The organism is Methylobacterium sp. D53M, assembly GCF_053345625.1.
Genome location: NZ_JBKFAL010000012.1, coordinates 1 through 54,823 on the forward strand (window position 1 = coordinate 1; position 54,823 = coordinate 54,823).

Consider the following 54,823-nt stretch of genomic DNA (forward strand, 5'->3'; position numbering starts at 1 on the left):
AAGCTGATCACAACTACTTGACAGAGGCTCACAATCATCCCGGCATCACTGCCCGGATGTGTGAGCTTCCGAAGCGTTAGACAGCTCGCTTCTCTCGTTGATCCGGCTCTCGCCGGACCCGCAAGGACAAGCGCCGTCCACGCTTCTCTTTCCCGTATTCACTTGTCAAAGAACGGCGCCTGTTTACACAAGTGCCATTTGAAGATCAACAAAAAACTACTCGGCGATCGCCGACCGTTGCTTGCAGTCTTCAGTGGAAGTCCGTCCGAGCGGCCCGCCCTCGCCGGGCACCGCGTCGGGAGGCGCCGTATAGGGCGCCAGAAATCGGCTGTCAATCGCCCCTCTTCGTCGACCGCCGGACGCTGACGGGCGCGGTCGTCCGCGTGTGCGGACACCGCTCCCGGATCCGGCAGAGCCCCCGCGCGCAGAGACCCGTCGCCGCGCCAGCCTCTCAGCACACCCCTCCGTGATCCGGACGAGGGGCCTCGCTCCGGATCGCGCGTCAGAGCAGGCCGCACGATGAGCGCTCATGGAAACGATCCGTTTCGATAGTTTCCATTTCTGATTGCGCTTGCTTCGCTCAAGATGGATCCGTCGGCGCGACGTCGGGGCCCTGCACGGGCCGCGGGGCGCCAGTGCACCCACGGAAGGACCCCGCCATGGCTGTCGAAGCATCCGGTGCCGCGAGCGAACTCGTTCAGGTCGTCTCCCTCCTGGCGGCCGGCGTCATCGCCGTCCCGCTGTTCAAGCGGCTCGGCCTCGGATCGGTCCTCGGCTATCTCCTGGCAGGACTGGCGATCGGGCCCTTCGGGCTCGGCCTGTTCACGGACGCTCACGCCATCCTCCACGTGGCGGAGCTCGGCGTCGTGATGTTCCTCTTCATCATCGGGCTAGAGATGGAGCCGTCCCGGCTGTGGGGCATGCGCCGCGCGATCTTCGGGCTCGGCCTCGCCCAGGTGGGCGCCTGCATCGCCGCCCTCACCCTGGTCGGACTCGCCCTCGGCTTCTCGATCACCGTCGCCTTCGTGGCCGGGACCGGCTTCGTGCTGACCTCGACCGCGATCGTCATGCAGCTCCTGGAGGAGCGCGGCGCGCTCTCGACGCCGAAGGGTCAGCGCATCGTGGCGATCCTGCTGCTGGAGGATCTCGCCATCGTGCCGCTCCTCGCCGCCGTCGCGCTTCTGGCGCCGGGCGGGAGCGCCGCGAGCGCGACGGAGCGCGCGGTCACGGTCGCCATCGCCCTGCTCTCGGTCTGCGCGCTCGTCGCCGCGGGGCGCTGGCTGCTCAACCCGCTGTTCCGCCTCCTCGCCGCCGCCAAGGCGCGCGAAGTCATGACGGCCGCGGCCCTCCTCGTCGTGCTCGGCTCGGCCCTCGCGATGCAGCTCGGCGGCCTCTCGATGGCGATGGGCGCCTTCCTGGCCGGCGTCCTGCTCTCGGAGTCGAGCTTCCGCCACCAGCTGGAGGCCGATGTCGAGCCGTTCCGCGGCATCCTGCTCGGCCTGTTCTTCCTCGGGGTCGGGATGTCCCTCGACCTGACGGTGATCGCCGCGAATGCCGGCCTGATCCTGGCGGGCGTCGCCGCCTACATGACCGTGAAGGGCCTGCTCATCTCCGGCGTGGCCCGGGTGCTGCGCGCCTCGCACGCCGAGTCGCTGGAACGCGCCGCCCTGATGGCGCAGGGCGGCGAGTTCGCCTTCGTGCTGTACGCGGCCGCCGCGAGCGCGGGTATCATCGACGGCACGACCAACGCCGTCCTGACAGCCACCATCATCCTGTCGATGGCGATCACGCCGCTGATGGTCGTCGCCTTCGATCGTCTCGGTCCCAAGGCCGTCCCGTCCATCGACGGCGTCGAGGCGCCCGAGGACCTCGTGGGCAGCGCCCTGATCGTCGGGTTCGGCCGCTTCGGCCAGATCGCCAGTCAGCCGCTCATCGCGCAGGGCTGCTCGGTCTCGATCATCGACACGAACCCGAGCAACATCCGTCTCGCCGAGGGATTCGGCTTCAAGGTCTATTACGGTGACGGCACCCGCCTCGACATTCTGCACGCGGCCGGCGCCGCGACGGCGCGGGCGATCCTGATCTGCGTCGACGACACCGCGATGGCCAGACGCGTCGCGGAGATCGCCAAGGCGGAGTTCCCCCTGGTGCCCGTGCTGGCGCGCGCCCGGGATCGCGAACACGCGGTCGAGCTGATCCAGGCGGGCGTGGCCTACCAGATCCGCGAGACGGTCGAGTCGGCTCTGCTCCTCGGCGAGCAGGCGCTCCTGACGACCGGAGCCGAACCGGAAGCGGCCAGCGCGATCCTGGCGGAGGTCCGGCGCCGCGATGCGGAGCGTCTCGATCTGCAGGTCGTGGGCGGCATCTACGCGGGTCGGGACCTCATTCACGGCAACAAGCCCGGCTCGGCGCACGCGGCCGGCTAGGCCAGCGACCGGGCCTCGGTGCCGTGCCCGCTGAAGGCGCGCCGGTCTCGGCAGGCACAGGGGGCGGCCAACCCGTAGAACGCGAGCGCGTGCCCGGAGCCTTCGGAGGACGGTGCGCGGGTCGACGGCGACGCGCCAGCCACAGGCGGGAATCCGGCCACGGAGGCATTCCGGGTCGCCGCCGCGGGCGAGCCCGGAGCACAGGTACAAGCGCCGCTCCAGCATCGCGGCGCCGGCCGGTGTGCCTGGGGAGGGCGACACGCCGCCGGCTTCCCCACGGCTTCCCGTCTCGCGGCGCCAGTTGCATCCCGAGCCCGCCTGGAACAAAATGTGAACCCTGGGTCAGGCGCGGCGACAGCCCGAGCGGTCAGCGACATGTCATCTCCGAGCTCCGGTCGCACGCTGTTCTTCTTCGAGAAGCCCTCGGCGATGCGCCAGTTGCAGCGCTTCTTCCGCTCGCCGAGCACGGTCTGCGTGGCCGCCGAGGGACATCTGCTGTCGGCCGAGGAGCCGGGCAGCATCCGGCCCGAGTGGAAGCCCTGGCGCTTCGACCTCCTCCCGATCGTCCTTCCCACGATCCCGGTCGGCTACGGCACGAACCGGTCCGGGCAGTCGCACGCACCGAAGATCGCCGCGATCCGGCAAGCGCTGAGCGGCGTGGACCGCGTGATCATCGCCACGGATCCGGGTCGCGAGGGCTCGATGATCGCGTGGGAAGTGCTCGAGCATCTCGGCTGGAACGGCCGGGTCGACCGGCTCAAGCTCGGCGCGCTCGACGAGGTCTCGATCCGACGCGCCTTCGCGGCCATGGCCAAGGATCCCGCCTCGGGCGAGCGCGACTACGCCGCCTATCTCGAGGCGCTCTGCCGGCAGTACGAGGACTATCATCTCGGCCTGAACGGCACGCGGGCGATCTCGCTGCGCCTGCGCCCGCCCGCCTTCCGGGAGCCCTGGCGCTTCGGCGGCGTCCAGACGCCGACCCTCGCCATCCTGGCGGACCTGGAGGAGCGGATCCGGTCCTTCGTGCCGCAGGACTTCTTCAAGGTCGCGCTGCACCTTAGGACCCATGCAGGCGCGGAGATCACCCTCTGGCACGCCCCGAAGGAGCGGATCCTCGATGCGGCGGTCGCTGAGACGATCCGGTCCGCCGCGGCGACGTGGTCGGGCCCTCTGGCGGTCGCGCACAGGGATGTCCGGCGCGCGCCGCCCCGGCTGTTCTCGAAGGACACCCTGGCGCGACGCTGCGCCAAGCGGTTCGGCTGGGACCCGCAGCACACGGCCGGCATCGCTCAGGACCTCTACGATCAGGGGTACCTCAGCTACCCGCGCACGGAGTCGGAGCACCTGCCCGAGGGCCAGGCCGGCGATCCCGCCGCGATCATCGCGGCCGTCACGACCGTCCTGACCGACCTGAGCACAGTCGTTCCGCGCGACGCTGCGCCGCTGATCCGTCGCGGCCTGAAGGGCCACTACGTCGCGGATCCGGGCGAGCACCACGCCATCGTGCCCCTGCGCAAGGCGCCCGAGCGCGGCCGTCTCAGCACCGATCAGTTCCGCTTGTGGGAACTCGTGGCGAAGGCCTATCTCGCCGCGCACCTGCCCGACGGGGTCGACGCGCGCACGAGCGTCACGGCGGATGTCGCGACACCGCTGGGCGTGAGGCGGTTCGCCGTCTCCGGCAGCGTCGTGCGCGCCCCGGGTTGGCGCGCGCTCTACGGCAGCGAGGCCGAGCTCGAAACGGATGCCGTGCCCGGCAAGACCAAGCGCGAGGCGGAAGCCACCGCCACCCGCCTGCCGCTCGTGACCGACGGCGAGGGCGCCTCCGCCGCGACGGCGGAGATCGCCACCGCGAAGACCGAGCCGCCGCGGCGGATCACCCGAGGCGAATTGCCGGTGGTGATGGGCCGGCTGATCGACCAAGTGGACGATCCGGCCGCCAAGCGCGCCCTGGAAAACCCCGCCAACCCGAACGAGCCGAAGGGTCTGGGCACGGCCGCGACGCGCGACACGATCCTGCCCAAGCTCCTGAAGAGCCGCTACATCACGCTGTCTACCGGCAAGGATCCGGCCATCGAGGTCACCGAAGTCGGCCTGACCTTCGTCCGCGCGGTGCGCAGCGTGTTCCCGGCCTACGGAGATCCGGTCGGGCGCGCCATGTTCGAGGCGGAGCTCGCCGAGATCGGCCGGGCGGTGACGCGCGCCGAGGCGGTCGCGCGCGCGACCGCCTTCCGCCAGCGCACCCGCGCCCGCCTCGACGACCTGATCGCAGCGATCGCGCAGGCGCCGACCGTCAGCCTCGATCCGAGCCTGATCCCGGCCGGTCAGGGCGACCAGCGGCCGCCGACGCCGGCCATGGTGGCGTTCGCCGTGAGCCTATCCGAGCGGAAGGGCGTGACGCTGCCGCGTGGCTGCAGGAGCAGCATCAGCGTCTGCCGGGCGTTCCTCGACACCCATGCCGGGCCGCGTGCCGGGCAGGAGGACGACGCCGGCCGCGCAGACGGCCAGCGGAGCCCGAGCGCGGCGATGGTCGGCTACGCGCGCAGCCTCGCCCAGCAGCGCGGCATCCCGTGCCCGCCGGACGCGGAGACGGACTTCGACGCGTGCCGGCGCTTCCTCGACGCACACGCCGCGCAGCCGCGGCAGGGAAGGGACGAGGCGAGTTCCGGAGGGGCGAAGGCCAAGCGGCCCGCGGAGCGGGAGAAGCGGCGGGGCCGTGTGGCCCGGACGCCGCGACCGGCAGCGGCACGCCGCCGGGCCTGAAGCGCCCCGGCGGGAGTGACCGGATCGCGGCGTTCGTCCGCGACGCCGACTTTGCCCCGTCTCGGCGGCGCCGGCCGCCCGCCTGGCGCGCGCCTCAGGCGGCCTCGGGGTCCTCGGAGCGCAGCCAGCGCGCGATCGCGGCGACCACGTGGGCCTGCTCGACGGCGGTCAATGCCCGGCCGGCGGGGATCGCGTGCCACTTGGCCAGGCAACCGCGGCAGCAGGTTGCCGTCGCGTGCTGCGCCGTGAAGACGGGATGACCGCGAAAGGGCGTCTGCTTGCCGTCGTTCCTCGGCTCGGCAGACGCGAGGCGTCGCCGCACGAAGTCCCGCGCGTGGTCCAAGACCGTCGGGAGCCCCTTCTCTCGCAGGTAGACCCGATCGGCGATCGCCAGCCGGAAGCGTCGCCGGAACGCGGATTGCGGGAGACGGTCGAACACCTCGTCGAGCGCTCGCATGCGCGCAGATCCCGGTCTACCGATCGCCGGTCGGGCCGGCATGGCTTCGGCCCCGAGCGGTATTCCATGCATCCATCAGACGCCATCGCCGTCGGAACCGCGGGCTGGAGCCTGCCCAAGGCCTACGCGCCGCAGTTCCCAGAGGCGGGCAGCCATCTGGAGCGGTACGGACAGCGCTTTTCCGCGGTCGAGATCAACACCGCCTTCTATCGGCCCCATCGGGCGACGACCTACGCGAGATGGGCTGCGGCGGTGCCGGACGGGTTCCGCTTCGCCGTGAAGGTGCCGCGATCGATCACGCACGAGCGGCGCCTCATCGGCGTGGATGAGCCCCTCGCGCGCTTCCTCGGGGAGGTCACGGGCCTCGGGACAAAACTCGGGCCGCTGCTGCTCCAGCTCCCACCGAGTCTGGCCTTCGACAGCCCGTCCGCGGCGACCTTCCTATCGGGATTCCGGCGGCGCTTCCCGGGCGACATCGTCTGCGAGCCGCGCCACGCCACGTGGTTCACAGAAGATGTCGACCGCCTGCTCGTCGGCCTCGCGATCGCCCGTGTCGCGGCCGACCCCGCGCCGGTCCGGAACGCCGGCATGCCCGGTGGCTGGCCGGACCTCGTCTACTATCGGCTCCACGGCTCGCCGCGCATGTACTACTCGGCGTACGAACCGCGCGTCCTGTCCCGGATGGCCGAGCGCCTCGGAGCGCACAAGGCCCTCGGCCGACGCGCGTGGTGCATCTTCGACAACACCGCGGAGTTCGCCGCGATCGGTGATGCCCTCGACATGCTCGCGCGCGTCGAGACCCGACAGGGATCCGATTCATGAAACAACAGACATTGATCTCACAATTCTAGGGAGGACTTTCCCCCGCCGGCACAGCCGGTCTTGTCGGGAGAGGCGGCCCCGACAACGGACGCCGTCGTTCCTGAGCCAAGGTCAGACCCCGCAGTGAACCGAGCCGTGGCGATCCGAGCGCTCGATGTGGAACCGGCCGGAGCGTGTGTGCCGAGGAGCCGATTCAGGCCGATCGACCGACGTAAGCGGAGACATCGGGCTCCTCGGAGCGCCCATCGAACAGCTTCGCGGTGACGCGGCGAACGGCGGGCCTGCTCGCGACGTTCAGGGCCGCGTGAAGGAGACGGATGCCGATCCGCGTGCGCGGGTTCATGAGCTTCGGCGCGAGCTTCGGGACACCCTGCGCCCTCTCGACATACGGGCGCATGACCCGCTCGTAAGCCGCGAAAGCCGCCGCGACCGTGTCGGTGCGCGCCAGCTCACCGGCCAGCACGCAGGCGCCGGTGACGGCCAGCGTCGTGCCGATGCCCGCGAGGGGCGTCGCGCACCAGGCCGCGTCGCCTGTGAGCACGACGCGGCCGGACGACCAGCGCTTCATCCTCACCTGGCGCAGGACGTCGAGGTAGAAATCGTCCGTCGCGTCCAGGCCCGCCACGACGCGCCCGGCCTGCCACCCGGCACCGGCGAACCGCGCCCGCAGGAACGCCTTCTGGCGAGCGATATCCCAGTCCTGCTCGCCGCCGGGCGGCTGACGGAGCGTCAGCATCGCGCGCGTCGTGCCGTGCCGGTCCGGCCGCAGCGAGATGCTGCGGCCGCCCGTGGCGTTGAACCAGCGCCACATCCGGTCGTCGTCGGGGATTCTGGGAATCGTGAAGTACGCGATGGTCAGACCCATCCAGCGCGGCGCGTTCTCTCCGGGAAAGACGAGCTCGCGGGTCGATGAGCCGACACCTTCCGCCACGACCACCGCGTCGTAGCGTTCCGTCTCGCCGCCCGCGAAGGTGACGGCGACCGCGTCCCCGTCCTCCGCGAGGCGGGCCACAAGGTCGCCGAAGCGATAGTGGGCCCGCTCCCGGGCCGGCTCGTAGAGAAGGCGCGCCAAGTCGCCGCGCAGGATCTCCATCTCGGCGGTCGGCCCATCACCCTCGGCCCCGGCGACGTCGAACCGCGCGGCGACCCGTCCCCGGCCGTCGATCCAGGCCGTCCCCTCCTCGCCGGTGCCGCTGGCGAGGGCGGCCCGTTCCAGACCCATCCGGCGCAGCACCGTGCGACCGACGCCGCGCACATCGACGTTCTGCCCGCCGTCCCGAAAGGCGGGCGCGCGCTCGACGACGGTCACGTCGAAGCCGCTGCGGCCGAGCCACCAGGCCACCGTATTGCCGGCGATGCTGGCGCCGGTGATCAGGATGCGACGCGCCATATGGAAACCACTCCCGAAGACCCAACAGCGCCCGGCGCAGCGGGTTGCCGGAGACGAGCGCGGCTGTTCGCGGCGGGACGCTCCCGTCTCGGCGGTGCCGGCGGTGGGATCGCCACCCGGCCGTGCAGCGCCGCGGAGGCGCACCCGCTCCGACCCGCGGCGGCGCCGATCCCCTCGACAGGTCTCGCCGCGTGCCCAACATGAGCGCGACGATCGTGCCGATCGTCCCGCGCGGGACGCGCGCGGAACTCGGTCTGGTCTGCTCAAGGCTGACGTGAGACCGGCGCAGGCAGGGATTTCAGGGCATGACAGGGGGACACGGAAGGTCCATCGGTGGTCCGGGCACTGGCGCGCGGTCGGGTGACGCCGGTGCGGAGACGCGCGGATCCGCTGCTCCGGCCCGCCACGCCGTCGCGCGGGCCGATGGCGGCCTCCCCGGTGATGGCCGCGCGCCCTGCGAAAGCCGGAGAGACCGGACCCGGCGAACACGGCGCGTCGGCGCGCTCTGCGCCCTGATGATCGCGGCGCCGACGGCGACGCGCGCCGAGCCGGTGGCGGCGCTTCTCCGGGACTGGACCACGGCCAACGGCCTCTGCCGCGGCGGCTCCGGCGACGATCCGCGCACGCAGGCGGCCTGCGAGCGGCGCGACGGCCTCGATCGCCGGCTCGCAGCCGCGGGCTGGTGCTACGGACGCCCGGCCGACACCGGCGCCCAGAGAACCTGGCAGCCCTGCGGCGACGGCACGCGACAGCCCGCACAGGCCGGGACGGAGACCCCGCAGGGCGCGGCGCGGCGCGCCCTGCTCGATGTCGCCCGGGGCCCTGCGGAGGCCGGGCGGGGACAGCCGGTGCAGTTCGTCGTGCACGCCCTGAACCAAGTCGGCCCCTGGGCCTTCCTCTTCGCGCGGATGCAGCGGCCCGATGGCCGCCCCCTCCCTCGCGCCGCGGACGATCTGGACTCGAACGACTACGCCGCGCTGCTGCGCCAGGACGGAAACGGCTGGCGGGTCGTCGACTTCGCCGTGGGACCGACCGACGTCGCGTGGGAAGGCTGGGACCGGCGCTACGGGGCGCCGGCCTCCGTCTTTGCGGTCCGCTGAGGTTCGTCCCCGCCGCATGAACGGAGAGACGCCCACGCGCCGACGCCTTCGGCTCTTCGCGGTCCGGCCGATCCGGGCTGCTGTCCCGGCGCCGGTGTCGGCTCCCGCCACGACCCGGGAGGCCCGGGCATGATGGCCGCGCGGCGCTGGCTAAGCGCGACGGGGCTCGCGCTGCTTCCGACGACTTCCCAGGCCGCCCTGCCGCCGTCCTGGCAACGCGTGCGTGAAGTCCAGGCCGTCGCGGAGGCGGCCGCGCGGGTGCTGGGATCGCGTCCGATCGATGCAGTCGAGCGCGTCGACGGGGAGCGCTACCGCGTCCGGGCGGGTGACTGTCGGGTCACGGTCCGCGTCGTCGTCCGCCCCCGAGCACAGCCGGGACCGCAGGCCTTCGACGCGATACCGGACGCTCCGGACTGCCCCTAGAGCTGCCACGGGCTTCATCCCTGCGCCGCGGCGTCGAGCGCCAGAGAGGCCTCGGAGAGGTCGCGGCCGCGCACCCGCGGCGCGACGCGCGCCCATCAGACAGGCCAGCCCGGCGAGCCGGCGTGCATCGCACCGATCACGGCGAGCAGACCGAGCAGAACCATGAGCACGGAGTAGTACTGCATCGGGATCCAGAACAGGGTGTGGCGCGGGTGCAGGATCACCGTCTGTCCCGTGCGCGGGTCGAGCAGTTCGCGGCCCGGCCGGCCGTTCAGCCGGGTGCCGAGCCACCAGTTGAAGCCGGCCGCCACCACCCACACCAGGATGACGCCCGTGGGCGTCGGGACGCCCAGGCGGGCGAGCGCCGGATCGAGCAGCACGCTGCCGATCAGGCCCGCCGCCGCGATCAGCGCCGTCAGCATTCCCCAGCCGGACCAGATGATCATTCCCGGACATCCCCTGTCTTGGCGAACGGTCCCGCCTCGCGGGACGCGGTTCCTCCGGCAGGCGCCGGCACGATGTTGCAATGGGCGGCCCAGTCGCGTTTTCGCCGGGTCGCGGGGCTGATCCGACGCCGAGACTGGTATCGACCGGCATCCCGCGCGGCCCGTCGGTCGCCCTCCCGGCCGCGATAGCCGCGGTGCAGATCGGCGGTCATCAGGGTCCGGGCGCGGGTCGGGTCGACGGCGAGGCTCATGCGATCGGCGGATCAACTCACGTCAGGCATCGTCGCGGGCGACACCTCGCACGGCCCGGTCCAGCCGGCAAGCTGACCCGTGACCGAGGGGCAAGATCACCGGAACGGCTGCACAGCCGTCTAGACGTTCATCGACGACCCTCTCGTCGCCGCTGACCAGATCCGTCGACGACCGGAGCGTCGGCGGCCCTGCCTCGCAATGCGCGAATACCGCTGATCTACTTGGAGCCGGACAATCCGAAGAGGATCGCCGCGCTCGCGACAAGGAGCGGCGCCCAGAAATGGACCAGGCCGCCGCCGCTCCAGACCGAGAAGGTCTCCCGGCACCCGGTCGTGTTCATCGCACATCCCAGGGGGACGAAGTACATGAACCACACGAAGGTCGCGATCACGAGAAGTGTCCCGAAAATCAGCGCCGCGCCCCGCATCGACAACATCCTCATGCGCGCACCAGTCGGTGCACGCTCCGCTTCGGCCCGGGGCCACGATCGGATCCCACCCTGCCAGGACCGACGTCTCCTGTCGCTCCATGACGGGCGCGTCCGCGAGGTTCGCGTGAGAGCCGCGACAGGGACCTCGCGGGATCCGCGCCGGCGCGCACCGCGAGGCGGAGGCCCGCGCCCGTGACCGGCCGCGGCCGGAAGAGAGGCGCGCCGCGGATCCGGCCCGTCCGCTACTGGTGAGATGCCGCGGAGGCCGACGCCGGTGTGCAAGGGCCGAGCCCGGAGCGCCCGCGGCGGCCGTCCGGGTCTGGCGCTACCGCGGACCGCCGCCGCGCCGCCGCGCGATCTCGTGTCCCGCGCTGTCGAGGGCGCCCGACGGCGCGAGGCCGTCGTTCGGAACGGCCTGCATGCCATCGTGCGCGGTGCGCGAGGTCGGTCGCGCGAGACCGTGATCGCCGGCGGCCTGCTTCATCGCCAGCGCCCTGCGGGAGCTCGTGACCAGGCGACCGCGCGCCCGGGCGTTCCGCCTGCGCTCGCTCTCCTTGCTGGCGCGCTTCACCGCTGCTGCCAGCACCGCGGCCTTCCGGCGGGTCCCGGTATTGTCGGTCGCGGCGCGCGCCCCGGACGGGGCGGCCTTGCCGCGCAGCTCGCGGCGCTGCCGGCGGGAGATATCCCGCGCACGGTCGCGGCTTGCCCGAAGACGCGCGACCAGTTCCGCCAAGCCGCCGTCATCGACCTCACCGAGCCTGGGATGATGCGAGCGCGCGACGAGATCGGCCTCGTCTACGCTCAGGAGACGGGCTTCGTGACGGCTCGATCGGGACATGGGCACTCCTGTGCTGAATGAGGGGTGGCGACAGCGGACGGGCGGATGGCGGGCGGCGATCAGTCGGGGCCGCCCAGGGTCGGTGTCCGGCGCAGCGCCGTCTCGCGCAGGGACCGGTCGGCGTAGGTGCCCTGCACCGCCGCGCGACCGCCGTGGTCGAACAGGTCGAGCATCAGGGCGCTGTGGATGAAGCCGAGATGGCTGAAGGCCTGGGGGAAATTTCCCAGGAAAGCGCCGTCCGGCGCGACCTCCTCGGCGTAGAGGCCGACGTCGTTCTGGAGGGCGCGCAGGGCGTTGAAGCGCAGCCGCGCCTCCGCGTCCCGGCCGAGCCAGAGCAGCGCGTCGACCAGCCAGAAGGCGCAGAGCAGGAAGGTGCCCTCGTGGCCGGGCAGGCCGTCGTCGTTCCGGTAGCGGTAGACGAGGTGGCCGTGCCCGAGGCGCTCGATGACGACGTCCACGGTCCGGGCGAAGGCGGCCTCGTCGACCGGGAAGCCGACCAGGGGCGCCATCAGCAGGGCGGCGTCGACGTCGTCACCGCCGAGATATTGCGGGTAGTAGCCGTCCCGGTGGATCCCCGGGCCGTTCACGCAGGCGACGATGCGGTCGCGCTCCCGGCACCACGTCTCGCGCGGGCCGAACAGGCGGATCGCCCGGTCCAGGGCGACCCAGTTCATGATCGCCGCGTGGAGGTAGCGCTGTTCGGGCTTGCGCGGCTCCCAGAGACCGGCGTCGGGGCGGTGCCAGTGCGCGGCGGAGAGGTCGGCCAGCCGGGCGCCGTGCCCGAGCATCGCCTCCGGGAGCGTGCCGCCCAGGCGTGTGTAGAGGTAGAGCAGGTCGAGCACCTGCCCGTACGCGTCGGCCTGATGCTGCTCGGCGGCCTCGTTGCCGGCCCGCACCGGCGCGCTGCCCCGCCAGCCCTCGAAATGCGCGATCGTGGTCTCGGCGAGGTCGGCCTCGCCCGAGACGCTGTAGAGCGGCCGCAGCCGCCCCTCCGCCCGCGCGCAGAGGTCGGACACGAACCCGAAGAAGGCCTCGGCTTCGCGCAGCATGCCGAACTTCTTCAGGACGTAGAAGGACAGGCACGCGTCGCGGATCCAGCAGAACCGGTAATCCCAGTTGCGGATCCCCCCGATCTCCTCGGGGAGGGAGGTCGTGGCCGCCGCGACCATCGCGCCGGTGGGCGCGTATGTCAGCGCCTTGAGCACGAGCGCCGACCGGATCAGCTCATCGGCGAGCGGTCCCGTGTAGGCGGCGTCCTGCGTCCACAGCACCCAAGCCTTGCGCGTCCGCTCCATCAGGGCGCGCGCGTCCGGCGGGGCGTCCGGCAGGGCATCGCCGTAGAGGCTGAAGCTCCGCGCCTGCCCGCCCTCGAGGACGAACCGCGCGGCGGCCCCGGCGCCGTCCCGCACGAGTTCGACATCCGCGACGAGGCCCGGGCATCCCGGTGCCGTCACCCGGCCGCCCGCGATCTCCGGCGGCGCGAAGGACTCGGCGAAGCCCGCCAGCGGCCGGTAGACGACCACCATCGGGACACGGCCCGACACGCCGCTGACGAGCCGGACCAGGAGCGGCCGGTGCGGGCCGCCCTCCGGCCCGACCATGAAGTCGTGCAGGGTCACGAAGCCGTCCGGGGTGGTGAAGGTGGTCTCCAAGATGTTGCTGCGGCTCAGGTACTGCCGCGCCGTCTCGTACCGCCCCTCGGGTCGGATGGAGAAATGGCCGCCGCGCCGGCGGTCGAGCAGCCGGGAGAAGGCCGGGTCGGCGTCGAAGCGCTCCAGGCAGGCCCAGTCGATCGATCCGTCGCGGGCGACGAGCGCGCACCCCTCGCAGTTGCTCAGGAGGGCGTAGGCTTCGATCGGCTGATAGGGGCGCTCGCCCGCGTCGGTCATGAAGTCTCCTGGGTGTTGCGCTTCGACGCGCCGGCTGAGGTCGGGCGAGGGCGGGCGAGAACCGCGGTCCGGCCTGGTCAGGCGCAGAGCCGGAAGGCCGGCTCCAGCAGCCCCTGCGCGCCCACGTCGATCAGGATCGTCCGGCCATGCTCCGGATCCTCGGCGCGGTCCGCCACGTCCATGCCCTCGTAGGCGGACGTGACCAGCAGGCGGTCGAGATCGCGTCCCGCGAAGGTCGGACAGGTCGGCTGCCGCATCGGCACCGACACGGTGCGGACCCGCTCGCCCGCGGGGCTGTAGGCGTCGAGGCAGCCGGCGCCGAAGCGCGCCGTCCAGATCAGGCCCTCGGCATCCACGGCGGCGCCGTCGATCGCGCCCTCGCCGCCGCGGTGGTCGAAATGGATCTCGACCGGTCCCCGCGGCAGCCCGGTCCTCGGATCGAGCGGGACGCGGTGAAGCACGCCGACGTCGGTATCGACGAAGTAGCCGGTGGCACCGTCCGGCGAGAAGCTGATGCCGTTGGGGATCGTCAGGCCGCCGAAGAGGCGGTGCACCTTCGTGCCGGCCACGTGATAGATCGAGCCGCGCCCCTTGGTGGCGTCGCGGTCCATCGTGCCGATCCACAGCGCGCCGCTCGGATGGACGCGGCCGTCGTTGGACCGGTTGTCGTGCAGATCCTCCTCGAGGGGGCAGAGCATCCGGATGTCCCCGTCCCGGATCGACCGGACGTAGAGACCGTCCTCCGCCGAGAGCAGCTGGTGGGCGCCGTCGATCGCCGCGATGTCGCTGACCTGGACGGGCAGGACGTGGACGAGCGCCTTCTGGGCGCTGGCGATCGGCTTCTCGAACAGGCGCGCTTCCAGGATATCGACCCACCACGCCGTCCCGGTGCGCGGATCGTAGCTCGGTCCTTCACCGAGGTGGCAGCGCACCTGGCTGAGAATTCGGATGTCGTGCGGAGGACGCAAATGCTCGTTCCCGTTCGTGTCGGTCGATGTTCGAGGCGGACCTGTCGCGACGGCGTCAGCACTTGTCGCAGACGCTGCCGAGGACCGCGTCGAGGTCCTTCTGCCGTCGCGTCCGCTCGCGCGGATCGTGCAGCGGCGCGGCCCCCGCGCCGGGCGGCACCGTCTGCCCCACCGACGAGCGGTACGGCGCGTTGATCGTGGTCTCAGGGCCGCCGCCCGTCCCCGTGAACGCGGCTGCCAGCGCCGCATGGATGCAGATGAACGGCGCGATCAGGCCGATGATCGCTCCACGGGTCATCGCTTGTCCGACAGTCATGGCGAGCCTCCCGATTCAATCTCCGATCCGATCTGCCTGCGCGGTGATGCGCGCTTCGTCCGCGGGGCGAGAGCCGACGACCGACGGGAGATCCACGATCGACCACGCTGCCATCGGTGCGCGGGTGCTCCCCGCCGGCCCGCGACCGGCGCACCGCGCCGACCAAGAGCAGCGACGCCCTCTCCATGTAATCGTCGTTTAATCCGCAGTCTCGGTAAAATCACCAACCGTGACTTCACGCATCATTTCGTGCCGCGATGGCAAAGTAGATGGTGACATGCAATCGCGGAGTGCCCTCACGCACGCATCGGCGCGGATTAAACGCGGCGCGCAGTTCAGCGATGGATGTCGGGAAGGATCATCCGTCACTCAGACAGATGCGCGCTGTCCCCGTCACGCCCTGCCGGCCAGCTCTTCGGGCGGGCACACGAGCCCGGCGCCCACGGCGATCCAGACGAGGTGTGCATCGGTTCGGGCACCGAGCTTGGCGCGGATCCCGGACAGGTTGTTGTGCACCGTCTTCAGGCTCAAGCAGAGGGCCTCGGCCACGGCCTGCGCCGTCATCCCCCCAGCGGTCAGGCTCAGGATCTCGACTTCCCGCGGGCTCAGCGCGTCGACGGCCGAGCGCCCGCCCGCCACCTCGTCCTGGGCGATCGCGTGGGCGATGTCGGCGCTCATCGCCCGCTCGCCGCGCAGCACGGCCGCCACCGCCGCCAGCAACGCGCGCGGTGGGCTCGCCTTGGTGACGTAGCCGCACGCCCCCGCGGCGAAGGCTCGGCGCGCGACGACGGCCCCGGTGCGCATGCTGAAGACCAGGATGCGGGCCGCCCCGTCCCACTGACGGATGTGCCGGATGGCCTCGATGCCGCTCGGCCCCGGGAGCGACAGGTCGAGGATCACGAGATCCGGCCCGTGCGCCTTGTACTGGCGGTAGGCCTCCGCCGCGCTCGCCGCCTCCGCCGTCACGACGAGTCCCGGCTGTCGCTCGATCAGGCGGCGATAGCCCTCGCGCACCACCGGATGGTCGTCGACGAGCAGGATGGACGTGGGCATGAGACGCCTCAGACCGCGGTCGGGACGGTCGCGCAGGCGCGGATCCCGCTGCCGGTGCCGGTCAGTGTGAAGCTCCCGCCGAGGGCGGCGAGCCGCGCGCGGATGCCGACGAGGCCGCGGCCCGTGCCGGAGGACGTGCGCGAGACATCGCCCTTGCCGTCGTCGTCCAGCGTGAGCGTCACCGTCCGCGTTCCGGTCTCCGTCCGGACGACCCGCAGGAAGATCCGGCTCGGACGCCCGTGGCGGAGGGCGTTGGTCAGGAGCTCCTGCGCGATGCGGTAGAGGCTCGCCGACACGGTCACGGGCATGCCAGCGAGGTCGCCGGCCACGTCGAGATGGAGGGCCGGGCCGGACCTGAGTTGCGCCCGCCAATCCGCCACGAGGCCCCGCAGCGCGTCCTCCAGCCCGGTCTCGGCGAGGTCGGGCAGTTCGAGGCGCGCCAGCGCCCCGCGCAGGCTCTCCCGCATGGTGGCGAGGACGACCTCGATGCCGCGCGCGTCCGCGCGCAGATCCTCGCGGTCGTCGGGCGCGGCGAGTTCGATCGCGGCCGCCCGGGCGCCCGCGGCGGCGAGGCATTGGCCGAAGGCGTCGTGCAGGTCCCGCGCGAGCGCCTGCCGCTCCTCTTCCTGCACCGTGACGAGCCGCTGCATCAGCTCCGCGCGCGCGGCCTCCGCGCGGGCGAGCCGGTCGGCGAGGTCATCGCAGGCGCGTGCGATCCGGTCGAACTCGGCGGCGGCGAAGCGCGGCAGCGGCGACCGGGTCGGGGCCGCGTCGAGCCTCGCCAGCCCGCGCACGATCTGCCCGGCGGGCGCGACGAGGCGCATGACCGCGAGCCAGTTGAGGAGCAGTGTCGCCGCCGTCAGAGCGATCGCGAGCCCGCCCGCGAGACGCACCCGCTGCCAGACGCGGGCCGCCGCGGCGGTCGGATCGGGCCAAGCGGTGACGCTGCCGATCGTGCGCTCGCGGAAGACGATGGCGCGGATCGTCGGCGCGACCGCGGCGTCCCCCGCGACCGCGTCCCGGAACCACGCGGGGGCGGCGTCGAGGCCGTCCCAGTCGCCGCAGACGCGCCGCGGCAACTCGACGCCGAGCTGGATGTCGGCGCAGATCCCCGGGAGGATGGTGAGGAGGGCCGGTGCGGGCTGCGGCGGCGCGGCGGGCATCGCGACCGGACCGGCGCTGCCGAGGCCCGGCTGACGCGCGAGCTGCGCGGCGATCCGCTCCGCCGAGGTCGCGGCCTCCCGCTGCAGGCTCGCCTGGGCGGCGAAGCCGGTCCAGGCGACCGCTCCGGCCAGGCACAGGAGGGCGACCACGAGGAGGCGTAGGCCGAGATGCGCGGGCAGGCTCATGGGGGCGAAACGGCCGGGCTCGAAGCGACGTGCCGATCTGGCACCGGGAAGGGCCCGACGCGCAAGCCGCGCCGACGCAGCGCGGGAAGAATGCCCGGCCGTGCGCGGGAGGACATCCCTGGCCCGCGCCCCACGCGCCCCGCAGGATGGCGGCGTCCCGTCTCCCGCGGAGCCCGCCATGGCCTCTCACCTGTCCCGCCGCAGCCTGCTCGCCGCCGCCGCCCTGCTGCCGCTCGGCCTGCACCGCCCCGGCTCGGCCGCGACCGGAACCCCGCCCTACAGGGTCGGCGCCTTCACCGTGACGCCCCTGCGCGACGGGCTGTTCCCGCTGAAGCCGCGCATGATGCCCGCGGCCGAGAGCCCGGCCGGACGGGCTCTGTTGACGGGGGCCGGTCTTTCCGGGGACGGCCCGTCGCCGGAGCCGGTCAACGCCTTCCTAATCCGGCGCGGCGCGCGCCACTGGCTGCTCGATGCGGGCTGCGGCACCGTCTTCGGACCGGACTTCAACCGGGTGACCGCCGCGCTGGCGGCGGAGGGCGTGCGGCCCGACCAGGTCGAGACCATCTGGCTGAGCCATCTCCACGCCGACCACGCGGGCGGTCTCCTGACGCCGGGCCGCCTGGCGCGGTTCGCGAACGCCGAGCTCGTGGTGCAGGAGCGCGAGGTCGCCTACTGGTCGGATGCGGGAGCGCGGGCCGCCGCGCCCGACGCCCTGCGGCCGATGTTCGAGACGGCACAGGCCGTGCTCGCCGCCTACCCCGATCGGATCCGCCGCCTCTCGGGCGAGGCCGAGATCGCCCCCGGCATCCGCGCGATGCCGCTCCCGGGCCATACGCCGGGTCACATGGGCGTGCTGATCGCGGACGGCGCGGACCGGATGCTGATCTGGGGCGACGTCATCCACTCGCGGCTGTTGCAGATGCCGCACCCGGACTGGACCGTCATCTGGGACACGGATCCGGCGCAGGCGATCGCGACACGCCGGCGCATCCTCGACCGCGCGGCGGCGGAGGGCCTGAGCGTGACCGGGATGCACCTCGCCGCCCGCGGACGGATCGAGCGGGACGGGGCGGGCTACGCGCTGATCTAGAGGATCCCATTCGTGCCACCTGGTCCGGCCGAGTCCGCGATGCGGCGGGACGACGCCGTCAGCCGCGGCCCCAGTCCCGCAGGTCCCGGACGAACAGGTCCGGCGCCTCCATGGCGGCGAAATGGCCGCCGCGGGGCATCGTCTGCCAGCGCGAGACCGCGTAGCCGCGCTCCAGCCACTCTCGCGGCGGCGCTGGCGTGCGCGGATCCGGGTAGGCCGCGAAGGCCGTCGGCACCGTGACGCGCCGCCCCGGCGGCATCCGGCGCACGCCCTCCTGCTGCGCGCCGGCGTAGAACCACGTCGCCGTCGCGAAGGAATCGGTGAGGATGTAGAGCAGGGCGTTGGTCAGGAGCTGATCGTTCGTGAAGACCTGCGCGAAGGGCCGCTCCCGCAGGTCGGCCCAGTCGTGGAAGCGCTCGACCAGCCACGCCAGCTGCGCCACCGGCTCGTCCGCCATGGCGTAGCCGAGCGAGAGCGGCCTGGTGCCCTGCAGCTGCGCGTAGGCCCCGAGCGCCTGCTGGGTGGCTCCGGCCTGCTTCTGCCAAGCCCGCTCCGCGGCGCTCTCCGGCTCGGCATCGGGCTGCACCAGCAGGTAGTTCAGGTGGATCGCCTCCAGCGACGCGGCGTGGTCGAGGCCGAGCCAGGCCGCGACCCCGGCGCCCCAGTCACCGCCCTGCACCCGGTAGCGCGGGTAGCCCAGAGTCTCGCGCATCAGGCGGTCGAACAGCCGCGCCGTGCTGCGCGCGCCGATCGGCGCGGCGGGTTTGCTCGAGAAGCCGAAGCCGGGCAGCGCCGGGATCACGAGGTCGAACGCGTCCTCCGGCCGCCCGCCGTGGCGCGACGGGAAGGCCAGAGGCTCGATCACCGACCAGAACTCGTAGATCGAACCCGGCCAGCCGTGGATCAGCAGCAGCGGGCGCCGGCCTTCCGCCTCGCCGACGACGTGGACGGCATGCAGGTCGAGATCCTCGACGCGGGCCAGGATCTGCGGGAAGCGGTTGAGCTCGGCCGCGGCGGCGGCCTCGTCGAAGCCGTCGAGCCAGTGGGCGCACAGGGCGGCCAGGACGTCCGGATCGCAGCCGTAGCGCCAGCCGGCCCCCGTCGGCAGGCGCGGCATGCGGTAGGCTCGCACGCGCTCCCGCACCCAGGCCAGCCGGTTCGCGTCCCAGGCGACGGTGAAGTCTCGCATGATGCCTCCGCTCGGCTCCGCGTCCCGGGAGCGTGCCTATACCGGCCGTCCCGTTCGCGCGACGTTGATCCGGGTCAACGCGGCCGGGCCGGGACGGTCGCGCGGGATCGCCCCGGCCGGCACGACGGCTATTTGCGGCGCGATCGCGCGAGGGCCCCCGGCGGCCGGCTTCGGTGCCCTTCCGAGACGCGGACTCGACCGGAGCGCCGGAGGCAGGGTGCGTCAGCCGGGCGAGACGCGTCGCGACGTCAGTGCCCGCCGCGCCAGGAACCCGGCCGCGCTCATGGCGAGGATCGCGGCCGCGTAGAGGTCGGCGGTCGTCACGTAGCCGATCCGGCGCACGAGATACCCGGCACAGATCACCGGGAGGCTGAACGCCAGGTAGCTCTCGACGTAGTAGCTCGCGAGGAGCTCCGCCCGCTCGCTCGGCTTCGCCAGCGGGACGATCGTCCCGAGGGCGCCGAGGAAGCTCGTCCCGAAGCCAGCCCCGCCGACCAGGGTCCCGCCGATCAGGACCGGCACGCTCCCGCCGTGCATGCCGGCGAGCACGATGACAAGGCCGGCGGTCATGGCGAGCGTCCCGATCGTCAGGTTGGCCGCGGCGTCCCGGCCGCGCCGCTGGAGGACCGCGAAGGCGCCGGCGACCATCAGGGCCGCGACCATGACGCCGCTCGTCAACGGGGTCCGGCTGCCCGTCGCGGCGACGACCAGCGAGGGAACGATGGAGAGGTAGAAGCCCCCGAGCATCCAGGTCGCGATGTTGGTGGGCGTGATCGCGGCCAGCGGCCGCCTGGCCTGCGGCGGAACCACGACGCGCGGTCTCAGGGCTCGCAGGGCGCCCGCGCGGCGCTCGCCGGTCTCGGGCGTGAGCCAGAGGAGAGCGGCCTGCGCGGCGAACACCGCGCCCAGGATCGCGTAGACGAGGTGGAGAGGGTGCGGGCCGTACTGCACGAGGGCGCTGGTTCCGAGCGCGCCCGCCGCCATCCCGATCAGCGGCATGATCGCGTTCACGAGTTGGGCCCGCGCCCGGTCGACGTCGACGAGCGCGGCGCCCAGCGAACTCGCCGCGATGCCGGTCGCCACGCCCTGGACGAAGCGCGCCGCGATGAGTCCCCAAGCCCCGCTGGCCGTCGTGAACAGGGCCATCGCCACCAGCTCGAGGAGCAGCGCGCCGAAGATCACCGGTCGTCGGCCCAGATGGTCCGAGATCGACCCGGCGACGAGGAGCGCCTTGAGGAGCGCCAGCGCGTAGACGGCGAACACCGCGGTCGTGAGCAGGGGGGAGAGCGCGTAGGTCTCCTGGTAGAACCGGTACAGCGGCGTCGGAGCGGCGGACGCGGCGAGGAAGGTGCCGAGCACCGCCGCGTGGAAGAACAGCGTGCCGCTGCCCGCGACAGCCACAACTTTCAGCTTGCGGTCCCTGGTCATTGGCGAACCTAAAGGCTAATCCGTTGCGTTTGATGCGTAGGCCCTCCGCGCCACAAACGCAATATCTTTGCGTTTGTGGCGCCCCAGATGGCAGAGTGCAGGATGACGACGAGGCAAGGGCCGCGTCCGGGCGGCCGCAGCGCGCGGGTGCAGACCTCGGTTCAGGCGGCCGTGCGCGCGCTCCTGACCACGACGGACCGTTCGGAAATCACGGTGCCCCTGGTGGCCGCCGCGGCCGGCGTGACGCCGTCGACGATCTACCGCCGGTGGGGCACGCTCGCCGAGCTCTTGGCCGATGTCGCGGTCGAGCGGCTCCGTCCCGACGGCGAGCCGGCTGATACCGGGAGCGGCCGGACCGATCTCGAGGCGTGGGCGGAGCAGTACGCGGACGAGATGTCGTCCGCACCGGGGCGGGAGATGATCCGGGACGTTCTGGCGGCGGCGGACGCGAACTGTGCCCAGCGATGCTGCAGCTTCACCCGCGATCAGATCGCGATCATCGCGGATCGGGCCGTGGCCCGCGGCGAGGCCTTCCCGGACCCCGAGGCGGTGCTGGACGGGGTCGTCTCTCCGATCCTCTACCGGATCCTGTTCGGGACCGCGCTGGACCGGGAGCGGATCCTCGAGCTGGTCGACCGCACCCTGACGGCGCGCGAAGCGACCTGACCCGAGGCGCCGACCCCGTACACCGACCTCGCGGAGGAGGCCGGGCTCCTGACCTCAGCCGCCAGGGGGCGCGACGAGCGGCCTGTCAGAGCGGCTCCCCGGGCTGGGCGCGCGTCCGGTCCTTTCCGCGGGTCGCTATCGCGGGTTGCGCCAGCGACGCGCCCGCGTAGCCTGCAGGCGCGACGGCGAGGATCGGTCGCCAGGTCGAGGACCACGCGCGCAGCGGCTCCGGATCGCCGCGGAAGGCGAGGTCGAGAAAGGCCAGCGTCCCGGCGGCGGTCGCCGCCTTGACCTGCGGGTTCAGGTTCAGACCGCCCGTGAGGGGACGGTCGGTGAAGATGCTGTGCGAGCCGCCCTGGAAGACCGCCAAGGACTTCCGGGGCGTCGCGATCGCCTCGTACACGGCGAGGCGGTCGCTGAACGGCGAGGTGCGACCGGGCAGCTGGATGACATCCTCGGTCGCCGTCACGTGCAGGGTCGGGATCTCGACGGCGCCCAGGACGGCCCGCAGGTCGCGCTCGCCGTAGAAGGGCGGCGCCGAGATCACGATCCCGGCCGCGATCCGCGGATCCCGCGCCTGAAGGGCGTGCCCGTCACGGACGACGCGCGCACCCGCGGCGATCAGAGTCGTGTTGGCGCCGTAGGAATGGCCGGCCGCCACGATCCGGCGCGGGTCGATCCGGTCTCCGAAGGCGCCCCCGTCCTGAACGAGGAGGCGGTCCAGGGCGAAGCGCAGGTCGCGCGCCCGGGCGATCGCCTCCCGTTCCTGCGCCGCCCGCTCGATCCGGTCGAGCAGGGCCAGGGGATTGCCGGTCCAGACGGAGCTGTCGCTGCCGACGTGCTGCAGGTGCAGGCTCGCGATCCCGTGGGACGACCAGTGCCGACCGAGATAGCTGTAGCCGGTCCGGGACTGTCCGAGACCGTGCGAGAACACGACCAGCGGGACGCGGCGCCGGAGCGACGACGTGTTCGGCCAGTACAGGCGTACCGGCACCGGTCGCTGGCGCGCGCCGTCGACCCAGTCGAAGTCGACGATCCGGACGTCCTCGACGACGGTCTCCGCCGCGGCCGGCCGCGTCACACCCGCGGCCAGGGTTCCCAGCAGCATGGCGCCGACCTGCCGACGGTTGGGCAACGGCCGTGCCGCTGTCGGACCGGAAGACTCGAGCATGGGAAGGGCTTTCGCGAGAGGAGGGGAGCCAGGAGGGTTCGCAGAGCCGCGCATCGCCGGCCGCAGCCCGATCACGACGCGCCCTCGCCCCCCGGCGCGCGCCAACCGAATTCCGTTCGCCGACGGAGGCCCCGACGGCGAACGAGGCTGCCGATATCGGCAGGAAGGGGCGGGCGCCCGACCGGACTCCGCACCGCGTCCCGAGACCGCGCATCAAAATCGCACTCGGTGTAAAAAAATATAATTGCACCGCGTGCAACTTTGCAAGTGCGGAATCGCATGTCACAACGCCGGCATGGGGAGCCCGCCACCGAAGCCCGGCAGCCTGCGCGCGCGAAAACGGCAGGAGACACTGGAACGGATCGCCGAGACCGGCCTGCGGCTGTTCAGCCGGCACGGCTACGAGGCGACGACCTTGGACGCGATCGCCGAGGCGGCCGGCATCTCGCGTCGAACCTTCTTCTACTACTTCAAGTCAAAGGAAGAGATCCTGCTGGACTGGCAGATGCGCGGCTTCGGCGCGGCGCTGCGCAAGGCCGTCCTGGCCCAGCCGGAGGGCAAGGTTCCGGTCGAGGCCGTCCGGGACGCCCTGCTGGCGCTGTCGACAGGTTTCCGGACCCAGGAGTTCATCAGTATCGATCGCGTCATGCGGTCCAGCGAGACCCTGAAGGCCCGCAAGCAGGCGGCCTACGGCCTGCACGAGCAGGCCCTGCATGCCGCGCTGATCGAGCGCTGGCCGGATCCCGTCCGCAGCGCTCCGCTGCGCCTCGTCGCCATGGCGTCGCTCGGTGCGATGCGCTTGGCGATCGAGGCCTGGATCCAGGCGGGCGGCGACCGTCCCGTGGACGCCTTCCTGCGGGCGGCCTTCGCCGGTCTCACGGCCGAGTTCTGCACACCGTCCCGATAGTCCCGCCGCGATCGGCACGCCGCCGCGGCCCCGCGGTGACCGGCGCGACGCCGTCACCGCCCATCGGCCGGCAGCGCGACGAATGGATCGCAGGCGGGAACGCCGAGCGGCGCGAAGTGCCGCACGTTCCGGGTCAGGACCGTCCAGCCGTTGCAGCGCGCGGTGGCGGCGATCGCGAGATCCGCGAAGCCGGGCGCGTGCCCCTGCCCGCGCGCCAGATCGGACAACCCGCCGATGTGGCGCGCGACGGCGAGGTCGATCGGGAGGACCTTGGCGGCGTACAGGTGCAGCAAGGTCTCCAGCCACGCCGCGAGGCGCTCGGCCTTGCGCGCGGCACCGTCCCTGCGGCTCTTCGCGATGCCGTCCTCGATCTCGGCGATCGTGACGACCGAGAGGTGGAGCCCCGCGCTGTTCCGGTCCATCCAGTCGATCAGTGCGACGGCCGGAACGGCCTTGGTCGGCGCGCCGGCCGAGAGCACGTTGGTGTCGACGAGGTACACCGCCTCACAGCTCGGCGCTTCTGAGCCCGCCGGACGGGGAGGCGAGGTCGTCCGCCGCGACGGGCGCGGCCATGAGCAGGCGGCCGAACGACGGGACGCGGGACAGCCGCTGCCAGTCCTCGAAGCTCAGCAGCACGGCCTCGGGGCGGCCGTGGCGGGTGATGATCGAGGGCGCGCCCTGCTTCGCTTGGTCGATGACGGCCGACAGCGTCGCCTTGGCGTCCCGAAGCTGGATCTCCTGCATGGCGCTCTCCGTGACCACTGTAGTCATAATGGGTGTCCAGGTTCCGATCTGCAAGGACCGCCCGCGGCCCGTCGTCGGCACCCGGTCCCGGCGGCTCGCCGGGGCCGACCCGTGTCCGGCACGCAACAGTTGATTGCTGACCAGATTATGCCCCTTGCGGTTGCAGCGCTTTAGGACCAACGTATGTTACTGTTAACTGAATACGGGTGCTCGGGTGGCAGCTTTTAAGCCGCTAGACGGGCAAACAGCCTCGGAAACCTTCCAGACGGCGCTGGACGCGCTCGACGTCGTCGGCCGCTGGGAATGGGACGCGGGCGTCGATCGGGTGCGGGCCGACGCCTTCGTCGCCCTGGTGTACAACGTCGATCCGGCCGAGGCCGAGGAAGGCGTCCCGCTCGGCCGCTACATGAGCAGCATCCACGCGGACGATCGCGAGCGGATCGATGATCTGATTCGGCGCAGCGCCCGCGAGGGGACACCGTACCTCGCCGAGCATCGGGTGACCTCGGCGGACGGTCGGACGCGCTGGGTCCTGGTGCGCGGGCGCTTCACCGGCGATCATGTCGGGCGGCTCCAGGGCGGCAGCGGCATCCTCCTCGACATCACCCGGATGCGGATGTTCGAGGACATGGCCGACGAGGCCGTGCCGCGTGCGGAGACGTCGCCTCTCGAGCTGGCAGCGGATCACGCCATCGCGGCGATGTACGCGATCAGCGAGTTGCGGGACGCGGAGCTCAAGGTGCAGGCCGAAGCGCTGCTGATGACGCTGGGCCGCAGGCTCGCCCTCCAGGAGGTCCAGGACCGGCACCGCCAGATGAACTGATCGCGGCGCGCCGGCACCCGATACAGCATGGGGCGGAGCGTCGACCGATCCTGTCCGGGAGCGGGAGACTGGGCCAGACACGCGCGCTATGCTGGCGGATCGGCAGATCAGCGCGGCACGGATGATCCGGCGTTCCAGAACGACAGTCATCGTCCTCGGCGTCATCGCCGGGGCCGCCGTCGCTGCTCTGCTCATCCATCTCCTCCTCGGCCTGCTCTCCCTCGACATCGCGGTCGCCAAGACCAGCACCGAGGATCGGGAGGCCGCGCAGGCGCTGACCCAGCTCTTCCAGACCCAGCATCCGCGGGTGCGCATCCGGACGATCTTCGAGCCGGATCGCCTCGGCGCCTCGGCGGCCCTGGACAAGGGCGAGACCCAGCTCGCCCTGGTGCGCAGCGACGCCGCACCGAAGGACGGGCAGACACTGGTCATCCTGCGCCGCGACGCGGTGGTCTTCGTCGCGCCCGGGGGCAGCCCCGTCGACAGCGTGGCCAAGCTGCGGGGCAGCACCATCGGTCTCCTCGACGGGCGGAAGCTCGACCCGCGCCTGCTCGACCTGATCCTGACGCATTTCGGCGTGCCCCCGAGCAGCGTGCATCGCAGGATCCTGAGGATCGACCAGCTGACGGAGGCCGCCCGCAGCCGCCAGATCGGTTCGGTGTTCGTGGTGGCCCCGGTCGGGAGCGCGCTGTGGCTGCCGCTGTTTACGGCGCTGCGCAAAGGCTCCGGGACGGCGAAGCTGTTCGAGGTCGACGAGGCGGCGGCGATCGCCAAGGAGCACCCCGTGCTCGACACGATCGACGTGCCCAAGGGCGCGTTCCTCGGCTCCCTGCCGGCACCGGGCGACGACATCACCACGCTGTCCGTCAGCCACCGGCTCGTGGCCCGCGGCGCCATGCCGGACTGGCTCGCCGGCGAGATCACCCGCGAGGTTCTCACCGGCAAGCCGCGGCTCGTCGCGCTCGACGACGATCTGGCCGGCATCGAGGCTCCCGACACCGACGACAAGGTCCAGGCGCTCCCGATCCACCCGGGCGCGACGGCGTACCTGACCGGGAACCAGCCCAGCCTGAGCGATCAGGCGCAGAATGCGGCCTACTGGGTCGGGCTCATGATCAGCGCGCTGGCCTCCCTCGGCGCGGCGGGCATCGGCCTGTATCGGCGCTTCCGGCCGCTGCAGCCGCCCACCCGGGTCATGCGCCTCCTGGAGATCTGGCTGTCCGTGTCGAGCGCCGATCCGGTCGAGCTCGATCATCTGGAGCGGGAGGCCGACGCGCTCGCGGCGGAGACGATCCGGATGGAGGCCCACAGACGGACGGAGAGCGTCGAGATCCGCCTCGTCGCCCTGCTCGTCGCGCATGTCCGCGAGGCCGTCCAGCGCCGGCGGCGGCACTTGGCGCAACGGATGACCTAGCGCCAGGCGATCCCGGCACCGCCCCCGGCGGCGGCCGATCCCGGCCCGGTCGCGGTCTCACGCGAGCAGGTCGCGATGCGTCCGATGCCCGCGCAGCCACGCCCGGGCGTAGCCGCACAGGGGCACGATCCGATCGCCCTCGGCGCGCGCGTGCGCCGCGACGCCTTCCATGAGCCGGCCGGCCGCCCCGGTGCCGCGCAGGACCGGCGGCGCGTAGACGTGGCTGATGACGAGCTGGCCGGGCTCCCGCCGATAGGTCGCGAAGACGACGTCACCGCCGACCTGCAGCTCGAAGCGGCCTCGCTCGACATTGTCGCGCAGCATCACGGTCCTCCTCATCCCCCGGCTTTGCGCGGCTCCGATCGGGAAGCACCGCGTCGAACCCGGCGCTCTGCGGGATTCCCGCGCCGCCACGGAAGGCCTCCCGGAGGCCCGCGCTCCCGCGACGGTTATATGGGGCGCGTGTCCTCGTCGCGGACGCGGGTCAGAACCGACGCGTCGGCATCGCCGCCGACGACGTGGACATGGCGCGCGAGCGCCGCAGCACGACGAGGCCCGCCGGAGGACGCAGCCGGCACGGCGGTCCGCTCCGCGCGGCGCGGATTAAGCGCGGCCCGCGATCGTCTAACTCTGGACATCCCGAGACCACCTGGACCGCCCGGCTCACGCCGCGGCGGTCATTTCGTGCCGGCATCGTCGGCGAACCGGCCCCTCCGGCCCTCCGAGCGGCTCTCAGCGCCACCCGCCGCGCCGTGTCGGACCGATCTGCGGGCTCCGGGCGGGGAGGCCGGTCCACGTGGGCTTCCCACAGCTCAGGCGCGATCCGGGCGGTTTGCCCGCCGATGCGCGCGCACCCGGACCGCCATCGGATATTTCGGCACGTCGACCCGCAGTATTCAATAATAAAAACATAACATCATGAGCTCACCCTCGATATTTTGCGATATTCCTGAACTCAGACAGCTTTCTGTGCTTGCCCAATGGTAGTTTTCGGGAGAACATCATGACCTCAATCCGGATCTTCGTCCTCGTCTCGTCGCTCCTTCTCGGCACGGCCGGCGCGGCAACGGCGCAGGGCGCCGCCGGAGGATCGACGTCCGGGCCAGCGCCGTCCGGGTCGGGCGGGCAGCGGATGCAGCACGGCGATCAGATGAAGGGCGGAGAGAGAGGCGGGGGCTCGGGCAACACCGGCGTTCCGGGCGCCTCGCCGGCCGACGACGGAAACAAGACGCAGGATTCCCGTACCACGAAGACGAGAGACCGCTGAGAGACCGCGGGTCCGCGACCGCCCGTCCGGAGGCACGGGCCCGGCCGGAACGGCCGGAGCGGTCCCGTCACGCCGCGCACGCCGTCGCGCGGCGCTCTCACTTCCGATCCGCAGCCCCGCGCGACGTGTCCGTTCGGGGACGCGATCCGGCGACGCGACGGCACGGCCGCCCGCGCCGGAAGGCCCGGAACGGATAGCCGGCCGGGCCCGGCCGACGCCCGCTCATCCGAGGGCGTCGGCCGCGGTCACCGGCGCGGATCGGGCGCCGCGCGCCGAGAACCGGCGTTTCTGATCCCGGTTAGCTTTCGTGAGGGGAAGCCAGTCACGGAGGCGTGGGTGCCGCGCTATTTCTTCGATATCCACGACGGTCAGTTGCAACGCGACGAGGACGGGACCGAGGCGCCGATTTCGACGCTGCGCGCAGAGAAGCGATGATCTCCCTCCCGGACGTCGCGCGATGGGAGATCCCGAGCGACGGGGACAGGCAAACCTACACGGTGATCGTTCGGGATGCGGCCGGCGCGCCGATCTACACGGCGACGCTGACGTTCACCGGCCTGAGGCTGAGCGAGGCGGCCGGGTAGGTTCAGCCCGCCGCGCGCATCCGGCGCGCTCCGACATCGGCCCGGCTCACCGGCGCCGGACGTCCCGCGTGGGCACGGCCGACGCCGGTCAGGGGATGTCGGCCGGCTTGACGTCGATCCGGTCGAACCGGCCGAGGCGGTAGATGAGGAACGACAGGAGCCACGCCGCCGCGAACAGGCCGACGATGCCGAAGCCGAGCACGCCGAAATGGTCGTTGATCGCGGCGATCCGCTCCCAGAGCCAGCCCTGGAGGTTGAGCTTGTCCGCCAGGAGGTTCAGCGCCTCCAGCGTGCCGACCACCAGCGCGACCACCACCGACACCAGGGTGATGGTGAGATTGTAGAACAGCTTGCGCATGGGCTGGACATAGGCCCAGCTGTAGGCGCCGAGCATCAGCACGCCGTCGGTCGCGTCGACCAGCGTCATGCCGGCGGTGAACAGCGCCGGGAAGACCAGGATCGTCCAGAGATCGATGCCCTGGCTCGCCTGGGCGGCCGAGAGCCCGAACAGGCTCACTTCCGTGGCGGTATCGAAGCCGAGCGCGAAGAGCAGGCCCAGCGGGTACATGTGCCAAGAGCGCGTCACGAGGCGGAACAGCGGCCGCAGGATCCGGGCGAGGACGCCCTGGTTGGCGAGCAGCATGTCGAGGTCGGCCTCGACGTAGCGGCCGGTGCGCCGCACCTGCCGGAACGCGCGCCAGACCCCCGCGAGGACGACGAGATTGACGAGGCCGATAAGGATCAGGAAGGCGGCCGAGACGCCTGTGCCGATCAGGCCGCCGAGTTCCCGGTAGCCTTCCGAGGCCGTGATCAGGCTGGTGGCGGCCAGCGCCACCGCGGCCGCGGCCACCACCACGACGGTGGAATGGCCGAGGGCGAACCAGAAGCCGACCGAGACCGGCCGCTGGCCCGCCTGCATCAGCTTGCGCGTGACGTTGTCGATGGCGGCGATGTGGTCGGGGTCGACCGCGTGGCGCAGCCCGAAGACGTAGGCCAGCAGCGCGGTCGAGAGCAGGGCCGGCTGCCCCGCGAACAGGCTATAGGCCCAGGACCAGGCGGCGACGTTGGCCGCGATCAGGACGAGGTAGAGCAGAACGATGCGGCGCCGCACGACGCGGGGCGCCGTGCCATCGGACGGGACGATCGCTTCCATCAAAGCCTTACCCACCCGAATACCGTCCCCTCGGCCCCGTTGCCCGGGCCTGTCGCGTCGCTGCTGCCGTGCAGCACGGAATCCGACATAGCGCAGAAGCGGTCGGCCTGCGGAGTCCCGCAGGCGCGCCCTCTCGCCGGAGCGACGACCCCGGCGGCTGCCTGGACGGGGGCCGCGGGCCCGCCATCAGAACCGCACCGTCACCGAGCCCGTGATCCGCCGGGGCGAGCCCGGATAGACCCGGAACACGTTCAGCGAACTCTCGTAGTACGCGGTGTCGAAGATGTTCTCGATGTTGAGCGCGATCCGGGCATTGTCGAAGCGGTAGTAGGCGAGCGCGTCGACCGCGACGTAGGCCGGCAGGGTGAAGCCGGAGCCGGCCGCGTCGCCGGCGCGCGCGCCCACGCCCCGCACGCCGCCGCCGATGCCGAAGCCGCGCCACGCCCCCTCCGGCTCGTAGACCGCGAGGAGGCTGCCGGAATGGCGCGGCACGTTGATGAGCGGGGCTCCGACCGGGAGCACGTTGTCCTTGGTCACCCGGGCGTCGGCGTAGACGTAGCCGGCCAGGAGCTTCAGCTCCGGCGTGATCTGCCCCTGGGCCGTCAGCTCGAACCCCTGGCTGCGGACGGCCCCGGCGGCGAGGGAGAAGCCGGTGTTGGCGGGATCGGGCGTGAGCACGTTCTCCCGCTCCACCCGGAAGGCGGCGGCGGTGAGGAGCAGGCTGCCGCCGAACAGCTCGGACTTGGCGCCGACCTCGTAGCCGAGGCCGGTCTCCGGCGGCAAGGCCGTGCCGCGGGTCACGGCGGCGGCGTCCGGGCCGATGTTCGGCCGGAAGCTCGTGCCGACGTTGGTGTAGAGGGCGAGTTCCGGGATCGGCCGGTAGACGAGGCCCGCCCGGGGCGACGCGGCGACCCGCGACTGGTCGACCTGACTGCGGACGGCGCGCTCGCGGAAGCTCTGCTCGAAGATGTCGAGGCGCACACCGACGAGCGCCCGCCATTCGGGGCTCAGGACGATCTCGTCCTGCGCGTAGAGGCCGGTGTTGGTGATCCGCTCCAGGTTGTTGCGCGGGATGGTGATCGGCGGCAGCGCCTGCCCGTAGACCGGGGCGTAGATGTCCAGGGCGAACGGGCTCGTGCGGAAGTTCGAGCGGAAGTACTGCGTGCGGCTGTCGGTGCTCTCCCGGTCCATGCCGAGCAGTAGCGTGTGGCCGATGCCGGCGGTATCGAAGCGCCCGACGAGGTCGGCCTGCCCGACGGCCACGTCCCAGCGGTAGTCGCGCACGTTGCGGTCGCGCGAGACCGTGCGGTTGTCGGCAGCGATGGCGCGGATCTCCGCCGACTCGCCCGCGAGATCGCCCGTGTTGAAGTAGGTCGCGAGGCGAAGCTGCCAGTTCTCGTCGAACCGGTGGTCGACGCGGACCTGCAGCGTGTTGTTGTTCTGATAGGTGCTCTGCCCGGGCTCGCCGAGGAAGCGGGAGACGGGCAGGAACCCGAGTTGCCGGTTCAGCGCGATGACACCCCGGTCGAAGACGATCCGGTTCTTCACGAACTCGGTCTCGACCGTGATCCGCGTGTCCGGGGTGACCTGCCAGCTCACCACAGGCGCGACGAGGAGCCGGTCGCTGTCCACGAAGTCGCGGAAGCTGCCCGCACCCTGGGCGGCGAGGTTGAAGCGGTAGAGCACCGTGCCGTCCGCGCTCAGCGCACCGCCGGCATCGATCGTGCCCCGGGTCAGGCCGAACGAGTCGACCTGATTGCCGAACTCGACGAACCGCTCGGCGGTCGGCTGCTTGGTGATCAGATTGACCAGCCCGCCGGGGTCGCTGCGCCCGAACAGGGCCGCTCCCGGCCCCTTGAGCACCTCGATGCGCTCGATGTTCTGGGCGTCCGGCGGCGGCGGCGTCCCGCGATTGAGGGGAAAGCCGTTCTTGTAGATCTCGGAGGTGGTCACGCCGCGGATGGCGTAGCTGAAGATCGACAGGCCGCCGAAATTGTTCTGGCGGGCGACGCCGGGCAGGTAGTCGAAGACCCGGTCGACGCGGGTGGCGGCGATGTCGGTGATCGTCTCGCGCGGCGCCACCGACACGGCCACGGGCACGTCGATCTGCGGTGTGGCCGTGCGCGTCGCGCTGACCGCCGTTCCGGCGCCGTAGCCCGGTGTCGGACCGATCAGGCCGATGCTGCCGCGCCCGGACGCCGTCGTCCGGGCGGCGCCCTCGCCGACATGCTCGACCGACAGTTCCTCCAGGGTCACGCTCTCCTGCGCGCGGACCTCCCCGACCGGCACGCCGGCGGACAGCATGGCCGCCAGGGCCAGGCGCGGGCTGCCGCGCCGCGCCCCGGCAGGGCGGGCGCATCCCCGGCGCGGCCTGGGACTCTCGCGGAACGACAATCGTCCAGAACTCGCCACCACACACTCGCTGCTGCCGGCGCGCGGCCACGCGAAGGCGGGCGGCGTCACACCCGGACGGGCGGCACCGCGCGCTCCGCTGGGGCACCGCGCCCGAGGAACGTCGTCGCGCCGAAGGCCGCCTCCCGTGACGCGCGTCATCGCCGCCGCCGGACCGTCCCGGTGCGCGGCACCGGCGGCCGCGGGGAACGGGCGCGCCCAGTCGACAGGTGCGGGGCAGATCCGGACGCACCGCGAAGCGCGCACCGGATTACCACCCCGGCTCCGGGCCGTGCCCGGATAACCTTGGCAGGAAAATACTTGCCGCGGCGACCGGCCGGGTCAACGCCCCGGCAACCGAATGTAATAATGTTGCGACGACAGTGGCGGAACGGCCACAGCACCGTGGCGCCCCGGCGGCGGGCGGGGCCGGGGCGGCCTGATCGGATACGCCGCTCCCGTCAGGGTCTCACATCCGGCCTGGGATCCGGCACGAACCCGTCGCGGTTCGGCATGCGGACGGCGGCCAAGGTGGCGGCATCGAGCACGGCGCTCTCCGGGACGAGCCCGTTCAGGTACAGGACGTAGCCCGAGACCGCGTAGACGTCGTCGGCGCTGAGCGATTGCGGGGCGTTCATCGGCATCGCCCGCCGGATGTAGTCGAACAGGGTCGGCGCGTAGGGCCAGAAGCTGCCGACGGTCTTGAGCGGTTTCGCCGAGGCGAGCGTGCCCTGGCCGCCGGCAAGCCGCTCGCCGGTCCCGCCCTCGCCCCGGCTGCCGTGACACGAGGCGCATTGGGTCTCGAAGACCTCTCGGCCGTGGGCGACGCTGCCGTGTCCGGGCGGCAGCTTCCGGCCGTCCCGGTCGACGTCGATGTTCCAGGCGGCGATCTCGGCCTCCGTGGCCGGACGTCCGATCCCGAGGCGCTCCGTCGCCCGTGCCGGCCCGGCGCAGGCGAGCGCCAGGGCGATCCCCGCGGCGGCGCGGGCTTCACGCATAGCCATTGGCCACCTCGCCGTCCGCCGCGATGCGCCAGGGCACGACCGCGTTGTTGTGGTAGAAGGATTTGAGGCCGCGCACCGCCGTCAGCGCCTCGAAGCCCGGCTGCACGTAGCCGGTCTCGTCGATCGCCCGGCTCGCGATGGTCGTCGGCGTCCCGTCCCAGCGCCAGGGCAGGCGGAACCGCGTCAGCGCCCGGTTGAGCACCGGCTCCTGCAAGGCGGCGTCGCGCCAGCTCCCGCCCCCGTCGGTCGAGACCTGCACGCCGCGGATCCGCCCGCGCCCGCTCCAGGCGAGGCCGGTGATCTCGTGGAAACCGGGGGCGATCCGCTGCGTGCCCGAGGGCCGCGTGATGATCGACTTGGCCTCCATCACGAAGGTGAATTGCCGCGCCGTGCCGTCCGGCATCAGGTCGGTGTACTTCGACGTCTCCTCGCGGGAATAGGCCGGCTCCGCCGTGACGTTGAGCCGGCGCAGCCACTTCACGCTCATGTTGCCCTCGTAGCCGGGCAGCAGCACCCGGAGCGGGTAGCCCTGCTGGGGGCGCAGCCGCTCGCCGTTCTGGCTGTAGACCAGCAGGGCGTCGTCGAGGCACTTCGCGATCGGGATGCTGCGGGTCAGCGCGGCGGCGTCCGCGCCCTCAGCCACGACCCACCGCGCGTCCGGCTTGAGCCCGGCCTCCGCCAGGACCGTCGCGAGGCGCACGCCGGTCCATTCGGCGCAGCTGACGAGGCCGACGAGGTCCGACACCGTCTTGCCCTTGATCGCCTCGAAGCCCGGGTTGCCCGAGCATTCGAGGAAGTAGATGTGCGACTCCGACGGGAAGCGGCGGATGTCGTCCATCGTCAGGATGAGCGGCGTCTCGACGAGCCCGTGGATCATCAGCCGGTGCTGGGCGGGATCGATGTCCGGAATGCCGCCGTGGTGGCGCTCGTAGAACAGGCCGTTGGGCGTCAGGATGCCGTCGAGATCCTGCAGCGGCGTGCGGCTCGACGCCGAGATGTACTGCTTCAGACCCTTCGGGACGTTGCGGATGACGCCCTCCTCGAAGCGCGAGGGCCGGCCGTAGGTCTGGCTGCCGACATCGGCGCCCGGGACCTTCATCCATTCGGGAACGGCCGGAGGCGCCGCCTCGTCCGATCGGGCCGGCCCGCCCGCGAGGACGGCCGCGGCCGCCGCCGCGCCTTGTGCGAGGAAGCGGCGCCGCGCCGGCGGCGATTCATCGTCCTGGCTCATCGCATGGCACTCCGCCTCGCCCCGCCCGCCGGGGCAGGCCCAGAGTCTCACGCAACGGCGCTCCCTCCTAGTCCGATCGGAACGGAGCTCGAAACGCGGTCCGGGGACGGACGCGCGCGACGAGATCGTCGACGGCTCCGAGCAGGGCCGCCGTCACGATGTGGAGGCCGTCAGCGCGAACCCGTCTCGTGGTGCGCCCGCAGGCGTCGCAGGGCCTCGAGATCGAAGACCTCGTCCGCGCGCCCGTAGCCGCCATCCACGACCTCGTCGACCAGGACCATGGTGTGCGGGCGCGCGGCCTCCCCGAAGAAGGAGACCAGCAGATCCGTCGTGCGGTGGATCAGATCAGCCTTCTGCGGACCGGTCATCATGCCCTGCGGGATCTTGAAATTGGCAAACGGCAACGATCGTCTCCGGGCTGAACTGATGAAACACGGGTCGCGCCCGCGCGCGGCGACGCGGATCTCCTCGCGGATCTCCGCGCGCACCTCATTCCTGCGCCGCGCGGGCCGCGCGAGCGGCCTCGTTCAGGGTCGCGACGGCCGCGTCGAAGCGGTGCTCGGCCTCGGCGTTGCGCTGGAAGGCGACGCGCTGCACCAGGATCTCGGCCGGCGTCGGCTGCTGCTGGAACAGGGCCATCACCTCGTCGATGAAGTCGGCCAGCGGCAGGTAGCCCGCGCGGGTGGCCTGGCCGGGCGTGAGATCTGTCTGGACCGCCGGCGGCACCAGCTCGATCACCTCGACCCGGCCCTTGAGGACCTCGCGCAGCGAGACCGTGTAGCTGTGGATCGCCGCCTTCGTCGCGGAGTAGGTCGGTGTGGTCGTCAGGGGCACGAAGGCCAGCCCGGACGACACGTTGATCAGCGCCGCGTCCAGCCGTGTGACCAGATGCGCGACGAGGGCATCCGTCAGACGGATCGGGCCGAGCAGGTTGGTGGTGATCGTCGCCTCCGCGTCGGAGAGGTCGCGCGCCTGATCCAGCGCCTCGAAGCGCATGATGCCGGCGTTGTTGAACACCACGTTCAGGGCAGGGTGCTCGGCCGTGACGCGCCGGGCGAACGCCGCGATGTCTCCGGCATCCGCGATGTCGAGGGGCATCGCGTGCAGGCCCGGGCGGCCGGCCGTGACCCGTTCCAGCGCCTCCGCGCGGCGACCGGCGACGATGACGGTGTTGCCCAGATCGTGGAAGCGATGGGCGAGCGCGGCTCCGATCCCGGACCCGCCGCCCGTGATCAGGATCGTGTTGCCGGAGGTTTTCATGATGGCGACCCCGTTGTTGTCGCCGCAGAGAGTATGGTTGACACTCTCCGCCCTGAAGTAGGCACCGAAAAGATTTGTACGCACCGAAAGGAGAGTGTCGAATGCGCAGGGCTGCCCCGGACCCCGCGATCGAGGCGAAGCGGCGCGGGACACCCCCGCAGGACGTCGATCCGGCGATCGAGGCCCTGGTGAACGACATCATCGGCCAAGTGGCCGACAAGTGGACCATGCTGATCCTCGAGGCGCTGGAGGAGCACGGTACCCTCCGGTTCACGCAGCTCGGCCGGGCCGTGGGCCGGATCAGCCAGAAGATGCTGACGCAGACCGTCCGCCAGATGGAGCGGGACGGTCTCGTCCGGCGGACGGTGCATCCGGTGATCCCGCCGCGCGTGGACTACACGCTGACGCCGCTGGGCCGGAGCCTGGGCGCCGCGTTCTGCGGCGTGTGGATCTGGGCCGAGACGCACCACGCCGAGATCGAGCGGGCCCGGCGGGCGTTCGCAGCGGCGACCGAAGCTCCGGATCTTCCCGCCGACGCCGAGGCACCGTGAGGACGGAGGGCCTCCCGATCGCGGTCTGACCGCGCAGGACGGAGGGGCGTGCGGCCCTGGCGGGCTCGCCCGCGCGAGGCTGCCCCGCGCCTATTAACTGTCGAGCGGAAGAGGGATGTCGTCCTTCTCCAATGGTCTCGCCAAGCTTGGCGTTTCAGTCTAGCGTCTAGACTGAATTCGGCGGCAAGGCGGGCGCATCATGCAATCCACCCCTCCGTACGGTGAGCCGCCGCTCCCGATCAGTTCCGACGCGATCGCCGACGGCCCGAAGGTCCCCGGCGCGGCGCGGCGCCGTTCCGTGGTCGCGGGCGCCATCGGCAACACGCTCGAATGGTACGATTTCGCCACCTACGGGTATTTCAGTGCCGTCATCGGCCGGAACTTCTTCCCGTCCGACAGCCCGACGACGTCGCTACTGTCGGCCTTCGCGGTGTTCGCCGCCGCCTTCTTCATGCGCCCGATCGGCGGCATCGTGTTCGGCCACATCGGCGACCGCTACGGCCGGAAGACGGCACTCCTGCTGTCGGCGGGCCTCATGGCGGTCTCGACCTTCCTGATGGGCTGCCTGCCCACCTACGCGTCGGCCGGGCTCCTCGCGCCCGTCCTGCTCGTGGTGCTGCGGCTCGGCCAGGGTCTCTCCGTCGGCGGCGAGTACACCTCCTCGGCCATCTTCCTGTCCGAGACCGCAGCACCGGCGCGCCGCGGCCTGACCGGCAGCCTCGCCTGCATCGGGGCCGCCGGAGGCATCCTGCTCGGCTCCATTGCCGGGACGCTCGTCACCGGCCTGCTCACGCCGGAGGACGTGCACCAGTGGGGCTGGCGCCTGCCGTTCCTCTTCGGGATCGTGCTCGGCGTCTTCATCTTCGCCCTGCGTCGCCATATCGACGACGATCACGTCGAGACCGTGTTTCGCGAAGATCGGACACTGACGGACCAGCGCTCACCGCTGCGCACGGCCGTCGAGATCGACGGCTCCGCCATGCTGCGCGCCTTCGCGATGAATCTCGGCCTGGCGTGCGGCTTCTACGTGGTGTTCGTCTACCTCGTGACGTTCATGCACACCGTGTCGGGCCTGCCGCAACACACGGCGTTTCTCATCAACTCCCTCGCCATGGTGGTTCAAGCCGTGTGCATCCCGATCGCCGGAGCCCTGTCCGACCGCTTCGGGCGCAAGCGTGTTCTGGTCCTGACCGGGGCGGGCCTGACAATCCTGTCATGGCCGCTCTTCATGCTGCTGACCACCGGCGACACGCTTCTGATCGTCCTGAGCCAGGTCGCGTTCGCGATCCTGATCGCCGGCAACGCCGCCGTCGTGCCGACGGCGTTCGTCGAGATGTTCCAGCACCGCTCGCGCTGCACGGCCCTCGCGATCAGCTTCAACGCCTCGATGGCGCTGGTCGGGGGCACCGCCCCGATGGCCGCGACGTGGATCGTCCACCACCTGGCCTGGCCCACGGGGCCGGGCCTCTACGTCGCCGTGCTGTCGGCCATCTCGCTCGCCGCAGTCCTCACGATGCGCGATCGGACCGGAGAATCGCTCGCGTGAGAGGATTCGGCGCGCGGGGGCGACACGCGGAGGCGGAAGTCACGTTGCGGCTCTCACAGAGCCGACGCCCCCATCGGTCGTCGCTCGTCTCGACGGTGCCGGGCGTCAGATGGGCCGCAATCCGGGCGGCGCGGTCAATAGGTCACCCTCACTAGTGGAAGCCGAGAGCGGCTCAGCTAAAATCGACTGAGGGAGACAGAAGAGAGCCTGTCCAGCAATGATCGGGTGAGCACTGCGGAGATCTCTTCTTGCTCGACGCGGTCATCGCCATGACCGGCAGACGGGCATCGGCGCTCCCGAGGGACCTGGAGCATGGGATTCGACGTGACACGACCTCTCTGGCGCTCAGTTTCATCCCGCCTCGTCGTCGTGTCCTTCTCAGTCCTGATGATCGCGCCGGCGGCCCAGGCGGCCAGCACTCTGGAGGCGGCTCTCCGCGCGGTTCCGGATTCCGTCCTGGCGACGCCTGACCCGATGCCGATCGTCTTCATGGACGTCCAGGCGCTGTCCAGGGCAGCCGGCGGTGCGCTGAGCGACGCCGGCCTGCGGCGCATGGCCTTCGCGCAGAGCATCCGCCCGCTGAACGCCCTCAGCTACGGCGGCGCGCAGACATGGACCGAGAAGGCCGGCATCCCGTTCGAGGACATCTCCTATTTCGCGGCCTTCGGCCAGCCTCCGGCGCGCGTGACTCACTGGGGTCTGGCGACAAAGGCGGCAGCCGACACTCTGGTCGCCAAGCTGAAGGACAGGATTTTCCGGCCGGTCTCGACCGCGCCGCGCATTCTCGCCAACGGTGAGCCGCGCGCCCTGAATCTCAGGGCCCGGCAACCAACCGATCCCTGGTCCGGCCCGATGGGCGAGACCAGCGCGATCCTGGCGATCGATCGCGTCGTCGCGCAGGCGTCCGCGGCCGCGGATCTGGAGACACGCGTCGGGGTCGGTCGGAGCGCGGCGGATCACGAGGCGGTCGCCACATCGCTGACGGGTCTGGCCGCCGCGGATGAGCGCGACCCGGGCGCGATCCTTCAAGCGGCCGTCGTGACGCCGCTGATGGGGATCACCCCCGACGATCCTGCCGCCCTCCTGTCGGCGACGACCGATCTGGCCGCGCAGAGGAAGGCGATCGAGGATCAGCGCGAGCGCGGACGGGACGGCGTCCCGGCTTATGCCGGCGGTATCGTGGCGGACTATCAAGGCAAGAACGGACCGGCCCTGCTCGTATCCCTCGCCTATCCCGATTGCCGGACGGCCGACCGGGCCGTCGCCGCACTGAAGGCGCGTTGGCGAGCCGGCATGACCCCTGCGGCCTCCGTCGACGGTCGCTCGGTCGAGAGCCCGCAGCGCGGCTGTGCCGCCGTCCTCCGCGTCGATCGTGCCGCGGGTGCGAACACCCCGTTCGGAGAGTTCCTCGGGACCTCCCTGCAGCGCGGCTTCAATGTCCTGCAGATCGGGTCGCAGCGATGACCGGGCTCCGACGCGCCGGACCGGAGCGCGACCGTCCCGGCCGGCGCGGTCGAGGCGCGGTCGAGACGCGGCTTTCCTAGGCCTCGGCCGCCCTGGGCGCGGCCGAGTCGCCGGTCGCTCCGAGTTCGGCGGCGAACTTGCCGAAGAACTCGTCGGCGAGCTTGCGCGCGGTCGCCTGCATGAGCCGGCCGCCCAGCGTCGCGATCTTGCCGCCGACCTCGGCCTTGGCGGTGTAGGTCAGGAGCGTCTCGCCGCCCTCCGCCGCGAGGCTGACGGCGGCGCGGCCCTTGGCGAAGCCCGCCATGCCGCCGTTGCCCTGGCCGACGAGGCTGTAGCCCTCGGGAGGGCGCATGTCCTCCAGGCGGACCGTGCCCGCGAAGGTCGCCGAGACCGGCCCGACCTTGAGGGCGACCTTGGCCTTCATCTCCTCCGGGGAGGCCTGCACCAGCTCCTTGCAGCCGGGGATGCAGCGGGCCAGCACCTCCGGATCGTTCAGCGCCGCCCAGACGGCCTCCCGCGCGACCGGGATCCGATACGCGCCAGCGATGTCCATCCTGGTCTCCTCCTGACACTGCGCCGCCCACCGGCCGGTGCGGGCGCTCAGACCGCGCAGTAGCGCGCCTGGATCTCGGGATCGTCCCGCAGCGCGGCCGCGGGGGCGTGGTAGACGACGGCGCCGCCGTCGACGATGTAGACGCGGTCGGACACGTCGAGGGCGAGCTCGACGTTCTGCTCCACGAGCAGGATCGTGGTGCCGGCCCGCTTCATCGCGACGAACTGCGCGAACATCTCCTCGACCAGGATCGGCATGATCCCCTCCGAGGGCTCGTCGAGGAGCACCATCACGGGCTCGGCCATGAGCGCCCGGGCGATGGCGAGCATCTGCTGCTCGCCGCCCGACATCGTGACCGCCTCCTGCTTCAGGCGCTGCTTCAGCCGCGGGAAGGTCTCGGCGATAACCTCGATCCGCCGCGCCTCGTCGCGGCGCGTCGCGCGCCCCCCCCGTCCTGCCCCCCGGGCGGCCAGGATGCCGAGGCGCAGGTTCTCCTCCACGGTCAGCCCCGGCACGATGCGCCGCTCCTCCGGCACGTAGGCGAGGCCCTGGTGGAAGCGCTCGTGGGGCGGCCGGTGGAGGATGTCGGCGCCCGCGAAGGTCACGCGCCCCTCGCGCTTCGCCACGAGGCCCATGATCGCCTTCAGCGTGGTGGTCTTGCCGGCGCCGTTGCGGCCGACCAGCGTGACGATCTCGCCGGGGCGCACCTCCAGCGAGAGGCCCTGCAGGATGTGGGAGTGGCCGTACCACGCCCGCAGGTCCTCGACCGCCAGGAGCGGCTGCGTGACGGCGGCGCTCATGCGGTCGTGCCCGTGATCTTGCCCGCCGTGTTGCCCAGGTAGACGCGGCGCACCTCCGGATGCGCCCGGATGTCGTCGGGGCTGCCCTCGGCCAGGAGCTGGCCCTGGTGGAGGACGACGAGGCGCCGGCACAGGCCCATGACGAGCTTCATCTTGTGCTCGACGAGGATCAGCGTCCGGGTCTCGGCGAGGCGCTGCACGAGGTCCATCATCTCGCGCGTCTCCTCGGGGCTCATCCCGGCGGTCGGCTCGTCGAGGAGGAGGAGGCTCGGCTCGGCGGCCAGCGCCACCGCGATCTCCAGGGCGCGCTGCTCGCCGTGGGCGAGTTCGCGCGCGAGGCGGTCCATCCGGGCGCCGAGCCCGACCTCGCCGAGGAGTTCCTCGGCCCGCTCCGCCAGCTCGGGATAGGCCGCGCGGTCCCGGAAGAACGCGAAGCGGACCCGCCGGGCCTGGGCGGCCACCCGGACGTTCTCGCGCACCGTGAGGTGCGGGAAGACGTTGGTGATCTGGAACGACTTGGCGATGCCCATCCGGGCGAAGGCGTGCGGGGCCGCCCCGGTGATGTCGCGCCCGCGGAACAGCACGCGGCCCTCGCTCGGCGGGAAGGCGCCCGAGATCAGGTTGAAGAAGGTCGACTTGCCCGCCCCGTTCGGTCCGATGATCGCGGTGATGCCGCCCTCCGGGAACGCGACGGTCACGTCGGACAGGGCGCGGAAATGCCCGAACCGCTTGCCGAGCCCCTCCGTGGCGAGGATCGGCGGCGCCGTACTCGGAGCCTTTGCCGGCGCGGCGGCGGCGCTCACCATCCGGCCCTCCTCAGGCGCGCCAGCACCTCGCCCCAGATGCCGAGCGGCAGGAACAGCACGAAGGCGATGAAGACAGCGCCGACGAAGAGCTGCCAGTGGCTCGTCACGGTGGCGAGCCCGTCCTGCAGGAGCGCGAAGGTCGCGGCGCCGACGAAGGGCCCGAAGAACGTCCCCATGCCGCCGAGCAGCGCCATCATCACGGCCTGGCCGGAGGTCGAATAGTGCATCGTCTCGATCGGCACGATCGAGAGGTGGATCGCCTGGAGCCCGCCCGCGAGGCCGCACAGGGCCCCGGAGATCACGAAGGCCGCGAGCTTCATGCGGCGCACGTCGTAGCCGCAGGCCTGCGCCCGGCCCTCGTTCTCGCGGATCGCCTCGAGGGCGGCCCCGAAGGGCGACGACAGGAGGCGCGAGAACAGCCAGACCGCGACGCCGACCACCGCCAGCGCGGCGTAGTACTTCACCACCGGGTCGAGGAGGTTGAGGCTGAAGCCCGGCAGGGCGAGCGCCGGCACGTTGATGCCGCGCAGGCCGTTCTCGCCGCCGGTGAAGGCCTCCGCCTGGTAGAAGGCGTAGTAGACGCACATCGACAGCGCCAGGGTCGTCATCGCGAAGTAGATGCCGCGGGTGCGGATCGCCAGCACGCCCATGACGGCGGCGATGAGTGTCGCGAGCAGCGTGCCGGCGACGAGGGCCAGGGCCGGGTGCAGCCCGTAATGGACGATGGCGATGCCGCAGCCGTAGGCGCCGCCGCCCAGGAAGGCGGCGTGGCCGAAGGACAGGAGCCCGGTATAGCCGAACAGCAGGTTGAACCCGAGGGCGTAGAGCCCGAGCACCAGGATGTTCACGGCAAGGGCCTGGTAGGGCGCGATCCAGGGGAACACGAGGAGGAAGGCGAGCGTCAGGGCGACGCGGTGCCGGCCGCACCACGCCAGCCGGCGCCCGGCCCGGCCGGAGCCCGGCCGGGCCGCCGGCAAGGTAGCCGGAAGGGCGCCGCCCTTCGTGACGGCGGAGGCGGGAGCGCGGGCGCTCATCCGAGGGCTCCGGCCCGGCCGAGGAGGCCCCGAGGCCGCACGAGCAGCACCAGGGCCATGAGGGCGAAGATCGCCATCTTGGTCATGTCGGGGGCGACGAGCGACGTCATCGCCACCACGATCCCGACGATCAGCCCGGCGAGCACGGCCCCGGCCAGCGAGCCCATGCCGCCCACCACCGTGACCACGAAGGCCTCGGCGAGCACCGGGACCCCCATCTCGGGCGTGACGCCCTGCAGGGGCGCGGCGAGGATGCCGGCGAGCCCGGCGAGCGCGCAGCCGAGGGCGAAGACCGCGAGCCAGACCTTGGTGATCTCGATGCCGAGCACCTGCACGATCTGCGGGTCTCGGGCGCCGGCCCGGATCACGAGGCCGAAGGGCGTGCGCTCGATGAACAGCCACAGGGCGCCCACCACCGCCAGCGCGAACCCGATCAGGAACAGGCGGTAGAGGGGGAAGTAGCCGATGCCGATGTCGACCGCGCCGCGCAGCTCGGGCGGCGCGCCGAAGGGCAGGCCGGTCAGCCCGAAGGCGATGCGCACGCTCTCGACCATCACGTACGACAGGCCGAAGGTGAGGAGCAGCGGGTCGTCGATGCCGCGCCCGTAGAGGGGGCGCACGAGCGCGCGCTCCACGGCGAGCCCGAGGAGCCCCATCGCCAGCGGCGCCGCGACGAGACTCAGCCAGAAGCTGCCGGTGTAGCCGTACAGGAAGACGCCGACATAGGCGCCGACCATGAAGAACGCGCCGTGGGCGAAGTTGACGACGTTCATCAGCCCGAAGATCAGCGACAGGCCGATGCCGACGAGCACGTAGATCGCTCCCAGCGCGATGCCGGTCACGAGCTGGAGGGCGAGGAGATCGAGGGAGAAGCCGCCGATCGTGATGGCGCTCAAGGCCGCGCCCTCCCGCGGGTTCGCACGGAGCGCCTCACGCCTTGTGCCCGAGTTCGTCGCAGCCGCGCAGGAAGCGCTCGTCGGGCCCCTCCGTGCCGAGGATCGTGAAGACGTCGTCCGGCGTCTTCATGTCCTTCGACTTCGCCTCGACGATCAGGACCGACTGCACCGACTGGTGGTCGCATTTCCGGAAGCTCTGCGGACCCTTGTAGAAGTCGGCCTTCAGGGCCTCCATGGCGGCCACGACCTTGTCGGTCTCGACCGACCCGGCGGCCTTCACGCCCTCCAGCACCGAGCGGACGCCGGCATAGCCCAGCGCCCCGTAATCCGACGGGACGGCGCCGTTGTAGGCGGCGCGGAACCGGTCGTTGAACGCCTTGGCGGAGGGCACGCTGTCCTCCAGGCGCCAGTAGTAGGAGGTGCCGCCGATCACGCCGTCGAAGGCGTCGCCGCCGGCCTTGCGGGCGGTGAAGAGCAGGACCGGCGCGACGAGCTTGGTCGAGCGCTTCAGGCCGAACTCGGTCGCCTGCTGGATCGAGACGACCTGATCCCGCCCGAAATTGCACAGGCAGAGCACGTCGGGCTTGAGCGCGGCGATCCGGGGCAGGAAGGCCGAGTAGTCGGAGGCGCCGATCGGGTGGCGGATGTCGGCCACGACCTCGATGCCCGAGGCCTCGCCGGCGCGCTTGAACCCGCGCATCATCTCGTGGCCGTACGCGTAGTCGGCGCTGAGGAAGGCGACGCGCTTGCCGGACTTCGGGAAGACGTAGCGGCCGACCGCGCCCGCGGTCATGTGCGGGTTCAGGGCCTCGTGGAAGGTGGTGCGGCCGAAATCCTTGGCCTCGTTGATCGCGTCGGACTGGCTGATCGAGTTGTAGATCACGCCGCGCTCGCGGGCGACGTTGTTGATCGACAGAGTCACGGCCGCCGAGAGGCCGCCGACCAGGAAGTTGACCTTGTCCTTCTCGATCAGCTCGAGGGTCCGGGTCGCCGCCTCGCCGGGGTTGAGCTTGTCGTCGCGCACGAGGAGCTCGGCCGTGCGGCCCTGGAAGCCGCCGGCCTCGTTGAACGCCTTGACGGCGAGCTGGGCGGCGCGGACCTGGTCGTTCGCCTCGGCCCCGAAGGCGCCGGTGAGCGGCACCGGGAAGCCGATCCGGATCGGGCCTCCGGTCGAACCGCCTTGCGCGATCGCGGAGCGCAGGAGCGCCGGGGCGGCGAGCGCCAGCGCGGATGCGGCGGCGCTGCCCTGGAGCAGCCGGCGCCTGTCGAAGCCCGTTCCCATTCCCGTCCCTCCGTCGGCGTTTCCTCGTCGGGACCGGTCTCTTCGGCGGACCGTGCCCCGTGATGGTCGATGTGTCGTCGTGGTCGATGTGTCCTGACCGGAGAAGGCCATCCGTCCTTGCGAGCGCAGCGAAGCAATCCAGGGAGCCGCCACGTTCGGCAGCGTCCCGCTGCCCTGGATTGCTTCGCTGCGCTCGCAAAGACGGCGAAGCCTATCCGGTTTATCCGTCCTGTGATCAGATCAATCCCAGCGCCTCCAGCACGACCTCGGGGGTCACCGGCTGGCGCGCGACCCGGGCGTCCAGCGGCGCGAGCGCGTCGTTGATGGCGTTGACGACCGCCGCCGGCGCGCCGGCGGTGCCGGCCTCGCCCGCGCCCTTGGCGCCGATCTCGGACGACGCGGTGGCCGAGACCACGTGGGCGACGTCGATATCGGGCATCTCGCCGGCCATCGGCACGAGGTAGTCGGCCATCGACCCGTTCAGCAGCTGCCCCTCGCCGTCGTAGAGGCAGTGCTCGAACAGGGCCCCGCCGATCCCCTGGACGATGCCGCCGCGGATCTGCTCGTCGACGAGGAGCGGGTTGAGCACGGTGCCGCAATCCTCGACGCACCAGTGCTTGAGCAGCTGCACGAAGCCCGTCTCGGTGTCGACCTCGACGTAGGAGGCCTGCACGCCGTTGGTGAAGGCGAAGGGGTAGTCCTTGGGCACGTAGTGCCGGGTCGCCACGAATTCGGGCTGCACCCCCGGCGGCAGCGTGTCGGGGCGGAAGTAGACGATGCGGCCGAGCTCCGCGAGCGGCATGCGCTCGGTCCCGGTGCCTGCGTCCACCACGGCGCCGTCGCGGACGTCGAGGCTTTCCGGATCGGCCTGCAGGATCGCGCCCGCCACCGCCAGGACGTTGCCGCGCAGCGCCTTGCCGGCCTGCCACGCGGCCTCGCCGCCGATGCCGGCCCCGCGCGAGGCCCAGGTCCCGCCGCCGTAGGGCGTCGACTGCGTGTCGCCGGAGATCACCCGGACCTTGTCCATCGGCACGCCCGTGGCGGTGGCCACGATCTGCGCGATGATGCCCTCGGTGCCCTGGCCCTGCTCGGTGACGCTGACCGACGCGACGACGCCGCCCTGCGGATCGAGCCGGATCGTGCAGCCGTCCTGGGAGGAGATGCGCGCGCCGCCGACCCCGTAGAAGGCCGCCGACGGGTTGGTGATCTCGATGAAGGCCGCGAGCCCGATGCCCCGGTGGATCCCCCGCCGGCGCAGGTTCGCCTGCTCGGCCCTGAGACCGTCGTAATCCATCATCGCCTTGAGCTTGGCGAGCGCCGCCTGGTGGGACAGCTTCTCCAGCTTGATCCCCGAGACGCCCGCGCAGGGATAGGCGTCGTCCGGGATGACGTTGCGCTCGCGCACGGCCAGGGGATCGAGGCCGAGCCGGGCGGCGCCGAGATCGACGAGCCCCTCGGCCACCATCGTGGCGATCGGGTGCCCCACCGCCCGGTACTGGCAGGTCGGCGCCTTGTTCTGGAGCACGATCCGGGCTCGGGCCCGGTAGTGCCGGTGCCGGTAGGGGCCGCCGGTCAGGTTGACGACCTGGTTGGCCTCGACCGCGCTGGTGCGCGGGTAGACCGAGTAGGGCCCGATGCCCGTGAGGTCGTCCATGTCGAGGGCGAGGATGTCGCCCTCGGCCGAGAAGGCCATCCGGGCGGTGACCCGGTGGTCGCGGGCATGGATGTCGCTCTGGAAGCTCTCCAGCCGGTCGGCGACGAACTTGACCGGGCGCTTGAGCATCAGCGCCAGCGCGCAGGTCGCCATCTCGTCGGGGTAGATGTGGACCTTGATCCCGAAGGACCCGCCGACATCCTTGCAGATCACCCGCACCGCCCCCTCGGGGAGGGCGAGGTGCTTGCACAGGATGTCCTGCATCATGTGCGGCGCCTGGAAGGAGTGGTGGACGGTGAGCATCCCGTCCGCCGCCGCCCAGTCGGCCAGGATCGCCCGCGGCTCCAGGCACACGCCCGTGTGCCGGCCGAACTGGAAGGTCTCCTCGACCACCAGGGCCGCGTCGCGGAAGGCCGCGTCGACGTCGCCGACGTCGAGGACGCGCTCGAAGGCGAGGTTGTCGCCGAGCTCGGCGTGGATCGCGGGCGTCGCGGGATCGAGCGCCGTCTCCATGTCGACGACGGCGGGGAGCGGGTCGAACTCGACCACGACCGCCGCGAGCGCGTCTTCGGCCTCGGCCCGGCCGTGCGCGACGACCGCGCAGAACGGCTCGCCGACCCAGGTCACCCGGTCGAGGGCCAGGGCGTGCTGGGGCGCCGAGCGCAGGCCTTTGAAGTGGCCGAGCACGCCGACCCACGGCGTGCACACGGCCGCCAGTTCGGGCCCCGTCACCACGGCGATCACGCCGGGCATCGCCTTCGCGTCCGCGGTGTCCAGGGCGACGATGCGGGCGTGGGCGTGGGGGCTGCGCAGGAAGGCGACGTGGCCGAGGCGGGCGACGGCCACGTCGTCCACGTAGACGCCCCGTCCCTCGAGCAGGCGCCGCGCGTTCGGCCGCGGGACCGAGCGGCCGATATAGCTGTTCGGCCGGTCGAGGAAGGTGAGGCCGCCCGGATCCGCGCTCATTCGGCGGCCTCCAGGCCGGCATCCCTGCCGGCATCCCGGCGACCTTGCCCGCGCGCCTCGGCGGTCGCCACGATGGCGTCGACGATGGCGTGGTAGCCGGTGCAGCGGCAGTAATTGCCCGCGATCGCCGCGCGGATCGCCTCGCGCGAGGTGGCCGCGTCCGCGTCGTCCAGGAGCTCGGCGGCCGTCACCAGCATGCCGGGGGTACAGTAGCCGCATTGCAGGGCGTTGCGGGCGTGGAAGGCGTCCTGCAGGTCGCGGATGCGCCCGCTCTCGGTCAGGCCCTCCACGGTCTCGACGGTGGCGCCGTCGGCCTGGACGCCGAGCATCAGGCAGGACCGCACCGCCCGGCCGTCGACCAGGATCGTGCAGGCGCCGCACACCCCGTGCTCGCAGCCGAGATGCACGCCGGTGAGGCCGAAGGACTGGCGCAGCAGGTCGCCGAGATGCATCCGGGCGGGGACATGCGCCCGCACGGCCTCGCCGTTCAGCGTGAAGGCGACCGCGTGCGCGCGATCGGGGCTCTCAGACGCCATCGGGACCGCCCTCCTGCGCGCTGCCGCCGCGCATCCTCGCCGCCACGCGGCCGAGAATCACGCGGGCGAGGTGGAGCCGCGTCGCGGCCTTGGTCGTCGGGTCGTCCGGCGGGTCGAGCTCACCGGCGAGCGCCGCCTGGGCGCCCGCGAGATCGCCGGCCTCCAGGGCCGCCGCGGCGGCGCGGGCGAGCACCGGCCGGTCGGCCACGCCGAAGAAGGCGAGGCGCAGGTCCGACAGGCCGCCCGCGGACCGCCGCCCGGTCGCCGCGAGGCCGACGAGGGCGTAGTCGCCGTGGCGGCGCGACAGTTCCTCGAAGCCCCAGACCGCGTCGGCCCCCGGCACCGGGAACTCGATCGCCGTGACGATCTCGCCGGGCTCCAGGGCCGTCGTGTAGAGGCCCTGGAAGAAATCGTCCGCCGGGACGCGCCGCTCGGTCCCGGGCCCGCGCACCACGATCGAGGCGCCGGCGGCGAGGCAGCAGGCGGGCCACTCGGTGGCCGGGTCGGCCAGCGCCACCGAGCCGCCGATCGTGCCGCGGTTGCGGATCGCCGGATGGGCGATGTGCGGCAGGGCGGCGGCGAGCAGCGGCAGGCGCTCGCGCACGAGTTCCGCGGTCCCGACGTCGCGGTGGCGCGTCATGGCGCCGATCCGAACAATGCCGCCGGCCTCGCCGCCGGCCTCCGATACACCGGTGAGTTCGGGGATCGCGTTGAGGTCGACCAGCAGGCCGGGCGCCGAGAGCCGCATGTTGAGGGCCGTGACGAGGCTCTGGCCGCCCGCCAGCGGAACGGCGTCCTCCCCGTGCTCAGCGAGCAGGGCCAGCGCCACGTCGAGCGAGGCCGGACGCACGTAGGCGAAGTCGGGCGCCTTCAAGCCCTGGTCCTCCTCCCGATGGGCTTGCCCATGACCGCCCCGATGGGACAGGCTGGAGGCCCTTATTGATCGTTCGCTCAATAGAAGGCGAAACCGAGATGGCGTCAAGCAGCCCGGCGGACAGTGACGGTCGGGTGCCGACCGGCCGGCGGCTGACGCCGGAGGCCCGCGAGCGCCAGATCGTCGAGGGCGCGGTCGCCTACTTCGCCGAGGTCGGCCTCGACGGGCACACCCGGGAGCTCGCCCGCCGGCTGGGCATCACGCAGCCGTTGCTGTTCCGCTACTTCCCGACCAAGGCGGCGCTCATCGAGCGCATCTACGAGGAGGTCTATCTCAGGCGCTGGGATCCCGGCTGGGAGGCGACGGTGCGCGACACCGCGCTCCCCGTCCTCGAGCGCTTCCGGCGCTTCGAGATCGACTACCAGCGCCGGATCGACGACTACGCGTGGCTGCGGATCTTCGTGTCGGCCGGTCTCAAAGGGTTCGATCTGCCGAGCCGCTACCTCGGCATGGTCCGCGCGCGCATCTTCGCGCCGCTGCTCGCCGGGATGCGCGCCGAGTCGAACCTGCCGGACCCTGAGGTGCAGCCGCTCGCCGCGGACGAGTTCGAGCTCCTGTTCGGCATCCACGGCGCGCTGGTCTACGTCGGCCTGCGCTCGCGGGTCTACGGCATGGACGGCACGGCGGACCGCGACGCGGTCCGGGCCGCCATGCTCGACGCCGCGCTTCCGGGGCTGCTCGCCACCCACCGCCGGGTGGTGACGGCGGCGCGGTCGTCCGACGCGCTGTAGGGCCGTCCCGGGATCCCCGGATCACGGGAGGCGCCGGTCTGGCCCGCCCGCGTCACCGAAGCGGGCCGCCGCGGCGATGACTTTCGCGGGAACTGCGTTAGCCTCGCGGGCCGGAGGAACGCCATGACCCAGGGAACGGAACCGGCGGCGCTGCCGCCCCACTTGGCGCAGGAATACGCGGCGGCGCGGGACAACGGCTGCGTCGGCACCCGGCTGCTCTCGGAGGATCACCGCTCCCGGGTCTGGACCATCGTCCTGGCGCCCGGCGCCCGGATCGGCTTCCACACGCACGTGCTCGACTATTTCTGGACCGCGGTGACGGCGGGGCGGGCCCGCTCGCATTACGGCGACGGGCGGGTCGCGGAGGTCGATTACCGCGCGGGCGACATCCAGCACCTGTCGTTCGGGCCGGGCGAGTCGATGACCCACGACCTCGCCAATATCGGCGACACGGAGCTGATCTTCACCACCGTCGAGTTCCTGGACAGCGCGAACCCGCCCCTCGCGCTCCCGGCCGCCGTGCGCGCGGAGGCGACCCGCCGCGCGGCCTAAGCGAGAGGGACATCGGGCGGCACCGCCGTCCCGGCCATCACCGCCTCGGGGCTGCGGTACCGCGCCGCCGCCGCCCGCTCGGCCGCGCCGCGCTGCTGCGCCTGCAGGTACGCGCCGAGATCGCGTCCCCGCGCCACGACGGCCGCGCCGTAGGCGCGTCGGCGCGCCTCGAAGGCCGTGAGCGCGGCGTCCACGTCGCCGCCGGCCGCGTCCAGGGCGTCCGCGAGGGCGGCGGTGTCCTCCATGGCCTTGGTCACGCCCATCCCGACATGGGGCCGGGCCACGAAGGCGGCGTCGCCGATCAGGGCGACGCCGCGGGCCGGGATCATGGTCGGCGTCTCGATGTCCAGGATCGCCTGCAGGAACGGCTGCTCGGCGCGCAGCATGACCTCGGCGAAGGGCGGCGCCAGGATCCGCGCCGCGTCGGCGCGCATCGCCTCCAGCACCGCGGCCTTGATGCGGCCCGGCGGGATGGAGAGGGCGTGGCGGACGCCGCCGGTATCGGTCAGCAGCGCGGCGAGCGCGGCCTCCTCGGTCGGCCTGTACCAGACCGCGTTGAAGCACAGCCCGGCGGCCTCGTCCGCGCGCCCGGGCACGGGATAGCCGAGGATCTGCTCGCCCGGAGGCAGGCAGAACGCGAAATGGCCGCCGATCGCCTCCCGGGTCGCCGGCGCGAGGGCCGCCGCGTCGACGACGGCGCGCCACGCCACGTAACCGGCGTAGCGCGGCGCGACACCGCTCAGGAACCGGGACCGCACCGTCGAGAACTGCCCGTCGGCGCCGACGAGGAGATCCGCGGAGATCCGGCGACCGTCCTCGAAGAAGGCGACGACGCGCGCGCCGTCGGATTCGACCGCGGCGAGCGCCGCGCCGTAGCGGACGCTGTCCGGGGGCGCGGCGTCCAGGAGCAGGCCGTAGAGCCGTCCCCAGCTCGCCAGCACCTGCGGCAGGCTCCGCTCCGCGATCACGGTCCCGTCCCGGTCGAGGACCCGGCGGCCCTCGACGGTGACGCCGAGATCGCCCGCCCCGGCCGGAGCACCGCAGCGCGCCAGCACCGCCCGGAGGCCGGGATGCGTGACGATCCCCGCCCCGCGGCCGGTGAGCGCGGCCGCCGACCGCTCGAACACCGTGACGGCGTGGCCGCTTTGCGCGAGCAGGCACGCCGTGGTCAGCCCGGCGATCGAGCCGCCGATGACGGCCACGTCCAGTCGCTTCATGCAGCCCTCGAACCGGGACGGCGGTCCCGACCGCGCCCAGCATGGACGCGCCCGGCCGGCCGGCCAAGATCGAAATCGCCGCGGGGCGCCGCGCTAGGCCGGCCGCACCAGCCGGTCGAGCCGCATCCGGGTGATCGCGCCGATCTCCTCCAGGGCCGTCGCCTCCTCGTCCGCGACCGCGCGCGCGAGGCGCTCCTCGAACAGCGCGCGGATCTCGCGCAGGTCCCGGCCGCGCACGGCGACGATGAACGGGAAGCCGAACCGGTGCCGGTAGGCGGCGTTCAGCCGGTCGAAGGCCGCGGCGTCCGCCTCCGTCAGCCGGTCGAGGCCGGCACTGCCCTGCTCCTGCGCGGAATCGGCGGTCATCGCCCGGGCCCGGGCTTCCGGGCCGGCGAGTTCGGGATGGCCGTTGAGGAAGGCCAGGCGCACGTCCGGCGGCGCCGCGCGCACGGCCGCCATCATCGCCCCGTGGAGAGCGTCGAGGTCGGCGAAGGGCGCCGCGCCGTGGGCGGCTCGGGCGACCCAGGGCGCGTGCTCGAAGACGCCGCCGAGATACGCGACGAAGGCGTCGCGCTCGAGGGCGTTGAGGCGGTCGAGGTCGATCATGCCGCTCAGCTTCCGCGATAGGTGGTGAAGCTCGACGGGGCGCACAGCATCGGCACGTGGTAATGCTGCTTGGCGTCGAAGACGGCGAACCGCACGACCGGGTTGTCGATGAAGATGTCGGCCTCCGCGGTGCCGGCCCGGCCCTGGAAATACGGGTCGACGAAGAATTCCAGCTGGTACTGGCCGGTCTCGGCCTTGTCGGCCGGGAGGATCGGCGCGTCGGTCCGGCCGTCGGCATTGGTGACGACGCTCTTCACGAGCCGCCACTGGCCGTTCTCGAGGACGGAGAAGTCGATCCGGACCCCCGCGACGGGGCGGCCGCGATCGGTGTCGAGGACGTGTGTGGTGATGCCCGCCATGCCGGGTCTCCTTGTCGCGTCGGGGATCGGACGGGTCAGCTGCCGCGGTAGTAGGAATAGCCCCAGGGCGTGAACAGCACCGGCAGGTGGTGGCGCTGGCTCGCGTCGCGGATCCGGAACCGGATCGGCACGAGGCCGAGGAAGTTCGGGGTCGGGAGCTTCACGCCCAGGTTCGCGAAATACGCCTCGAGGTGCAGCACAAGCTCGTAGCGGCCCGCCTTGAAGGCCTCGTCGACCAGGAGCGGCTCGGCGGTCCGGCCGTTCGGCGCGGTGGTGACCGTCCGGATCGGCCGGTAGCCGGTGCCGTCGTGCATCGCGAGGTCGCAGACCATCCCGGCACCGGGCGTGCCGTGGAAATTGTCGATGGCGTGCAGGGTCAGCCGCGGCGAGAGGCCGGCCTGCGACACGGGCGCGGTGTTCAGCGTGCCGGGCTTGGTCGGGGAACCGGCCGGAGCATTGGCCGGAGCCGCCGCCGGAGCGGGCGTGCCCTGGGCCAGCGCCGGGCCCGCGGAGACCGCGGCCGCGGCGCCGAGCCCCGTCGCGACGAGGCCGCGCCGCGTCAGAGCGTGTCGTTCGGGTCCGTGTTCCAAGAAAGCCTCCCTCTCGTGCTGCGGTTCACGCCGGCTCGTGCGCCGCGCGGGCCCGGGCGCGCCGACCCATCTCCGGCGTCGCCGGCGGGACGAAGGCCAGGATCAGGACGAGCGCCGCGGCCTCGACGGCGGCGACCAGCCAGAGGCCGGTCGCGACCGAGCCGGTCTGCTCGCGCAGGTAACCCATCGCCGCCGGCGCTCCGAAGCCCGCGAGATTGGCCACCGAGTTGATGAGCGCGATGCCGGCCGCGGCCGCCGACCCGGCGAGGAAGCGGCCGGGGATCTGCCAGAAGACCGGGATCGCGCTCATCGTGCCGACGATCGCCACCCCGAGCATGAGCAGCGCGAGGACCGGCGCGCCCGCGATGAAGACGCCGGTGAGCGCGATGGCCAGTGCCCCGACGAAGGCCGGGACCCCGCAATGCAGCCGCGCCTCGCCGGTCCGGTCCGAGTGGCGGCCGTTCAGGATCATCCCGGCGCCGCCGCAGAGATAGGCCGCCGACATGATCCAGCCGACCGTCAGCGGGTCGGTGAAGCCGGCGTCGCGCACCACGCTCGGGCCGAAGAAGGTCAGGGCCGAGTTCGCTGTGACGATGCAGAAGAAGATCGCGATGCACTGCCAGACGCGCGCGTCCTTCAGCGAGGCGAGGATGCGGTGCTCGCGGTGGCCGAGGGCCGCGGCGTCGCGCGCGAGGTCGGCCTCGACCAGCGCCTTCTGCTCCGCCGTCAGCCAGCCGGCCTTGGCGGGCCGGTCCGTGAGGTAGAACAGCGTGACGATCCCGGCCAGGATCGACGGGATACCCTCGAGCAGGAACACCCACTGCCAGCCGGACCAGCCGTTGACGCCGTGCATCCCCGACATGATCGCGCCCGCGAGCGGCCCCCCGATGACGCCGGCCAGCGCCGAGGCCGACATGAACAGCCCGAACACCTTGGCCCGGCGCTCGCTCGGATACCAGTAGGTCAGGTACAAGATGACCCCTGGATAGAATCCGGCCTCGAAGACACCGAGCAGGAAGCGCAGGACGTAGAAGAACGCCGGCGTGGTCACGAACATCATCGCCACGCAGCAGAGCCCCCACAGCAGGGTGATCCGCGCGATCGTCTTCCGGGCGCCGATATGCTCCAGCAGCAGGTTGCTCGGCACCTCGCAGAGGAAGTAGCCGATGAAGAAGATCCCCGCGCCGATGCCGTAGACGGTCTCGCTGAACCGGAGCTCGGCCAGCATCTGCAGCTTGGCGAAGCCGATGTTGACCCGGTCGATCCAGGACAGGATCCACAGGACCATCAGGAATGGCAGCAGCCGCCACGTGATCCGGCGGTAGGCGTCGTCCAGGCGCGCGGGCGCCGCGAGGGCCGGCATGTCGGTCGCGTGGTGCGCCTGGATCGTCATGGCTGGCCCCACAGGGTTGCCCCATCCGGAACGGGGCGTTGGAATTCCGAGCGATGCAGGACGGCTGCCAGTCTCGCGCCGGCGGCCGCCCGCCCCGTCTCAGCCGATGGCTTCGCGCGGCGCGAGCAGCGTCGCGAGGGCGTGGCCGAGGCCGACATTGTCCGCGGCGACGGCGGGCGGGCGCCGGTAGGGCGCGGCCGCGGCGGCGACGACCGCCTTCACCCCCGACGTGACCGAGCACAGGACCGGGACCGGCACGTGCGGCTGCAGGCGGGCCGCGAGGCCGACCAGGGCGGCGCCGCCGAGGATCACCGCCTCGGCGCGATCCTCCTCGGCGCAGGCCCGGCAGGCGGCCGCGAGGTCGGACAGCGCCGCCTCCGGGTCCTTGGCGATCTCGCCGCCGGTGCGCGCGATCGTTCGGATGCCCGCGAGGCCGTCACCGACGCCGAGGCTCGCGACGCACTCGCGGAGCATGGGCTTCCACAGGGCCCCGCCGGTCACGATGGCGTAGCGCCCGGCGACCCGCTGGGCCTCGCGGCACGACGCTTCGAGCATCCCCACCACCGGGACCGGTGAGACCTCGCGCAGGGCCAGCAGCCCGGGATCGCCGAAGCAGGCGAGGAAGACCGCGTCGCAGTCCCGGCCGTGCTCCGCGAAGGCGTCGAGGGCGGCGTGGCCGGCGATGGCCAGGGCCGCCCGGCTGGCGATGTAGGCGGCGCCGAACCGCGCCGTGGCCGGGACGAAGGTCGCAGTCGCGCCCGCCATCGTCCCGACCTGCCCGGCCAGGAGGTCGGTCACAGACGTGCTGGTGTTCGGATTGAGCAGCAGGATCCGCATGGCGCCCTCGGGTGGCGGGAGCCGGCCGGATGGCCGGGCAGAGGCCCGCACGCAGCCGGCCGGGGATGGGGAGGTCGGGGGGCCCGGCGGCGCGGGTCAGGCCGCGCCGCCGGGCCGTTCGTGTCTCCGATCCGGACCGGGGCGGGTCCAGGTCCGGACGGCCTCAGGCAGGACGGCCTCAGGCAGGACGGCCTCAGGCAGGACGGGCCGCGCCCGCGGGGCGGCGCATGAGGGCGGTGTAGATCGCGAAGCCCAGGGCGCACCCGATGAACCAC

55 protein-coding genes (1 of these 55 cut by a window edge) are annotated in these 54,823 nt (G+C 72.1%); 17 read left to right on the forward strand and 38 right to left on the reverse strand.

What is annotated here, in order from left to right; genetic code table 11:
- Positions 1-659 precede the first annotated feature (659 nt).
- Positions 660-2,426, forward strand: a complete 1,767-nt coding sequence (locus ACLBYG_RS17315) for a monovalent cation:proton antiporter-2 (CPA2) family protein (RefSeq protein WP_447682201.1) — start codon at positions 660-662, stop codon at positions 2,424-2,426.
- Between the two features lie 375 nt (positions 2,427-2,801).
- A complete protein-coding gene (locus ACLBYG_RS17320; RefSeq protein WP_447682202.1) occupies positions 2,802-5,186 on the forward strand; it encodes a type IA DNA topoisomerase in 2,385 nt (794 codons plus the stop codon).
- Between the two features lie 94 nt (positions 5,187-5,280).
- Here ACLBYG_RS17320 and ACLBYG_RS17325 read toward each other — a convergent pair whose 3' ends face one another.
- Entirely contained in the window at positions 5,281-5,643 is a 363-nt protein-coding gene (locus tag ACLBYG_RS17325) for a DUF4186 domain-containing protein (RefSeq protein WP_042669993.1), read from the reverse strand.
- A gap of 66 nt (positions 5,644-5,709) precedes the next feature.
- Between ACLBYG_RS17325 and ACLBYG_RS17330 the strand changes: the two genes are divergently transcribed.
- Positions 5,710-6,465: a DUF72 domain-containing protein gene (locus tag ACLBYG_RS17330; protein ID WP_132368780.1), complete on the forward strand. Its 756-nt coding sequence runs from the start codon at positions 5,710-5,712 to the stop codon at positions 6,463-6,465.
- 193 nt (positions 6,466-6,658) lie between these two features.
- On the opposite strand, the gene ACLBYG_RS17335 is transcribed toward ACLBYG_RS17330, so the two are convergent.
- Positions 6,659-7,855: an FAD-dependent monooxygenase gene (locus ACLBYG_RS17335; protein ID WP_447682203.1), complete on the reverse strand. Its 1,197-nt coding sequence runs from the start codon at positions 7,853-7,855 to the stop codon at positions 6,659-6,661.
- A 515-nt stretch (positions 7,856-8,370) separates the two neighbouring features.
- On the opposite strand from ACLBYG_RS17335, the gene ACLBYG_RS17340 reads away from it, so the two are divergent.
- Together ACLBYG_RS17340 and ACLBYG_RS17345 are read left to right on the forward strand one after the other, a co-directional pair.
- Positions 8,371-8,955 carry a hypothetical protein gene (locus tag ACLBYG_RS17340; protein WP_447682204.1) on the forward strand — a complete coding sequence of 195 codons (585 nt, stop codon included), beginning with the start codon at positions 8,371-8,373 and terminating at the stop codon, positions 8,953-8,955.
- Positions 8,956-9,084: 129 nt separating this feature from the next.
- Complete coding sequence (locus ACLBYG_RS17345) at positions 9,085-9,378, forward strand: hypothetical protein (RefSeq protein ID WP_020094403.1); 294 nt, start codon at positions 9,085-9,087, stop codon at positions 9,376-9,378.
- Positions 9,379-9,473: 95 nt separating this feature from the next.
- Here the strand turns inward: ACLBYG_RS17345 and ACLBYG_RS17350 are convergent, their stop codons facing one another.
- From ACLBYG_RS17350 to ACLBYG_RS17385, 8 genes are all read right to left on the reverse strand, one after another.
- Positions 9,474-9,824 carry a hypothetical protein gene (locus ACLBYG_RS17350; RefSeq protein ID WP_447682205.1) on the reverse strand — a complete coding sequence of 117 codons (351 nt, stop codon included), beginning with the start codon at positions 9,822-9,824 and terminating at the stop codon, positions 9,474-9,476.
- A gap of 469 nt (positions 9,825-10,293) precedes the next feature.
- The gene (locus tag ACLBYG_RS17355; RefSeq protein WP_447682206.1) at positions 10,294-10,518 is read right to left on the reverse strand and encodes a hypothetical protein; all 225 of its coding nucleotides are present in this window, start codon (positions 10,516-10,518) and stop codon (positions 10,294-10,296) included.
- A gap of 313 nt (positions 10,519-10,831) precedes the next feature.
- Positions 10,832-11,344 carry a hypothetical protein gene (locus ACLBYG_RS17360; protein WP_447682207.1) on the reverse strand — a complete coding sequence of 171 codons (513 nt, stop codon included), beginning with the start codon at positions 11,342-11,344 and terminating at the stop codon, positions 10,832-10,834.
- 59 nt (positions 11,345-11,403) lie between these two features.
- Positions 11,404-13,233, reverse strand: a complete 1,830-nt coding sequence (locus ACLBYG_RS17365; RefSeq protein ID WP_447682208.1) for a glycoside hydrolase family 15 protein — start codon at positions 13,231-13,233, stop codon at positions 11,404-11,406.
- Between the two features lie 77 nt (positions 13,234-13,310).
- Positions 13,311-14,165 carry an SMP-30/gluconolactonase/LRE family protein gene (locus ACLBYG_RS17370; protein WP_447682209.1) on the reverse strand — a complete coding sequence of 285 codons (855 nt, stop codon included), beginning with the start codon at positions 14,163-14,165 and terminating at the stop codon, positions 13,311-13,313.
- Positions 14,166-14,256: 91 nt separating this feature from the next.
- The gene (locus ACLBYG_RS17375; RefSeq protein ID WP_020094409.1) at positions 14,257-14,499 is read right to left on the reverse strand and encodes a hypothetical protein; all 243 of its coding nucleotides are present in this window, start codon (positions 14,497-14,499) and stop codon (positions 14,257-14,259) included.
- A gap of 411 nt (positions 14,500-14,910) precedes the next feature.
- A complete protein-coding gene (locus ACLBYG_RS17380; RefSeq protein ID WP_020094410.1) occupies positions 14,911-15,570 on the reverse strand; it encodes a response regulator transcription factor in 660 nt (219 codons plus the stop codon).
- A gap of 8 nt (positions 15,571-15,578) precedes the next feature.
- Positions 15,579-16,919, reverse strand: coding sequence for a sensor histidine kinase (locus ACLBYG_RS17385; protein ID WP_447682210.1), 1,341 nt, complete (start codon positions 16,917-16,919; stop codon positions 15,579-15,581).
- A gap of 178 nt (positions 16,920-17,097) precedes the next feature.
- Here ACLBYG_RS17385 and ACLBYG_RS17390 point away from each other — a divergent pair, with 178 nt between their 5' ends.
- Positions 17,098-18,009, forward strand: coding sequence for an MBL fold metallo-hydrolase (locus ACLBYG_RS17390; RefSeq protein WP_447682211.1), 912 nt, complete (start codon positions 17,098-17,100; stop codon positions 18,007-18,009).
- 58 nt (positions 18,010-18,067) lie between these two features.
- On the opposite strand, the gene ACLBYG_RS17395 is transcribed toward ACLBYG_RS17390, so the two are convergent.
- On the reverse strand, positions 18,068-19,198 hold the full coding sequence (locus ACLBYG_RS17395; RefSeq protein ID WP_447682212.1) for an epoxide hydrolase family protein: 1,131 nt from the start codon (positions 19,196-19,198) through the stop codon (positions 18,068-18,070).
- Between the two features lie 222 nt (positions 19,199-19,420).
- Entirely contained in the window at positions 19,421-20,626 is a 1,206-nt protein-coding gene (locus ACLBYG_RS17400; protein WP_447682213.1) for an MFS transporter, read from the reverse strand.
- A gap of 102 nt (positions 20,627-20,728) precedes the next feature.
- Here ACLBYG_RS17400 and ACLBYG_RS17405 point away from each other — a divergent pair, with 102 nt between their 5' ends.
- Entirely contained in the window at positions 20,729-21,292 is a 564-nt protein-coding gene (locus ACLBYG_RS17405; protein WP_026605129.1) for a TetR/AcrR family transcriptional regulator, read from the forward strand.
- 85 nt (positions 21,293-21,377) lie between these two features.
- Here ACLBYG_RS17405 and ACLBYG_RS17410 read toward each other — a convergent pair whose 3' ends face one another.
- A complete protein-coding gene (locus tag ACLBYG_RS17410) occupies positions 21,378-22,463 on the reverse strand; it encodes an alpha/beta hydrolase family protein (protein ID WP_447682214.1) in 1,086 nt (361 codons plus the stop codon).
- A 295-nt stretch (positions 22,464-22,758) separates the two neighbouring features.
- On the opposite strand from ACLBYG_RS17410, the gene ACLBYG_RS17415 reads away from it, so the two are divergent.
- Positions 22,759-23,370, forward strand: coding sequence for a TetR/AcrR family transcriptional regulator (locus ACLBYG_RS17415; protein WP_056531075.1), 612 nt, complete (start codon positions 22,759-22,761; stop codon positions 23,368-23,370).
- Positions 23,371-23,423: 53 nt separating this feature from the next.
- Here ACLBYG_RS17415 and ACLBYG_RS17420 read toward each other — a convergent pair whose 3' ends face one another.
- Together ACLBYG_RS17420 and ACLBYG_RS17425 are read right to left on the reverse strand one after the other, a co-directional pair.
- On the reverse strand, positions 23,424-23,870 hold the full coding sequence (locus ACLBYG_RS17420; RefSeq protein WP_020094418.1) for a type II toxin-antitoxin system VapC family toxin: 447 nt from the start codon (positions 23,868-23,870) through the stop codon (positions 23,424-23,426).
- Between the two features lie 4 nt (positions 23,871-23,874).
- A complete protein-coding gene (locus ACLBYG_RS17425; protein ID WP_447682318.1) occupies positions 23,875-24,114 on the reverse strand; it encodes a type II toxin-antitoxin system Phd/YefM family antitoxin in 240 nt (79 codons plus the stop codon).
- Positions 24,115-24,328: 214 nt separating this feature from the next.
- On the opposite strand from ACLBYG_RS17425, the gene ACLBYG_RS17430 reads away from it, so the two are divergent.
- Both ACLBYG_RS17430 and ACLBYG_RS17435 read left to right on the forward strand, forming a co-directional pair.
- Positions 24,329-24,937: a PAS domain-containing protein gene (locus ACLBYG_RS17430; protein ID WP_020094420.1), complete on the forward strand. Its 609-nt coding sequence runs from the start codon at positions 24,329-24,331 to the stop codon at positions 24,935-24,937.
- 88 nt (positions 24,938-25,025) lie between these two features.
- The gene (locus ACLBYG_RS17435) at positions 25,026-26,351 is read left to right on the forward strand and encodes a TAXI family TRAP transporter solute-binding subunit (RefSeq protein ID WP_447682215.1); all 1,326 of its coding nucleotides are present in this window, start codon (positions 25,026-25,028) and stop codon (positions 26,349-26,351) included.
- Between the two features lie 57 nt (positions 26,352-26,408).
- On the opposite strand, the gene ACLBYG_RS17440 is transcribed toward ACLBYG_RS17435, so the two are convergent.
- On the reverse strand, positions 26,409-26,675 hold the full coding sequence (locus tag ACLBYG_RS17440) for a GNAT family N-acetyltransferase (RefSeq protein ID WP_020094422.1): 267 nt from the start codon (positions 26,673-26,675) through the stop codon (positions 26,409-26,411).
- 1,279 nt (positions 26,676-27,954) lie between these two features.
- On the opposite strand from ACLBYG_RS17440, the gene ACLBYG_RS17445 reads away from it, so the two are divergent.
- Both ACLBYG_RS17445 and ACLBYG_RS17450 read left to right on the forward strand, forming a co-directional pair.
- Positions 27,955-28,053, forward strand: coding sequence for a DUF6894 family protein (locus tag ACLBYG_RS17445; RefSeq protein ID WP_447682216.1), 99 nt, complete (start codon positions 27,955-27,957; stop codon positions 28,051-28,053).
- A complete protein-coding gene (locus ACLBYG_RS17450) occupies positions 28,050-28,202 on the forward strand; it encodes a DUF6894 family protein (protein ID WP_447682217.1) in 153 nt (50 codons plus the stop codon). Before ACLBYG_RS17445 ends, ACLBYG_RS17450 begins: the two co-directional genes overlap by 4 nt.
- Positions 28,203-28,290: 88 nt before the next feature.
- Here ACLBYG_RS17450 and ACLBYG_RS17455 read toward each other — a convergent pair whose 3' ends face one another.
- From ACLBYG_RS17455 to ACLBYG_RS17480, 6 genes are all read right to left on the reverse strand, one after another.
- The gene (locus ACLBYG_RS17455) at positions 28,291-29,355 is read right to left on the reverse strand and encodes a HoxN/HupN/NixA family nickel/cobalt transporter (protein WP_091981621.1); all 1,065 of its coding nucleotides are present in this window, start codon (positions 29,353-29,355) and stop codon (positions 28,291-28,293) included.
- Positions 29,356-29,541: 186 nt separating this feature from the next.
- On the reverse strand, positions 29,542-31,659 hold the full coding sequence (locus ACLBYG_RS17460; protein ID WP_447682218.1) for a TonB-dependent siderophore receptor: 2,118 nt from the start codon (positions 31,657-31,659) through the stop codon (positions 29,542-29,544).
- A 548-nt stretch (positions 31,660-32,207) separates the two neighbouring features.
- Positions 32,208-32,744 carry a c-type cytochrome gene (locus ACLBYG_RS17465; RefSeq protein ID WP_132368787.1) on the reverse strand — a complete coding sequence of 179 codons (537 nt, stop codon included), beginning with the start codon at positions 32,742-32,744 and terminating at the stop codon, positions 32,208-32,210.
- A complete protein-coding gene (gene soxC, locus ACLBYG_RS17470; RefSeq protein WP_447682219.1) occupies positions 32,737-33,981 on the reverse strand; it encodes a sulfite dehydrogenase in 1,245 nt (414 codons plus the stop codon). Before soxC ends, ACLBYG_RS17465 begins: the two co-directional genes overlap by 8 nt.
- A gap of 170 nt (positions 33,982-34,151) precedes the next feature.
- On the reverse strand, positions 34,152-34,385 hold the full coding sequence (locus ACLBYG_RS17475; protein ID WP_020094429.1) for a tautomerase family protein: 234 nt from the start codon (positions 34,383-34,385) through the stop codon (positions 34,152-34,154).
- Positions 34,386-34,470: 85 nt separating this feature from the next.
- Positions 34,471-35,241, reverse strand: coding sequence for an SDR family oxidoreductase (locus ACLBYG_RS17480; protein WP_447682220.1), 771 nt, complete (start codon positions 35,239-35,241; stop codon positions 34,471-34,473).
- Positions 35,242-35,342: 101 nt separating this feature from the next.
- On the opposite strand from ACLBYG_RS17480, the gene ACLBYG_RS17485 reads away from it, so the two are divergent.
- From ACLBYG_RS17485 to ACLBYG_RS17495, 3 genes are all read left to right on the forward strand, one after another.
- On the forward strand, positions 35,343-35,792 hold the full coding sequence (locus ACLBYG_RS17485; protein ID WP_427510043.1) for a winged helix-turn-helix transcriptional regulator: 450 nt from the start codon (positions 35,343-35,345) through the stop codon (positions 35,790-35,792).
- Positions 35,793-35,991: 199 nt separating this feature from the next.
- Positions 35,992-37,338 carry an MFS transporter gene (locus ACLBYG_RS17490; protein WP_447682221.1) on the forward strand — a complete coding sequence of 449 codons (1,347 nt, stop codon included), beginning with the start codon at positions 35,992-35,994 and terminating at the stop codon, positions 37,336-37,338.
- Positions 37,339-37,662: 324 nt separating this feature from the next.
- A complete protein-coding gene (locus tag ACLBYG_RS17495; RefSeq protein WP_447682222.1) occupies positions 37,663-38,802 on the forward strand; it encodes a hypothetical protein in 1,140 nt (379 codons plus the stop codon).
- 76 nt (positions 38,803-38,878) lie between these two features.
- Here ACLBYG_RS17495 and ACLBYG_RS17500 read toward each other — a convergent pair whose 3' ends face one another.
- From ACLBYG_RS17500 to ACLBYG_RS17540, 9 genes are all read right to left on the reverse strand, one after another.
- Positions 38,879-39,355: an SRPBCC family protein gene (locus tag ACLBYG_RS17500; protein ID WP_447682223.1), complete on the reverse strand. Its 477-nt coding sequence runs from the start codon at positions 39,353-39,355 to the stop codon at positions 38,879-38,881.
- 47 nt (positions 39,356-39,402) lie between these two features.
- The gene (locus ACLBYG_RS17505; RefSeq protein ID WP_447682224.1) at positions 39,403-40,155 is read right to left on the reverse strand and encodes an ABC transporter ATP-binding protein; all 753 of its coding nucleotides are present in this window, start codon (positions 40,153-40,155) and stop codon (positions 39,403-39,405) included.
- Positions 40,152-40,961 (reverse strand): ABC transporter ATP-binding protein, encoded by an 810-nt coding sequence (locus ACLBYG_RS17510; RefSeq protein WP_447682225.1) that lies wholly within the window; start codon positions 40,959-40,961, stop codon positions 40,152-40,154. The genes ACLBYG_RS17505 and ACLBYG_RS17510 overlap by 4 nt, the downstream gene beginning before the upstream one ends.
- The gene (locus tag ACLBYG_RS17515; RefSeq protein WP_234083170.1) at positions 40,955-41,995 is read right to left on the reverse strand and encodes a branched-chain amino acid ABC transporter permease; all 1,041 of its coding nucleotides are present in this window, start codon (positions 41,993-41,995) and stop codon (positions 40,955-40,957) included. The genes ACLBYG_RS17510 and ACLBYG_RS17515 overlap by 7 nt, the downstream gene beginning before the upstream one ends.
- A complete protein-coding gene (locus ACLBYG_RS17520; RefSeq protein ID WP_447682226.1) occupies positions 41,992-42,891 on the reverse strand; it encodes a branched-chain amino acid ABC transporter permease in 900 nt (299 codons plus the stop codon). Before ACLBYG_RS17520 ends, ACLBYG_RS17515 begins: the two co-directional genes overlap by 4 nt.
- Before the next feature lie 34 nt (positions 42,892-42,925).
- Complete coding sequence (locus tag ACLBYG_RS17525) at positions 42,926-44,173, reverse strand: ABC transporter substrate-binding protein (protein WP_447682227.1); 1,248 nt, start codon at positions 44,171-44,173, stop codon at positions 42,926-42,928.
- A 235-nt stretch (positions 44,174-44,408) separates the two neighbouring features.
- Entirely contained in the window at positions 44,409-46,793 is a 2,385-nt protein-coding gene (locus ACLBYG_RS17530; RefSeq protein ID WP_447682228.1) for a xanthine dehydrogenase family protein molybdopterin-binding subunit, read from the reverse strand.
- Positions 46,790-47,329 (reverse strand): (2Fe-2S)-binding protein, encoded by a 540-nt coding sequence (locus ACLBYG_RS17535; RefSeq protein WP_447682229.1) that lies wholly within the window; start codon positions 47,327-47,329, stop codon positions 46,790-46,792. The genes ACLBYG_RS17530 and ACLBYG_RS17535 overlap by 4 nt, the downstream gene beginning before the upstream one ends.
- Positions 47,319-48,203, reverse strand: a complete 885-nt coding sequence (locus ACLBYG_RS17540; RefSeq protein ID WP_447682230.1) for an FAD binding domain-containing protein — start codon at positions 48,201-48,203, stop codon at positions 47,319-47,321. The genes ACLBYG_RS17535 and ACLBYG_RS17540 overlap by 11 nt, the downstream gene beginning before the upstream one ends.
- A gap of 98 nt (positions 48,204-48,301) precedes the next feature.
- On the opposite strand from ACLBYG_RS17540, the gene ACLBYG_RS17545 reads away from it, so the two are divergent.
- A complete protein-coding gene (locus tag ACLBYG_RS17545; protein ID WP_447682231.1) occupies positions 48,302-48,994 on the forward strand; it encodes a TetR/AcrR family transcriptional regulator in 693 nt (230 codons plus the stop codon).
- 123 nt (positions 48,995-49,117) lie between these two features.
- A complete protein-coding gene (locus ACLBYG_RS17550; protein WP_447682232.1) occupies positions 49,118-49,546 on the forward strand; it encodes a hypothetical protein in 429 nt (142 codons plus the stop codon).
- Here ACLBYG_RS17550 and ACLBYG_RS17555 read toward each other — a convergent pair.
- The 7 genes from ACLBYG_RS17555 to ACLBYG_RS17585 form a co-directional block, all read right to left on the reverse strand.
- Positions 49,543-50,763 (reverse strand): FAD binding domain-containing protein, encoded by a 1,221-nt coding sequence (locus ACLBYG_RS17555; protein ID WP_447682233.1) that lies wholly within the window; start codon positions 50,761-50,763, stop codon positions 49,543-49,545. The genes ACLBYG_RS17550 and ACLBYG_RS17555 overlap by 4 nt on opposite strands.
- 93 nt (positions 50,764-50,856) lie before the next feature.
- Positions 50,857-51,369, reverse strand: a complete 513-nt coding sequence (gene uraD, locus ACLBYG_RS17560) for a 2-oxo-4-hydroxy-4-carboxy-5-ureidoimidazoline decarboxylase (RefSeq protein WP_447682234.1) — start codon at positions 51,367-51,369, stop codon at positions 50,857-50,859.
- Positions 51,370-51,374: 5 nt separating this feature from the next.
- Complete coding sequence (gene uraH / locus ACLBYG_RS17565) at positions 51,375-51,728, reverse strand: hydroxyisourate hydrolase (RefSeq protein WP_132368751.1); 354 nt, start codon at positions 51,726-51,728, stop codon at positions 51,375-51,377.
- Between the two features lie 35 nt (positions 51,729-51,763).
- Positions 51,764-52,318, reverse strand: coding sequence for a hydroxyisourate hydrolase (gene uraH, locus ACLBYG_RS17570; protein WP_100251675.1), 555 nt, complete (start codon positions 52,316-52,318; stop codon positions 51,764-51,766).
- 25 nt (positions 52,319-52,343) lie between these two features.
- Positions 52,344-53,711, reverse strand: coding sequence for an MFS transporter (locus ACLBYG_RS17575; RefSeq protein ID WP_091682436.1), 1,368 nt, complete (start codon positions 53,709-53,711; stop codon positions 52,344-52,346).
- A gap of 99 nt (positions 53,712-53,810) precedes the next feature.
- On the reverse strand, positions 53,811-54,548 hold the full coding sequence (locus ACLBYG_RS17580) for an aspartate/glutamate racemase family protein (RefSeq protein ID WP_020094450.1): 738 nt from the start codon (positions 54,546-54,548) through the stop codon (positions 53,811-53,813).
- 193 nt (positions 54,549-54,741) lie between these two features.
- On the reverse strand, positions 54,742-54,823 hold the 3' end of the coding sequence (locus ACLBYG_RS17585; RefSeq protein ID WP_020094451.1) for an NCS1 family nucleobase:cation symporter-1. 1,415 nt of this gene lie beyond the right edge of the window; the window shows 82 of its 1,497 coding nt (coding positions 1,416-1,497); its start codon lies off the right edge, out of view; the stop codon is at positions 54,742-54,744.

Bases quoted from the DNA above. Each gene is read 5' to 3' on its own strand.
- ACLBYG_RS17365 (WP_447682208.1), bottom strand. From the start codon at position 13,233: ATGACCGACGCGGGCGAGCGCCCCTATCAGCCGATCGAAGCCTACGCC.
- ACLBYG_RS17550 (WP_447682232.1), top strand. From the start codon at position 49,118: ATGACCCAGGGAACGGAACCGGCGGCGCTGCCGCCCCACTTGGCGCAG.
- ACLBYG_RS17500 (WP_447682223.1), bottom strand. From the start codon at position 39,355: ATGGACATCGCTGGCGCGTATCGGATCCCGGTCGCGCGGGAGGCCGTC.
- ACLBYG_RS17350 (WP_447682205.1), bottom strand. From the start codon at position 9,824: ATGATCATCTGGTCCGGCTGGGGAATGCTGACGGCGCTGATCGCGGCG.
- ACLBYG_RS17490 (WP_447682221.1), top strand. From the start codon at position 35,992: ATGCAATCCACCCCTCCGTACGGTGAGCCGCCGCTCCCGATCAGTTCC.
- ACLBYG_RS17325 (WP_042669993.1), bottom strand. From the start codon at position 5,643: ATGCGAGCGCTCGACGAGGTGTTCGACCGTCTCCCGCAATCCGCGTTC.
- ACLBYG_RS17340 (WP_447682204.1), top strand. From the start codon at position 8,371: ATGATCGCGGCGCCGACGGCGACGCGCGCCGAGCCGGTGGCGGCGCTT.
- ACLBYG_RS17390 (WP_447682211.1), top strand. From the start codon at position 17,098: ATGGCCTCTCACCTGTCCCGCCGCAGCCTGCTCGCCGCCGCCGCCCTG.
- ACLBYG_RS17555 (WP_447682233.1), bottom strand. From the start codon at position 50,763: ATGAAGCGACTGGACGTGGCCGTCATCGGCGGCTCGATCGCCGGGCTG.
- uraD (WP_447682234.1), bottom strand. From the start codon at position 51,369: ATGATCGACCTCGACCGCCTCAACGCCCTCGAGCGCGACGCCTTCGTC.
- ACLBYG_RS17455 (WP_091981621.1), bottom strand. From the start codon at position 29,355: ATGGAAGCGATCGTCCCGTCCGATGGCACGGCGCCCCGCGTCGTGCGG.
- ACLBYG_RS17405 (WP_026605129.1), top strand. From the start codon at position 20,729: ATGACGACGAGGCAAGGGCCGCGTCCGGGCGGCCGCAGCGCGCGGGTG.
- uraH (WP_132368751.1), bottom strand. From the start codon at position 51,728: ATGGCGGGCATCACCACACACGTCCTCGACACCGATCGCGGCCGCCCC.
- ACLBYG_RS17530 (WP_447682228.1), bottom strand. From the start codon at position 46,793: ATGAGCGCGGATCCGGGCGGCCTCACCTTCCTCGACCGGCCGAACAGC.
- ACLBYG_RS17460 (WP_447682218.1), bottom strand. From the start codon at position 31,659: ATGCTGTCCGCCGGCGTGCCGGTCGGGGAGGTCCGCGCGCAGGAGAGC.
- ACLBYG_RS17315 (WP_447682201.1), top strand. From the start codon at position 660: ATGGCTGTCGAAGCATCCGGTGCCGCGAGCGAACTCGTTCAGGTCGTC.
- ACLBYG_RS17425 (WP_447682318.1), bottom strand. From the start codon at position 24,114: ATGCAGGAGATCCAGCTTCGGGACGCCAAGGCGACGCTGTCGGCCGTC.
- ACLBYG_RS17485 (WP_427510043.1), top strand. From the start codon at position 35,343: ATGCGCAGGGCTGCCCCGGACCCCGCGATCGAGGCGAAGCGGCGCGGG.
- ACLBYG_RS17410 (WP_447682214.1), bottom strand. From the start codon at position 22,463: ATGCTCGAGTCTTCCGGTCCGACAGCGGCACGGCCGTTGCCCAACCGT.
- soxC (WP_447682219.1), bottom strand. From the start codon at position 33,981: ATGAGCCAGGACGATGAATCGCCGCCGGCGCGGCGCCGCTTCCTCGCA.
- ACLBYG_RS17395 (WP_447682212.1), bottom strand. From the start codon at position 19,198: ATGCGAGACTTCACCGTCGCCTGGGACGCGAACCGGCTGGCCTGGGTG.
- ACLBYG_RS17580 (WP_020094450.1), bottom strand. From the start codon at position 54,548: ATGCGGATCCTGCTGCTCAATCCGAACACCAGCACGTCTGTGACCGAC.
- ACLBYG_RS17465 (WP_132368787.1), bottom strand. From the start codon at position 32,744: ATGCGTGAAGCCCGCGCCGCCGCGGGGATCGCCCTGGCGCTCGCCTGC.
- ACLBYG_RS17535 (WP_447682229.1), bottom strand. From the start codon at position 47,329: ATGGCGTCTGAGAGCCCCGATCGCGCGCACGCGGTCGCCTTCACGCTG.
- ACLBYG_RS17505 (WP_447682224.1), bottom strand. From the start codon at position 40,155: ATGAGCGCCGCCGTCACGCAGCCGCTCCTGGCGGTCGAGGACCTGCGG.
- ACLBYG_RS17330 (WP_132368780.1), top strand. From the start codon at position 5,710: ATGCATCCATCAGACGCCATCGCCGTCGGAACCGCGGGCTGGAGCCTG.
- ACLBYG_RS17355 (WP_447682206.1), bottom strand. From the start codon at position 10,518: ATGAGGATGTTGTCGATGCGGGGCGCGGCGCTGATTTTCGGGACACTT.
- ACLBYG_RS17320 (WP_447682202.1), top strand. From the start codon at position 2,802: ATGTCATCTCCGAGCTCCGGTCGCACGCTGTTCTTCTTCGAGAAGCCC.
- ACLBYG_RS17525 (WP_447682227.1), bottom strand. From the start codon at position 44,173: ATGGGAACGGGCTTCGACAGGCGCCGGCTGCTCCAGGGCAGCGCCGCC.
- ACLBYG_RS17575 (WP_091682436.1), bottom strand. From the start codon at position 53,711: ATGACGATCCAGGCGCACCACGCGACCGACATGCCGGCCCTCGCGGCG.
- ACLBYG_RS17440 (WP_020094422.1), bottom strand. From the start codon at position 26,675: ATGCTGCGCGACAATGTCGAGCGAGGCCGCTTCGAGCTGCAGGTCGGC.
- ACLBYG_RS17435 (WP_447682215.1), top strand. From the start codon at position 25,026: ATGCTGGCGGATCGGCAGATCAGCGCGGCACGGATGATCCGGCGTTCC.
- ACLBYG_RS17400 (WP_447682213.1), bottom strand. From the start codon at position 20,626: ATGACCAGGGACCGCAAGCTGAAAGTTGTGGCTGTCGCGGGCAGCGGC.
- ACLBYG_RS17335 (WP_447682203.1), bottom strand. From the start codon at position 7,855: ATGGCGCGTCGCATCCTGATCACCGGCGCCAGCATCGCCGGCAATACG.
- ACLBYG_RS17375 (WP_020094409.1), bottom strand. From the start codon at position 14,499: ATGACCCGTGGAGCGATCATCGGCCTGATCGCGCCGTTCATCTGCATC.
- ACLBYG_RS17360 (WP_447682207.1), bottom strand. From the start codon at position 11,344: ATGTCCCGATCGAGCCGTCACGAAGCCCGTCTCCTGAGCGTAGACGAG.
- ACLBYG_RS17510 (WP_447682225.1), bottom strand. From the start codon at position 40,961: ATGGTGAGCGCCGCCGCCGCGCCGGCAAAGGCTCCGAGTACGGCGCCG.
- ACLBYG_RS17385 (WP_447682210.1), bottom strand. From the start codon at position 16,919: ATGAGCCTGCCCGCGCATCTCGGCCTACGCCTCCTCGTGGTCGCCCTC.
- ACLBYG_RS17345 (WP_020094403.1), top strand. From the start codon at position 9,085: ATGATGGCCGCGCGGCGCTGGCTAAGCGCGACGGGGCTCGCGCTGCTT.
- ACLBYG_RS17415 (WP_056531075.1), top strand. From the start codon at position 22,759: ATGGGGAGCCCGCCACCGAAGCCCGGCAGCCTGCGCGCGCGAAAACGG.
- ACLBYG_RS17380 (WP_020094410.1), bottom strand. From the start codon at position 15,570: ATGCCCACGTCCATCCTGCTCGTCGACGACCATCCGGTGGTGCGCGAG.
- ACLBYG_RS17515 (WP_234083170.1), bottom strand. From the start codon at position 41,995: ATGAGCGCCCGCGCTCCCGCCTCCGCCGTCACGAAGGGCGGCGCCCTT.
- ACLBYG_RS17545 (WP_447682231.1), top strand. From the start codon at position 48,302: ATGGCGTCAAGCAGCCCGGCGGACAGTGACGGTCGGGTGCCGACCGGC.
- ACLBYG_RS17450 (WP_447682217.1), top strand. From the start codon at position 28,050: ATGATCTCCCTCCCGGACGTCGCGCGATGGGAGATCCCGAGCGACGGG.
- ACLBYG_RS17480 (WP_447682220.1), bottom strand. From the start codon at position 35,241: ATGAAAACCTCCGGCAACACGATCCTGATCACGGGCGGCGGGTCCGGG.